This window comes from Psychrobacter piscatorii, assembly GCF_001444505.1.
Taxonomy (GTDB): Bacteria; Pseudomonadota; Gammaproteobacteria; order Pseudomonadales; family Moraxellaceae; genus Psychrobacter; species Psychrobacter piscatorii_B.
Genome location: NZ_LNDJ01000118.1, coordinates 1 through 57,671, shown reverse-complemented (window position 1 = coordinate 57,671; position 57,671 = coordinate 1). Strand labels below are relative to the sequence as shown.

Sequence of the window (57,671 nt, the reverse complement as noted above, 5' to 3'; positions counted from 1 at the left end):
CAGCAACAAGCGCATCTTCATCTTGATAGAGATAGGTCAATATGTCTGTCATGCCAATACCAGTGACGTAAGCACCTGAGCGCTCAGATTCACTAGTATTCATGTGACTACGGATAAACTCACAAGCAGCACTCAGATGAGGTACAGACTCTTGTCCGATACGCTTCGCCACATTGTCGAGCCACGTAGGTACATCAATATTGGCTTGATCTAAATCAATGGATTCGAGCTCTTCATCTGAGAGCGTATAGGTGTTGTCCAGATACTCGTTTTCAAGCGCGGGGTCGAGGCCATCATAAGTATGTGCCGCTGATCGATCAAACGTAGTATGTAGCTTGTGAGTTGACAGCTGGTATTTGATATCGAGAGGAATCTGGGCGTAGCTGTTGGCAGATTGGTGAGAGCGTTGGCTCGCTACCAATTGCGCCGCCAGTGTGGCACTGTCGGCCTGCGTGGTTTGTCCATCCACCAACGGTAACCCCTCACGAATTTTTACCATAGCCGACTCCTCTTAGCTATTTTGAATTGATTATAACCTCATCTACTATGCACACACTCTGAATGAACGATTCATAAAGTGCCAGCTATAAACCAATACAACTGCTAAAAATCTTATTTTTAGCAGCCATAAAATGCGCGTAAAATATATAAAGCTACGAGTACAAGTGCTGCTTATACGGCGATATACAGTATAAGCAGATTGTTTACTATTATCTCACTTTGAAAGGACAAATCAAGCGAGGCTCTGTAATGACTGTGGTTAATTATGTGAAATAGCCGTGAGTTATAGGCAAAATATTATCCAAGCTTGGATTCAGTGTTGCGGTCATAATACGGCTACTTAAGAGGCTATTACGAATCATAAGATACGTATAAAAATCAGCTGTCTACTTTTTCAAAACGAGCGATAGACTCGACGTGTCCAGTATGGCAGAACATATCCATGACACCCGCATGCGTCAAGCGATACCCTTGCTCTAGTAATGCTTTGGTATCGCGGGCGAGGGTTGCTGGATTACAAGAAACGTAGACGATACGCTCAGCGTTGAATTTTGGCAAATACTGCATAATCTCCCAAGCACCAGAGCGCGGGGGGTCGATGAGTAAGGCGTCAAAACCCTGATTGGCCCAAGGTTTGTCAGTGCAATCTTTTGTCAAATCTTGACTATAAAATTCAGTATTGCTGATACCGTTACGACGAGCATTGTCAGCCGCACGCTTGGTCATGGCCTCACTACCTTCGACACCCACCACAGAACCTGTTTCACCAACAAGACGTGCTAGCGGCAGGCTAAAATTACCCAAACCACTAAACAGATCCAGTACTCGCTCACCTGCTTTTAAATCTAATAAGTCGCAAGCCAGCTTAGTCATTTGGCGATTGACAGATAAATTGACTTGGGTAAAGTCAGTAGGAATAAATTCAAAGGTCAAATCATATTCTGGCAGTTGATAATACAAGCGACCGAACTGCTCGCTTAGATCATCTGCCTCTGTCAAAGCGATACGTTCAATACTATCAGCGCCTTTTGACTGTAGATATAGCTGCCAATTGCGCGCTGCAAAGAATGCTTTTAATTTGTCTATATCAGCCTCTGACAGCGGCTCTAAGTGACGCACGATTAGTGCAACAGGTTGATTGCCGTCAGGCAATTCTGGCAATTGCTCACCCATCGCAAGCTCAAGCTGAGCAATCTTGTCACGGCTCTTTAGCGTGCTGATGAGCGTCTTTAAGTTCTCAATCTCAAAACCGATGCGTGGGTCTAAGATATGGCACTCATTGAGCTCTGCCAAAAAGTTACTTGAGCGCTCACGAAAGCCGACCAGCGCGGTTTCTTTTTTGACGACATAGCGCACGCCTAGACGAGCCTTGGTGCGATAGCCAAGACGATCACCTACGACAGGTGCTAGCCAGTTATCAGGTTCTACATTGGCTTGATGCATGAGCATCTCAGCAAGTACGGACTGCTTAAAGTTTATCTGTGCCTCTGGCTCCCAGTGCTGCAAGTTGCAGCCGCCGCAGACGCCAAAATGTGGACAAGGTGGCACTGCGCGCTCTGGATTGGGGTTGGCAGTAACCTCTATAGCATCGCCTTCCTCAAAACTGGCACGGCTATTGGTTATTTTGACCAAGGCGCTTTCACCTGGCAACGCAAAACTGACAAAGACTGTTTTGCCATGCTTGTCTTCAGCATGGCCATCATCAACCCCAAAACCATTGCCATAGATGGCAACACCGCGACCGTCATGCGACAATCTATCAACGGTAAAAGGAATCGGCTCTGCGTCTTTTAGACGGCGGCGCGTTTTTGATGATGGCTTAGATTTCTTCTTGCTGGGCGGAATAGCAATCTTTTGGCTATCATTCGTTTGAGTAACATTGTTTTGCGGTGTCGCATCAGTTGCTGTCGACGTTTTGGAATCGGTGGGTTGCATAAACCTGCCTTAATAATAAATAACTATAAGAGGAGAATAACAAACTGCTGATAATACGGTTTCTATAATTTGGGTGCCGATGACCAGTCAGCAATGAACTCTTGATGTCGTGGACTACCATCGGCTTGGGTATATTGTGCTAGATAGTCGTAGCTCTGCTGTTGCCACGCATCAAAATCTGGTGAGGACAGCTTTCCTGTCAGACGTAGCCAACGAAGATAGATGAGCCAAGTGTTCATCACATCAGACTCACAATAGATGGAGAGTGTCTGCCAATCACCACTACTGACGAGCGCGCCCACCATGCTACCATCAACGTCAGTTTTGCCCGGTAATCCATATAAACTGGCGACGATATCCATGGCCTCGCGGCGACTGGCACCGTACTGACTAAATCTGTCCATCAAATCAAGATGACGTGTATGGAAGCGATTGACATAATTGTCAAAGCGCATATTTTTGATACGGTCGCCTTCTTCAAATAACCATGGCGCTGACAAATCATACTGCATAGCGCGATATATCAGCACAGGTATGTCAAAGCCTGAACCATTCCAGCTGATGAGTTGTGGCAAGGTCTCAAGATCATTGAATGCCCGAAAAAACTTGGCAAGAATGTCTTTTTCGCTAAACTTATCCGCGGTCAATGAAAATAGCGATAACTTGCCATCTTTGATATATAAAGCGGAAATACAGACAATGCGCTGCAATGGCAAGCGCATAAAATCGTGTCCTGCTTCTTGGGTGCGTATCGCCGTTAACGCGCTCAACGTATCTGCATCATTAAGATCGGCCAATTGTGGATAGATACGCCGTGCGCCATCGATATCGGCGACCGTCTCGATATCGAAAACTAGTATAGGGTCGGACGGTAGAGCTTGTGACATAAAGAATCCTGCATTTTTATAAGCTTACTATAGCTGCGTTATCTGCATCATTATCGATATGACTGTCATCAACATTGTATAAACCTGTCGATAAATAACGGTCTCCACGATCACAGACGATAAAGGCAATGACGGCATCAGGATTATTTTTGGCGACTTGCGTTGCTGCCCATGCCGCTGCACCTGAGGACACTCCAGCAAAAATACCTTCAGTTTTTGCCAGTTTGCGCATGTAGACTTCAGCGATACGCTGATCGACATCCATGATCTCATCGACCAAGTCTGCGTCAAAAATACCCGGCATATATGCAGCAGGCCAACGGCGGATGCCAGCAATAGAAGCGTCTTCATCAGGCTGCAAACCAATGATTTTGACGTCTGGATTTTGTTCTTTCAAATAACGTGAGACACCAGTGATGGTGCCAGTGGTGCCCATGGAGCTAATAAAATGGGTGATTTTACCGTCAGTTTGCGCCCACAGCTCAGGCCCTGTAGTCAGGTAATGCGCTTGGCTATTGTCAGGATTATTAAACTGATCCAGTACGATGCCTTTACCATCGGCTTGCATCTGCAATGCCAAATCGCGTGCCGCTTCCATGCCTTCATCGACTTCAATCAACGTCGCGCCGTAAGCAATCATGGCGTCTTTACGCTCTTGAGTAGAGTTGGTTGGCATCAGTAATGTCATTGGATAGCCGCGCATCGCCGCGACCATGGCTAATGCAATGCCAGTATTGCCGCTAGTGGCTTCAATCAATGTATCGCCGGGTCTGATATCACCGCGCTGCTCTGCTTGATAAATCATATTAAAAGCAGGGCGATCCTTTACAGAGCCTGCGGGATTATTGCCTTCTAATTTGGCTAATAATGTGGCGCCATTTTCGATATGCTCTTGTTCAGGTAGGCGCTGCAATTTAACCAGTGGCGTTTGACCGACACAATCGGCAAGCGTGGTGACTTGAGTGATAAAGTTAGCGTTTGACATGGCCGTTGCGGACATAAGAAATCCTTATTTATTTTCTAAAATATTTTTTGGGCGATAGGCTGTGATCGAATCACTATTTTTTATTGTCTGATCATCATTTGAGACAAGCGTTTTGTGTATTGGCTTATAGTGACAGATAAACCAAAACTTAACGGCAGTAGCGTACGCTCTCATTCATCATGAGGGTAAACCATCTATTCTGGCAAATAAAAAGTTGCGTCATTATATCATTTTGTTGCTAGCTGCGCTTATTGCATAAAAGAATAATACTTGATGAAAGCGCCTTTTACTGGCAATTTTTTTAGGGACAAAAGCAGGTTTTATGGTGCCGCAACCATGCCGTTTAGTAACGTATGTATATTTGTTAGGTTTGCTTAAAGCCATATTGGTCAAAGTTTGTGTTTCATTCACCTTGAATGGGTAAACGCGATTTATAGAATCCTGTTAAGATAATCTTGAGCCATAAAAGGCGTATCATTAAAAAACAAGCTAGCAAGCTTAAGCATTTTTTATGGTAGCGTAGAGACCGTAACAAAATTCACAGACAGCATTTTCGTAGAGAGTAGAGAGTAGAGCGAGCATGGCATATAAAAAACGTTTCAATACCAGCAGTGCCTATGGGCAGCTGATCCTATTGGTGTTTTTACCCATCTGCGTGTTGGCGGCGGTAGGGGGTATTTTGGTATTTCACGAAACCATGCGTGCGAGCGATTCAGAGCAAGAGGCACTGGCTGAGGCGGTATTGATTCGTTATACACCAGTCATTGCAGAGCTGATTCCTGATTTGTTGGAGCAAGAACGTCAGCAAGCAAAAAGCAACACAGATGAGGCATCACAAAGTGCAATGACAACGCTCGAAAGCATACAGGATAAACTCGGGCGTATGCAGTCTGAGCAGCATGTACAGCGTATTGCTGTTATCAATGAAGGCAATCAAGTATTGGCGACCGTAGGCTATGGTCTGAACGAGAAATGGCCGCTAATCAGTGACTCAGCAAAGTTTTTATCGCAAAAACCAACGCCTGTAGGCACGGCATATGGCAGCGTGTTGGGTGAGTTTGAGGGGCAGACGTTGTGGCTACTGGTCGATATGGACAATGAGCCACTTTATATCGCCCGTTATCGTATCGCGATGGCGCTGGTGATTACCGGTCTGTTTACCATTCTGATTTTATTACTCAGCTTAAATATTTACTCAAAGCGTTGGATTGCACCTATCTATGAGCTGCGTTTGCAATTACAACGTACCCATGTTGATAACTTATATCAGCCTGTACCAGTAGAGTCAGATGGTGAGCTTAATTTATTACAGCAAGATTTGGTCAAGACATTTCGTCGCCTCCATAGAAGTTTTCAAGAGCTTAAGGATCATGCCGAGCAAACCGAAGACGATCTGCGTTTGGCATTTGATGAGATGGAAATGCAAAACATCTCTATTCGAAATGCGCGTGATGCTGCCATCTCGACCAGCCAAGCCAAATCCGCATTTTTGGCCAACATCAGCCACGAGCTACGCACACCATTGAACAGTATCGATGGCTTTATTAACTTGTTGGCGCGTCACGGTGAGCTCAATCCTGAACAGGATTTATACGTACAGACTATCCGCAAATCCTCAGCTCACCTACTTGCTTTGGTCAATGATGTTTTGGATTTTTCTAAGATTGAGGCGGGCAAGTTGGTGCTTGATCGTCATGAGTTTGATCTGTATGACACCATTTATGATGTGGTTGATATGCTCTCTCCTGTCTCTGCGGAGAAAGGTCTACGTATGGCTGTATTGTTCTATAACGATGTGCCCATGCGTATCAATGGCGATGCGCTGCGCCTCAAGCAGGTATTGACCAATATCGTGGGGAATGCCATCAAATTCACAGACAGTGGTGATGTGGTCGTACGGGTCAGCTTGGATGATCACCGTGATAACTATCTGATGATCAGTGTGCAAGACAGTGGTAAAGGCATTTCGCTTGCTGACCAAAAAATGCTGTTTCAGAGCTTTAGCCAAGGTGATCCGTCAATCACGCGCCAATATGGTGGTACGGGGCTGGGGCTGGTTATCTCCAAGCAATTAACGCGTCTCATGGGCGGCGATATTGGCTTTCATGACAATGCTCAAGAGAACATCGCCAATCAAGGCGCGACGTTTTGGTTTCGCATGCCAGCCCATGTCGATGTGCTAGAGGCACCAACTGGTCAGACCATTGAGCTGCCAGTATTGGCACCGCTTGCAAGCGAGACAGATGAGTTCAACGTCTTGGTTTGGATCAGTCATACCGCCTCAATACAAGTGCTGAAGGCCAGCTTGCAGTACTTGCCGATTAAGCTCACCCAAGCCAATTCATTACCAGGGGTGCTTGAGTCACTCAAAGAGCATGGCAACTTTTGGGATTGGGTCATCGTCGATGATGACACGCAAGACGATATGATGGCGTTACTCAAGCAAATCCGTCTCCATTATCAAGGCAAACTTGCTGTGTTTGGCTATCAAGTGGCGGCTAACCAAGCGCTGCTTAACCGCTATCAAGCCAATATCTTGTATGAGCCATTGGACAAAAGACAGCTATACGCAATGCTTGATACACAAAATCGCAGTATGCCAAAGAGTTTGCAAGAGCCGCGCTGGAAAGGGATTACCGTGCTGGCAGTTGATGATCATCTGCCAAATCTATTGGTACTTGATGCGCTATTGAGCGAGCTTGGCATACAAGTCATTACAGCGAGTAGCGGCTTTGATGCCATAGAGATTATCAGCAAGCAGCAAACCAAAAATGTCAAATCTGCTAAAAATGATAAGCAAAGTCTATCGAGTAAAACGCAACTCTCAAAAGCGGAAACACGCGATGAGGTCAATAAAAAATCCAGCACATCCCTGTATGCTGAAGAGAGCGCAAATGACGATAAAACAGCTACTCAAGTTAAAAATCATATTGATTTGATATTTATGGATATCCAAATGCCGCGCATGTCAGGTCATGAAGCAGCCAAGCAAATTCGCAATATTGAGGCTACGGATAGTCGTATTCCTATTATCGCCTTGACAGCCCATGGCCTAGCGGATGAGCGCGACAAGCTGATCGCCAGTGGTATCAACGACTACGTCGGTAAGCCCATCAGTCAACCTCAATTGTTACAAGTGCTACAGAAATGGTTAGGACGCCAAAACACCACGCCGCAAATAACGGCATTACCTGACACGGGCTTACAGACCTCTGAGCCGCAAACTATTGACTCGCAGCGTACGCACTCGCAAAGCATTGACGCCACAAATTCAGATTTCACAGAACTCTCAATACCGCCTACAGAATCAAAAACGGCGACTTATCCGATCGCCAGAGACAATGAAAGCGTTCGTAATAGGAATGAAATCACAGAACCGCCAAAAGTCACTCGACCATTATCACTGAAAAAAATACGCGACGACTATCTACGTGACAGTCAACCTCGTGACGACTATCGACGAGAAGCCACTCGTGAAAATCAGCCACGCTACGAGAGCTTACGCTTACATAAGCAGGGGCAAGACTCATTGCTGCATCTACCGACAGAGCTGGACGATCCTTCTGATGACGTCACAGCAAATATGGACAAAAGAGTCTATGAGCAAGCCGATCTGCATCATCAGCAAAATAGCCTCAATGCCACTAAAATTTTAGATTGGCAAGATGCACTTACCCGCTCAGCGAACAAACCTGATTTGGCAGCGAAGCTGATCATTATGATGATTGACACTATCAATGAGGAGAGGCAAGCATTGACTCAAGCTTGGGAAGCTCGAGATCGTAATCTGCTGGCACAAATTGCCCATCGTATTTTGGGCGGTAGCCGTTATACAGGAGTACCGCAGCTTCGTCAGGCCAGCCAAGACTTAGAAGATAAGTGTTTATTGAATGTCCAACATACCACGCCTGCCCAGTTTGCAATGATTGAGCCATATTATGAGGCACTACTTACCGCACTGAATAATTTACAAAACGTGGATTTATCGGCTTACCCTCAGCTCAACTATCATCGTTTGAGCGAAAATGACATGACGTGGAAAATGATTTAGAGCAGGTAATCGGACCGTTATTATGCGATGTAATAAGTGAATTGCATACGATACCGATCACTAGCAGCCAGATAATGTGTGAATATTAAAAGGCAGACGCTTGATACAGTATCGTAGCAGTCAGTTATTGCTACGGTAGAGTAGGGTTAAGCCTGCTAATATTGTGACCATCATTACTATAGTTATTTTATTCATTAATAAGGATTATTATGAACGTGGTTGCCAGTTACCAGTATGAAACATTACAAGTGCGTGTCGTAGACAATATATTAACGGTCACCTTAAATCGTCCAAATAAAAAAAATGCCATGAGCTTTCAAGTCATAGATGAGCTGATTATGGTGGCAGAGCGCATTGGCAAAGACAAAACGATACGCGCGGTTATTTTAAATGGTGCAGAAGGCACATTCTGTGCAGGTATTGATTTAGGGGATTTAAACCATCCAAAAAACCAAGTCTTTGCTATTTGGGAGCTGATTAAGCCTTGGCAAAGCTCATTCCAACGTGTCTGCTTGGTGTGGCGTGATCTACCAGTACCTGTCATCGCGGTACTAGAAGGCTACTGTATTGGCGCTGGGCTACAGCTAGCATTGGCTTGCGATGTGCGTATTAGTCATCCGGATTGCCAGCTGTCTATTATGGAAGCCAAATGGGGTTTGGTACCGGACATGGGATTGACGCAATCAGCATTTGGGGTGGTACGAGAAGACGTTCTCAAAGAGCTTGCCATGACTGCGCGCATCATTAATGCCAATGACGGCAAAGAATTAGGATTAATCAGTCATTGTAGTGAGACGCCGCTTGAGCAAGCACGACAGCTGGCGGCTGAGTTTGCTGAGCGTTCTCCTGACGCTGTGCTAGCGAGCAAACGCGTAATCAATGCGATGTATGAGCAGCCTGCAACTACTTTATATAAAGAAAAAATCTGGCAAATTAAGATGATGCTTGGACGCAATCGTAAACTTGCTCTTAGAAAAGCAAAGCAAGCCAGCACCGTATTTAGCAAACGTCAGTTCCGCTAACTTTCTTTAATTTTGGTAGATATTGTCTTAAGGATTTTATCTGAGACAATTTCGGCCTCAGTACTTAGATTAAAAGTACGCCAGACATATTTTGATAAATTAAGTTGATTGTTTTTAGTTGTTAAGGCTTGTTTCATTAGTCCCTTATGGCTATTGAAATCCGAGTGGACAGCACGATATAACACTGTCCGCTTGCACAGATTTAGATAAAGATGCACTATTGTCGTTAAAAATATCTATTTCATGCATCTTACAAGCGCTTAAGTAATCATCACTATATAAATGGTCTAACTATGTCTGCCCCAAAGTCCTCTCTACCAAATAAACCTATCACCGCCGAACGAGTACGTTCTGCTGATCTGCCTGTTGCATGGATTATGATGCTAGGATTAATGGTTGCGGTAGGACCGTTATCCATTGATATGTACCTGCCTGCGTTACCATCAATGGCAGATGATTTTGGCGTATCTACGGCATTTATGGCCAACTCTGTGCCAGCGTATTTTTTGGGTTTGGTATTCGGGCAGTTATTTTATGGGCCTTTTAGTGATCGTGTTGGTCGTGTTAAGCCTTTATATATAGGTATGACACTATATGTGATTGCGTCCATTCTTTGTGCGACCACTGACAATGAATATGTATTATTTGTAGGGCGAACGATGCAGGCATTGGGCGCTTGTGTAGGGGCAGTGGTGACCCGAGCCGCCATTCGAGATCGCCTAACAGCCAAGCAAACCGCAAAAGCTTTTTCGATTATGATTTTGGTCATGGGCTTAGCACCCATATTAGCGCCGTCGCTTGGTGCACTATTTTTACAGTTTTTTGATTGGCATTCCATTTTCTGGTTTTTGGCCGCTTTTGGTGCCCTAAATTTATTGCTTACTAAGTTTTTCTTTTTTGAGACATTGACCGAAGAAAATCGTAACGTACGTCCTGCAAAAGAGGTGCTTAGTCAGTATTGGGATTTATTAAAAGATCCAACCTTTAACTATCCAGCGATTGGTGGAGGGTTGTTGATGGGTGCGATGTTTGTCTATATCAGCTCAGCTTCTGAATTAATCATGGACACTTATGGCGTCTCGGCCACGCACTTTGGCTGGTTGTTTGGGATGAATGCGGCAGGGTTTGTTGGTTTGACTCAGTTGAACCAATGGTTGACCAATCGCTTTCGTATTTTGAGTATCTTGCGCTTTGGTGCGATGATGCAGGTGCTCTCTGCAGGCACGTTGTTTTTTGTCGGTATATTTTTGGGGACCGATGCTTGGTTGCCACTGGTGCTGGCGTGTATTTTCTTTTGTATTGCAGGCTTGGGATTGACCCAGCCAAACGCCTCAGCGATTGCGCTGGCTTTTCAAAAGCAGCGTGCGGGTATGGCAAGCGCGCTGCAAGGCTCGCTGATGTTTTCAGTGGGTATTTTTGGTGGTTTATTATTAAACTTATTCCCTCTCAATCCAGTGTTAAAAATCGGTATTGCACTTTTTGTCCTGATGAGCTTGGGTGCGTTTTTAATCTGGCAAATAGACCGTAACCTAAATCTTGACGATGCAGAGTAAGTATAAGGTTTCATCGTAAATTAAGTACTCATAAAAAGCACCCATACGTTTAGAGCGTATGGGTGCTTTTTTATGTCTGCTATTAATTTGTATATAAGATTTTCTTTTTGATAAAGCTTTTTCTACAAGTTCTATAAATATTGATAATATATATATTGTATAGATATATATGAATTATTATGTATATATAACTAATTGTATATAATTGTCAAACATTATTATTGCAATTGTAAAGTTAGGTAAGTATTATCTAACGTAACTTTCTGTAAGTAAATATTATAGGAATATTGCCTAACCTCTCTAGATTGTCATTCATTAAATTGTATAACCACGTTAATTCTCAAGGATAGATTATGAAGCAGCTATACCGAATATTACCAGTCGTTTTAAGCGTAGGTATCTTTGGATGCAGCAACTCTAGTACACCAGAAAGTACTGCTGCTGAGAACACGCCTGCAGAAGGGCAGGAGGAGTTTGTCAGTAGCCTTCCAGATTCAGCGCCAGTTTTAAAAGTAGCAACCACAGGGACCATGCCTCCATTCTCGTTCCAGGATGACTATGGCAATATGCAGGGCATTGACATTGACTCTATTCGCGCGCTTGGCGAAGAAGAAGGGTTCAAAGTCGAGTTTTATAAAGAAACATGGCAAAACATGTTCGACACAGTAGAGTCGGGCAGTCGTGATTTAGCGATCTCAGGCATCTCTTATAAAGATGAGCGTGATGCTAAGTACGGGTTGTCTCAGCCTTACTTCTTTAACCCTGCCGCCATCATGTATGCAAAACCAGAATTAAATATTAACAGCCTAGATGATTTGCAAGGCAAAAACATCTCTGCAATGGAAGGCTCTAAGCAGGTCGATCAAGCACAGCAAATGGGTAAGTACAACAACTTCTCGACCAGAACGACTGCCTTTTTATTGTATGAAGATTTAATGCAAGGCAAAGTAGATGCGATTTTGCATGATCTACCTATCTTGCAATATACGGCAAAAAACCATCCTGAGCAAAAAGTAACCATCGTTCCTTATGAAGGGCAAGACAATCCATCAGCACAGCAGGTTATTTTGATGGCAAAAGGTAATACTGAGCTCATTAACAAAATCAATGACGGTATTACCAAGCTAAAAGCGGAAGGTAAGTTTAAAGAGATTGAAGCTCGCTGGCTTGGTGAGACTACAAGTCCAACGGCTAGTGCTTCTGCCACCACTGAACAAGCAAACTAAGGGACGTTTGATATGGCTACAATAAATAATGGAGATAACAAACGTTATCGCGGCTTGATTATTTCGATTGCACTGTTTTTGTCTTTGATCGGTGCTTTGCTTGTATTTACTTTCTATACCTCAAGCTTGCTTGAAAGAAACACGGTATTGATTGATCAGACCAACCAAGTAGCAAACAGCGCACAGTCAGTTATTAAAGATTTGTTCGATTTGGATAGCAGTTACGGTGAAGATACCAGCTCGCCGCACATTCAGCGTGTATTAGAGCGTTTGGAACAGAATACAGCACTAATTAACAATACGTTGACGGCTATCGGAGAAGGCGGCACGATTACCGACGATGCTGATGGCAAAACGTACAAATTACCGAGCGTTAGCGGTAGTGCGCAAGAAAATGTACAAGCGGCAAACGAGCAATGGCAGCTACTTGAGCCTAGAATTGAAACTTACTTAAAAGATGCTGATAACGTACTGGTCGATTCATCAGATGATTTGACTCAGGCGGTAGAGCAGGCAAAAACCTCAAGTTTGCTAATGAACGAATCATTAGATGATTTGACCAACGAAGTGTTTGATGACGCAGAGCGCCAAGCCAATACCATTCGTCTAATTCAGGCACTTGGGGTTGTTGCGATTTTTGCTTACTTCTTGATCTTCGTATTCTTCTTTGTACGCCGCTTACGTGAGACCGATGCTGAGGCATTTGCTGCTCGTCGTGAAACGCAAGAGATTATGGAAACGGTAAATACGGGCCTATTCCTACTGGACAAAGACTTAAATATTGGTCAGCAGCACTCTCGCGCCCTAAACAGTATCGTTGGTTCTGATAGATTGGCAGGAGAAAACTTTACCAACGTCTTGCGTGGTCGTATTTCTGACAAAGATCTTAAGACCACTCAGCAGTTCATTGAGCAGCTTTATAATCCTCGAGTTAAAGAAAAATTGGTAGATTCTCTAAATCCTTTGCACAAAGTGATGCTACATAACAGCTCTGATGATAAAGGACTTAACAATCGCTTCTTAGACTTTAAATTCTCACGTGTTTATGAAGATAAAGACATTGCGCGTATTTTGGTTAACGTCAACGATGTGTCAGATGCCGTTTACTTAGAACAGCGTTTAGAAAAAGAACGCTCGCAAAACGATATGCAGATTGAGATGTTAACCACTATCTTGAATGTAAATCCAAAGATCATTAATGAGTTTATTAGCAACACCCAAGCGCATATCGAGCGTATGAACAACATTTTGAAAAACCCTGGTAGCTCACAATACGAGCTTGAAGGCAAACTAAATGCGATCTATCGTGAAATGCACAGCTTGAAAGGTGAAGCTTCTGCGTTGAAATTGCATAGCTTTACCAAAATCGCCTCAGAGGCAGAAGATAAGCTGCATGCCTTGCAAAATCAAGGTCAGCTATCGGGTAATGATTTCTTACAGTTGGCAGTACACTTAGATGACTTACTAAGTCTATCAAATACCATTGCGACCTTGGGTGAACGCATCAACCGCTCAGCACCACCTAAAGCGGCGACAGCCAATACGCAAGCCCCATTAAGCGATTCTGCTTTAAAAGACAGCGTGGCAAAAACAGCTGCGGTAAATAGTCAGCCAGCGAGTAGCAACAGCACTGATGGCGGTTTAGATATTGATCTAGGCGGTGAAAGTAATGATGATCGACTGTCTTTTTACAATGAGTTTGTAAAAGAGATTGCCGCTAGACAAGGCAAGCATGTGCAGCTAAAAAGCACGACACTGGCGCAAACTCACATACCGGCGCATCTTGCGAAGCCAATCAAAGAAATTAGTATCCAGTTACTACGAAACGCAGTTGTGCACGGTATCGAAGCACCAAGTGTTCGTCATTCGGCTGGTAAGACTGAAGTCGGAACGATTGACTTAGAAGTACAAGACAATGGTTCAGATGTCACACTGGTCGTACAAGATGATGGTCAAGGTATCGATTATGACAGCATCCGTAATAAGCTAAGCACAGAAGGTCGCTTTAGTGAGGAAGAAGCAAGTCAACTCAGTCAAGGCGATTTACTCAAGCAGTTATTTTCTTCTGGGTTCTCTACCAAAGAAAACGCAGATGAAGATGGTGGACGCGGGGTTGGACTTGATATCATCAAAGCACAAGTAAAAGACTACAATGGCAAGCTGAATGTGAATAGTGAGCTGGGTCAAATGACACGGTTTGTCATCACTTTACCTAAAGCTTAATTAAAAACAGTAACGATATTGTCAGGGACGACAAGCATTTCATTAAAGGTAATAGACAAGTTATGCATAAATTAATGATTGTTGATGATTCAAATATTATCAGAAACCGTATTCAGCGCGCATACGATTCAGGAAAGTTCATGCTGGTTGCTACCGCAACTAGTGGCGTTCAAGCCATTGAAAAATTTAACATTCATCGTCCTAACGTGATCACGATGGACTTGACCATGCCACAAATGGATGGTCTTGAATGTATCGAAAAAATCATTGCGATTGATCCTGATGTACGCATTTTGGTCGTATCAGCGTTGTCTGATAAGGCCACTGGTATCGAAGCTTTATCACTAGGTGCCAGCGGTTTCTTGTGCAAGCCTTTCTCAGAAGAGGAGCTCGTGGAGTCTTTGTATGAGCTGATGCAAGACTAATACCATTCATCGATTAAAGCAGATGCCATTATGAAAGAACAAAAGCTACAGATTTTTTTGAGTATTATTAGTAACTATTTTAATCAGTTTGGTGGAGAAGAGCTAATTGCTGATACGCCTTACTTGTTAGAAAACAAACAGCCAAAAGTCCACGATTATACAGGCGTTATTGGTATATCAGGTGGACAAAAAGGCGTGGTGTATTTTTCGGCAACTCGTCAATTACTGTCTTCAATATTGGACAGCATGGGTGAAGCTGATAAGAGTGAGGAAAACTACATCGATTTGGCTGGTGAAGTTGCCAACACGATTTCGGGTAATGCGCGTAAAGAGTTCGGCTCTGAATTTCATATCTCTGTGCCGTTTGTGTTCAAAGGCGCACCGCAAAGTATTGTGTTGCCGAACGATGAGCGTTCTTTTATCATTCCCATCACTTGGCACTCACAAGTTGGCGAGATTGTGGTTTGTTTGCAGGACTAATGCTGCTGTCACGTAATACAGATGGATATTAATATATTATGTTTAAAGTAGAAAAGTTGGGTGTGTTTCTAAGCTCGATCAATGCATTTTTTGCACAGATCGACGGCTCAGAAGTATCTATCGATACCCCTTATTTGAACAACAATAAAACGGCGATTGGTTTTGATTATAGTGGTGTCATTAAGATATCAGGGCCTCTTGAAGGCTGTGTCTATGTCAGCGCACCAAGCGTAATGTTGCGAGAAGTGATAAATGTGATGGGTGAGCCTGACTCTTCGATCACGATGATGAAAGACTTGCTGGGTGAAATGGCCAATACTATCTCTGGTAATGCCCGTACAGAATTTGGTTCTGAATTCATTATCTCTCCGCCGCAGATTGTTGAAAGCGCACCAAGTGTGTCTTACTTACCTAGAGATCGCCAAAGCTATATCACGCCATTCACATGGCGCGGTTACAAGGCTGTGATTGGTATCTGTATTGCATAATCTAATATGAAACCATTCATATAAAGTCTAAAGCCAGAAATAAAAAGCGATACGAATGTGTCGCTTTTTTTATTGCACCACCGATCTACTGTGTCTGTAACGCATTGAGGCACTATGAATAAACTGCTGGAGACTTTAAGGTATTATGTGGTAAAATACAGCGCAGCTATTTTTATAGTTTAGATTTGAAGTTTTTTTGAATCTGACCATAGCTTCTTTTTTAAACCAACCAATGACACACACATCATGGCAAAAAATTGCTGGGTGTTTGGCGACTTGATTAATTTGCGAACCATTAGGGCTTTAGTAATAAAGACTAGTCAGTAGCAGATGCGTGTCGCCAAATAGGCTGTTTTTGTGATGTGGAGGCATAACCCAACCAATAGGATATATTCTCATGGCTACAAAGAATCCAACCAAAATCGAAATGCGCGACTTACTACAAGCTGGCGCTCACTTTGGTCACCAAACACGTTTTTGGAACCCAAAAATGGGTCCATACATCTTTGGTGCGCGTAATAAGATCCATATCATCAACTTAGAGCACACCGTAAAAGCGTTCAACGAAGCGTTGACTTACGTAAACGGCCTAGCTGCTAAGAAAAACAAAGTATTATTTGTTGGTACTAAACGTGCTGCAAGCGGTATCGTACGTGAGCAGGCAGCTCGTGCTGGTATGCCATACGTTGACCATCGCTGGTTAGGTGGTATGTTGACTAACTGGAAAACACTACGCCAGTCAATCAACCGTCTAAAAGAGCTTGAAAAGCAATCAGAAGACGGTACTTTTGCGAAGCTAACCAAGCGTGAAGCGCTAGAGCGTACTCGCGATATGGAAAAACTTGAGCGTTCACTAGGCGGTATCAAAGACATGGGCGGCCTACCTGATGCAATCTTCGTTGTAGACGTAGATCACGAAGCCATCGCGATTAAAGAAGCCAAAAACCTAGGTATCCCAGTTATCGGTATCGTTGATACTAACTCTAGCCCAGACAACGTTGACTACATCATCCCAGCTAACGATGATGCTATCCGTGCTGTGACTTTGTACGTAACTTCTATGGCTGATGCGATCATCGCTGGTAAAGAATACGCACAAACTCAAGCTGGCGGTAAAGCTGAGCAAGCATCTGCTACTGAAGAAGCACCAGCTGCAGAAGAAGCGGCAACTCCAGCAGAGTAAATAGCTGAGTTAAAAAGTTTAACTTTGTAAGGATGTCTTGATAGTATGACTATCAGCATCCATATAATGTTATGAACAGCGTATAAGCTCATAATAGGCATGATGTAGTTTTACTCGTCATGCCTTGTTATTGAATAGCCCATTATTAACGAGGCCGTTATACATAACCGAGTAGCTAATGGGCGAGTATTATCGTTCGTACTGGCTATAGGGCTATGTTTTTAAGATGTTATCTTTTTGACATCATTGATGGCTATATTAGTAATGACTCAAAATGAGCTGTCCTGCTAGATTTTAAGTAATACGAAGATATCGAATAGAAATACAGCACTTAGAAATACAGTGCTCTTATACATAACTATACTAAGGTGACTCTTATGACAGAAGTAAAAGTATCTGCCAAAATGGTAAAAGAATTGCGTGACCGTACTGGTCTTGGCATGATGGAATGTAAAAAAGCGTTAGAAGAATCAAACGGTGATGTTGAAGTTGCCATTGATAACCTACGCAAATCTGGTCAAGCAAAAGCAGCTAAAAAAGCGGGTAACATCGCAGCTGACGGCGCTATCATCATCGCTCAAGGCGAAAACAAAGCATTCTTGTTAGAAGTTAACTGCCAAACTGACTTCGTTGCAAAAGACGACAGCTTCACTGCATTTGCAGAAAAAGTGGCCAACATTGCACTAGAAAACGATGTCACTGACGTTGCTGCTATCTCTGAACTGCCTTATGGCGATGGTCAGACGGTTGAAGAAGCACGCGTATCTTTGGTACAAAAAATCGGTGAGAACATTCAGGTTCGCCGTGTTGAAGTACTTGAAGGCGCTAACATCGCTGCATACCGCCATGGTCTACGTATCGGTGTCGTGGTTTCTTATGAAGGTGGCGACGCTGACACTGGCAAAAACCTTGCCATGCACATTGCAGCATTCAACCCTGTTGCTGTAGATGACGAAGACGTGGCTGCTGACGTATTGGCACGCGAAAAAGACATCATCGAAGCCAAAGCAAAAGAGTCTGGCAAGCCTGACAACATCGTTGAAAAAATGATCGAAGGTGGCCTACGTAAGTACCTAGACGAAGTAACTTTGCTACGTCAGCCATACGTTATGGACAACGACAAAAAAGTTGGTGATGTCCTAAAAGCTGAAGGCGTAAAAGTACTTGGTTTCAAACGTCTAGAAGTTGGTGAAGGCATCGAGAAGAAGCAAGAAGACTTCGCTGCTGAAGTTGCTGCAACTCAGGCTGCTAACAAGTAAGAACTGAGTCATATTGGAAAATACTGTGAGTGCTGATTTAGTACTCACAGCTTGTCTTTATTACTGATGATATATCACGATATAAAGCGTCCAGACACAAAAAAAACCGTTAATTTCTTAACGGGTTTTTTTGTGTCTGACTTTTTAGGTCACTGGTCTATTTTATTTCTGGCTTAGCTCTAGCTTAGCGTAAAGCATCATAAGCTGAGTTAGCATAGCTGGCACTATTCACATTATTGCTAGTGCCGTAACTGACGTTGCGCAATCCACTGTTAATGGTGCTACTCGTTTGATTGCTGGCACTCATACTGACGCCAGATAGCCCAGCATCATTCTTATATAAACTATGATAACGGCTCATGACTCTTTGCACATAGTTACGGGTTTCTTTAAAAGGAGGAATACCGCCGTATTTGTCGACATTGCCTTCACCTGCATTGTAGCCAGCTACTGCATATTCTACATTGTTGTTAAAACGGCGCATGAGCCAAGCGATATATTTGGCTGAGCCTTCAATATTGTCTGCAGGGTTCCAAGGGTTACTTACTTTAAATCGGCGGGCAGTGGCAGGCATTAACTGCATGAGGCCTTGTGCGCCGACTGGTGAGCGAGCATTGGGATTGAAAGCGGATTCGGTATGCATCATTGCTTTCATAAGGGCAGGATCTACGCCATGACGTTCAGCAGAGGCGCGAATGTAGCTGTCGTAAGCATTGCGGCTACCACTATTGCTAGCGGCACTGCTACCATAGTTATTGCTACTATTACTACCGTCATACATTTTAGAGTCTTTATAATAAGTGACTTTAACTTTTTTAGTGAATTTGTCAAAATTGCCACTAGGATTGACGTTGGTCAGTAGTACTTGTCCACCTTTGTCTTTGTAGATATACATATTGCCAGCGTTGGCAGCAATAGAAAAAGTAGAGAGGGCAATCGCACTTAATAAAATAGGAGACAAACAGCGAGTAATCAGAGTAGCAGCATTTATCATAGTGTTATCACTTTTTATCGAATAATAGCAAATTGTTTTGCCTATAGACGCGCCATTTTACGCGCTTAAGCGGTCATCAGGGTTGCAGGATTTTATAGCTCGTCATCGATATAGCCACCTAGCAAATACCACGTCTAACAAGAACCACTTGCAATAGATACAAAAAATAATAGTTGCTTACTATAACATATAATAACTTTTTGCCGCATCAGATTGATAAAATAAGTTGTAAAATCAAATTTTTATCATTGAACAAACTCAAATAAATCAAAGTGCTATATGTTTGAAGCTTATTAACTACCTGTTTATATCGGATGATAGGCAAGCACTTTTTGATGCATGCCTTATTTTAATTCTCTACAATGCAAAGGTGATGACAACGCTCAGATGAGCCAAATATCATTTCAATGAATCTCGTTGCTGAGTAAGCAATAAAAACAATGATTGGAATGATAAAATAGTGCTCAGTCATCTATCAAAGCGGTAAGCAAAATCGGTCTAGATGCCTAACGTACTGATAAATACAGGCACCCAAACGGCAGTGACCAAACCATTGACTGCCAGTCCAAATGCCGCATATCGTCCTGCTGTATGGCTGATTTGCCAAGCTTCTACTGTACCAAATGCGTGAGCCGCCAGTCCAAGTGCAAGACCCTTAGCTCGATCATCATTGATACCGCGAAACAAAAAACGGGCGACAGCGCCGCCAATGAGACCTGAGACGATGATGATCAGGTTCGCCAGTGCTAATGGCGCATTGATTAAATCGGCAACACTGAGGCCAATGGGAGTAGTCACAGAACGGGTAGCAAAAGCAAGTATGCTGTCGTGACTCAATGAAAATAGATAAGCCAATGACATGGGCAGTAGGGCACCAATGACACTAGCAATAGCAACGATCAAAGAGAGCTTTTTGACAGGCAGTCCTTTAAAGTTCATTGCGGCTAGTGGTACCGCCAAAAGTACTGTGACATATCCTAATAGATGATCGAATATAGGCTTTGCCGCGCTGTAGTAGTTGTCATAATCCCATTGCAATAAAAATAAGAAGACCAGTACCAAAACGAGCGCGGTAATTACCATTGGTAACCATGATAATTTACGCGCTAACACACGTGCAATGACGTGTGCCACCAAGGTTAGGAGTACGGCTGCTAAGGTCGCCATAAATACGCTGTCAAAAGTCATAATATCTCTCCGCAGCTCACGGCTGTTCCTTTTGCTGATTAGTCGTGCCGCTGTCGGCATTGGCATCTTGATTCAACCAGCGATTGGCCAGTAGCGCGAGTCCCCACATCGGTATGAGCGTACTTACTATCATTGTGACCATCACGCCCAACAGCTCATCTCCTAGTGCGAATAGCAGTAAGCCTGCACCCGCTGAGACGGGCAGAAATGCAAAACCACTATCGACGAGGAGGGTGTTACTGGCTTGAGTGAGCCAGTTAGGCAACCCTTTGAGCAATCGCCATATCATCAAGATAACAAACATCGCCACCAAGCCGACAATATTGGCGGCTTTTTCGATACCTGCCAACTGACAAAGAACCACAGCCGTCTCTCGGACAACGATAACCATGGTCAACGTTAAAATTAACGAAATCCATAGCGGGAGATGGGAGGAGTGAGCAGGCTTCATAAGCAGTGTGGCCAAGTCAGATATAGGTGATGAGTTTATAAAAACGAGCGGGCGATAGTATCAATAATATAACGTGAAAAATAATATTATGAACGCTGATAATAGACAGTAGTGACATTTCAACTTTTGAGTGGCGAGTATTACCTATCAATATTTGTTGAATGTATAACCGTTGATTATATAGAGAGTAAGCTTACTAATAAAGCTTGTAGACACATTCAAAAAAATAGACGATATCGATTGATACCGTCTATGCTATTTTAACCTACTGTATAAAAGATTGCTGTCTAACAGTATGAATCAAAGGTTTACTTATCTATTGACGTCAACAATCGTTTTTCAGCAGCGACTATTTTTCAGAATCAGCGGTTTGTGAATTGAGCGCATTAAATTCGTCAAATGCTCTTTCTTCTTCTGCTGTCATCGTCGGCTCTTCAACTTCATGTTCGTCGGGCTGCTCAAATTCCTCAAGTACTGGCATCAGCAATGTTGCTTGTGCAAGCGGTAATACATCGGTGGGCTTGAGATTGGCTTGTCCGAGTAGTTGTCTTAGTCTATCGCTTGGCAAGCGAATCGTCAAGCACTCATGGCCGCTATCATCATAGCTTTCTTCTTCAATAACACCAAGCTCGTACAAGGTATTTTTTAACTGTCCTGCATGATAGGGTAGCGTCAAATCAAAAGTGGTCAATGTGCCAGTTAGTAGCTGCTGCACGGCTAATGACAACTCTTCTATGCCTAAGTTCTCTCTAGAAGACACATAGACACGATTAGGTTGACCTTCGCTAGCATAACCAATACGTGCAGGCTCGTCAGTCAAATCAATCTTATTATAAACATTGAGTACCGGCACATCGTTATCAATCTCAGCCAGTACCTCTTTGACCGCCTGAATTTGCTCATGCATATCTTCACTAGAAGAATCGATGACGTGTAATAATAAGTCCGCCTCTAGCGTCTCTTCTAGCGTTGCATGAAAGGATTCAACCAATTCATGCGGCAAATGACGGACAAAACCTACCGTATCAACCAAGACTACACGTCCCACACCTTGCCAGTCTAAACGGCGTAGCGTTGGATCGAGTGTCGCAAATAGCTTATCAGCTGCGTAGATATTTTCATCGACTAAGCGATTAAATAAAGTGGATTTGCCCGCATTGGTATAACCAACCAGTGAGATAGTCGGTACGTCTGATTTTTGGCGACGTGCCCGGCCCTGAGCACGAGTCTGTCTGACCTTTTCAATTCTACTTTTGAGCTGCATGACGCGCACTTGTAGCAAGCGACGATCGGTCTCAAGCTGGGTTTCGCCGGGGCCACGTAAGCCAATACCCCCTTTTTGACGTTCCAAATGCGTCCAACCACGGACCAAACGTGTCGATAAATGGTTCAGCTGAGCCAGCTCTACTTGTAGCTTACCTTCGTAAGTACGAGCACGCTGAGCGAAAATGTCTAAAATCAAACCAGTACGATCCAGTACACGGCATTTCACCAAAGCTTCGATATTACGCTCTTGTGAAGGCGACAAGCTGTGGTTAAACAGTACAATATCCGCATCATGCTCGCGCACCAGTTCTGCAATTTCCTCCGCTTTACCGCTACCAACGAAATACTTGGCGTCAGGGCGTGCACGTGAGCCTGTGACCAGTGCCAAGCGATCGGCACCTGCTGAATCTGCTAGTAGTTCAAACTCGCCTAGATCGTCAGGATCTTGAATTTGGCGAATGTCTAAATGTACAATAATGGCGCGCTCGCCACCTTCATGTCTTTCAAAATAATCCAAAGAGTATCACCTATGTAATAAAGTAAATGTCTCGCTATCAGCAGCTCAATAAGGCTTGGCATAGCGTTCATATGAGTATCTATATGTGATCTTATCATTTGATATTAAAGGGTATGAGCACAATTAACGATGGTTTTATGTTACAGCGATGACTGGGATTAATTTTTTATAAATCTGCTTTATTGCCCGTTTGTATAAAAGTGAGCACCCACTGAATGGACACCCTATCACTGAGCGTATGAACTTTGTTATACTGGGCTCGTTTTTTTGACTATTAAACACCCGTTATTTAATCATGAGGGCGAAGATGAGCCAAGCTAAATCAAGCTTTTCACTCAGACGACAGTTGGGACGCGGTAAGCAAATTGCTGGCATGACCACCACCATCGCTGGTGGTATGCGTGCCGCTCAACGCATTGGGGCATTCAAGCAGCCACCGCGCGAGACACTACCACGCTACATCCAAACGTTTTGTCGCAAGATGGCAGGCTCATTTGGTGTCAAGGTCGTTGAAGTCGAACCAGTAAAGCAACATCACGGCTTGTGGGTTTCAAACCATGTGTCATGGATGGATATTCCTGTCGTTGGTACCGTGAGTCCAGCATTCTTTTTATCCAAAGCTGAGATTGGTGAGTGGCCTGTGTTCGGTAAGCTCGCGCATGCGGCAGGCACGCTTTTCATCGAGCGCGGCTCCGGTGATGCAGGTTCCGTATCCTCACAAATAGCTGATTTCTTAGCCAAAGGTTTTTCGGTGATTTTCTTCCCTGAGGCGACCACCACCAGTGGCAAAAAAATCAAGCGTATTCATGGGACATTGCTCCAGTCAGCGATAGATGCTGACGTGCCTATCAGACCCATTGTTATCGCTTATGTCGATAAAGATGGCACGCTTAGCGACGCGCTGCCATATTATGGCAAGATGACAATGAAGGACAGCATGAAAAAAGTACTCGATAGCAAAGATGTTACTGCGTATGTATTGCCACTGGCGCCGCTAGATCCGAAAGGCTGTACCAAAAGTGAGCTGACCAATTTGTTGCAAGCCCGTATGCAAGAAGGGTTGGCAGAACTGCATTCACGAGTACTTCGTGTACCCGTTGAAGATTGATTATTTATAGCTAAGCCAGTTTAGTTAATAAAAAGGCGCAAATCGCGAGTTATATGACTGCGATTTGCGCCTTTTTTGTGTCTATAATAAATGCAGATGTAGCAATTTATAGACCGCTGATCTAGATCGAACTAAGGGGATGGATTGGGATGTTGTGTGTGTACCGCTTCAATCGCTTCCAATACATCTGCTGTTAGCTCCACATTGACACTATCAATGTTTGATTTGAGCTGTTCGGTTGTCGTCGCGCCAATGATATTGCTGGTGACAAAGTGACGTGAATTGACAAAAGCCAATGACATTTGCGCCATGTCCAACCCAGCATCAGCGGCAATCTTTGCATATTGCTCGGTCGCTGATACCGCTTGCTCATTGGTATAACGAGCAAAGCGATCATACATCGTCAAGCGTGCGCCATCTGGACGCTTGCCATCGAGATATTTACCAGACAATACGCCAAAACCAAGTGGCGAGTAAGCAAGTAGCCCCACGTTTTCGCGATGGGCAATCTCAGCCATACCAACTTCGTATAAGCGATTTAATAGGCTATATGGGTTTTGCACCGTGATAGGCGCGATCAAGCCATTTTTGTCCGATTCCCATAGATAGCGCATGAGTCCCCATGCCGTATCGTTTGATAAACCATAAGCACGAATACGACCTTTTTTGATTTCATTATTTAAGGCCTGAATGGTCTCTAGAAAGGGCGTTAAGTCATCTACTGACTGTGCTGCCATCTCTTCCGTATAACCGCGCTGACCAAAAAAGTTCGCTTGACGCTCAGGCCAATGCAGCTGATAAATATCGATATAATCGGTTTGCAAGCGCTCAAGGTTGCCATCAATAGCGCTACTGATATGCTGCGCGTTAAAGCGTGTTTGACCATCACGCAAAAAATCCATTGGTGATATTTTGCTGGCAAGGATGACTTTGTCACGCTGTTTGGTTTTATCAAACCAAGTACCCATGAATCGTTCGGTATCACCCTGTTTGTCTTTGTCTGGTGGTGATGGGTACATCTCGGCAGTATCCCAAAAGTTCACACCCTCAGAGAGTGCCATGTCCATTTGCTCATGTGCTTGAGCTTTATTATTTTGCTGTCCCCAAGTCATCGTACCTAGACAGATCTTAGATACTTTTTCATCGAGCTGCGGTAACGTTGTATATTGCATTCGATTGTCCTTTCTCGTTTTTTTATTGTGGATTGTGCGTTTGGACAACTACATAAGTTGTATACCAGTGACGCCAGGTGGTGTGACCTTAAAGATTTTTACTTTAAATAATACGTCTTGCCCAGCCAGCGGATGATTGAAGTCGACTTCGACTTGGTCATCATTAATGGCGCTGATCGTACCGGGCAAGGTGTTTTTGCCTTTGTCTTCGAATTCAACCATCATACCGACTTCTGGGTTGTCAGCGACGAGCGCAAATTGAGTACGGCTAAAGTGTTGGATGTTTTCAGGATTCCATTCACCAAATGCCTGCTCTGGCTCAAGGTGAGCGGTACGAGTGTCGCCTGCGCGTAGATTCATAAGTACCTGCTCAAAACCAGGTAATAAGCTCTCATCACCGATAGTCAAAGATACGGGCGCATCACGACTAAACGTTGAGTCAATGACAGTACCGTTTTCTAGTGAGACTTCGAAGTGTAGCTTTACAAGGCTACCGTGAGCGATACGCGTGTCTTCGTTTGGATTAATAAATTGAGATTGGGTCATAATAAAAAGCCATCAGTTGCTGGAATAAAAGAATAAAGAATCTGGATGCCGTATTATAGTGTAAGAAATAATAAGCCATCTGCGACCAGATGTAAGCGTCAATAATGTAACGCATATGGTGTACTATAACTGGCAATTCTAAAAGATATGAGGTGTCGGTGGTGAATAAACAACAAGGCACTGTCAAAAAATGGCAGGACGATAAAGGATTTGGCTTCATTGAAACCGAGACAGGTGAGTCTGTTTTCTTTCATGTGAGTGAGTTTAAGGCGCAGCGCCGTCCCAATGTTGGCGAGCAAGTCGTCTTTAGTATTGGACAGGATGCAGAGGGGCGCAGGCGAGCCAAAAAAGTACAAGAACTTGGTTTTGTACAGCAAAAAATGGCACAAAAAAATAAACAGATCCGTCAACGTAATGCCAAACGTAGCGTGCAAGCGGAGTTTGAAGCAAGACAAAAGAAACGCTCGTTTCTTGGACTGGCTTTTTATGGTGTTTTAGCTCTATTAGCAGCGACAGGTAAACTGAGCTGGCTAGTGGTCGGCTGGTATGCTGCACTAGGGTTAATCACTTATATAATGTATGCCAAAGACAAAGCCGCTGCTCAAAATGGTGACTGGCGTACGCCTGAGTCAACCTTGCACGTGCTGAGCGCGCTTGGCGGTTGGGTAGGGGCGTTATTGGCTCAGACGTATCTGCGTCACAAATCACAAAAGCCTGAGTTTCGAGTGACTTATTATTTGACCGTCGTTGTGAACATGGCAGGGTTACTGTTTTTATTGGCAGGTGGCGGATTGGCATTTTTGGAAAGGCTATTATAAACATCATCGGTTATATAGTCGTTCTGATATGAAATCATGACATTGAAAATGACGTGCTACATTGATCTGATAGTAGCCAGACTATACAAGCCTGTTGATTATTTTTGCGCTAATACCTGTTTATAAACGGCAGCATCTTTGTCCGAAAAACAGCAAAAAATCACATCACAAAGTGAGAAATCATCGGCTTGCTTAAGATGGCTGAATATAAAATCTATAACAGTATTAATGGCTATCTCAGTTGCTGGCTCTAATGGATAACCGTAAACGCCTGTACTGATAGAAGGAAATGCGATACTGGCAAGGCCTTGCTCAGTCGCTAATATCAAAGATTTTTGATAACAACTGGCGAGCAGCGCTGACTCACCTCGATTGTCACCATGCCAAATAGGGCCGACCGTATGAATCACATACTGTGAGGGCAAGTTAAATGCTGGGCTCATTTTGGCATCTCCTGTTTGACACCCATTCAATGTACGGCAATATGTCAGTAGCTCAGGGCCCGCGGCTCGATGAATCGCACCGTCCACACCGCCGCCACCCAGCAAACTTGAATTGGCCGCATTAACGATGGCATCCACGTCTAGCGTGGTAATGTCTGCTTTTAACACGCTTAACGTCACTGACTTCCCAGTGTTTAAGTGTTCGTTATTCGCCGCATCGGGGATGGTGATTTGCTTTTGGAAAATAGGGTTTATGTGATTGGTTGACATAAAAATTCCTTTTAATCATTTGTCCTTAATAGAGTCTAAAGGATTCTTGGCACTTACTTGTATATGGTATGAGTACGATAAGTGGTACTTTTTACATATGGATGTATGAATCATACAAAAAATTGTTTAAGTCATCAAAATCAACAGCTAAAAAAAGGCGGGTCACTATTGCGTAACCCACCTTTTTAATTTATCAATTAAATTAATATCTCTAACTATAGACGGTTATGACCGTGGCATTTCACGCTTCTTTTCCAAAAACAGCATATCAATGATAATCAGTATAACACCGATGGATATACCGATATCTGCAATATTAAAAATCGGATAATGCCAAACATCGGCATAGTGCACATGGATAAAATCAATCACATGACCATGTAGTAAGCGGTCAATCAAATTACCAAGCGCACCGCCTAGTACCAGCGCAAGGCCTGTCGATAGCAGCTTGGCTTGCCGTGGTGCTTTGAGTAAATAGATGATCAGAAACAGCGACATGAGTAATGCCAGCCCCGAAAAAAACCACTTCTGCCAACCGCCCGCATCTGCCAAAAAGCTAAATGCCGCACCGTAATTATAAGCCAATGTCCAATTAAGGAATGGCTCAATTACCGGCACTGGATCATGAAAGGTCAGCTTGGTTTCCGCCAGCCATTTGGTCCATTGATCGATGATAATGATAACCAATGCCAGCCCATACCACATAAAAGCGCGACTGCCATTGGCCACCAGTTTTGGTTTCTTCTTTGTTGATTTTGCCAGACGGCTTCTAGGCGTGGTTGAGCTACCTGTGGTCGCATGAGCAGGCTTGGGCGAATGATCAACCTCAGCTTGCGACGGCTTATTGTGCTGGCTGTCAGATGAGTCTGTTGGGTTAGGCATAATGGCGCACCTCGCCGTCGCCACTGACATTGGTCACGCAGCGACCGCATAGCTCAGGATGGGCGCTATCTGTGCCGATATCATCACGGATATGCCAGCAGCGTACGCACTTAGTACCAGTGGCAGCGCTAACTTGTACCACTAGATCTACAGCCTCTTCTGTATTCGTTTCGGTTGCTTCATCTACCTGTACGATGCTATCAGTAGGTGCTTCGCTCATTGGCTTTAGTTCTGCGTTGCTAGTGATGAGTACAAAACGAAGCTCTTCATCAAGCTTGGCTAGACTTTCATACATGGCACCGTCAGCGTATAGGCTCACATCGGCAGATAAGTTGGCATTGATAATTTTTTCACCACGTGCGGTTTCGATGTGCTTGTTTACCATGTCTTTTGCGAACATAATACGCTGCCAGTCGTCGCTTGTGATGGCGTTCAGCTCAAATGCTGGGAAGGTGTACCACGCTTGGGTAAACACATAGCCTGCGTCTTGTCCGTTTTTGCCTTCTAGTACTTCCCACGCTTCTTGGGCCGTAAAGGACAAGATAGGCGTGATCCAGCGAATCAGCGCATGAGTGATGTGATAGATAGCAGTCTGGGCAGAGCGGCGCGGCTGACCGTCTTTTTGGGTGGTGTACTGACGATCTTTGATGATGTCTAAATAAAAACTGCCCAAGTCCTGCGAACAAAACGCGGTCACGTGCTGGGTGACTTGGTGAAAGTCCATTGCATCATAAGCGCTCATGATTTGTGCTTGCACGGTTTGCGCGCGCTCGATAATGAATTTATCAAGGCTGACCAGCTCGTCCATCGGTACACTGTCGGTTGCAGGATTGAAGTCATCAGTATTGGCCAGTAAGAAACGCAAGGTGTTACGGATACGGCGATACATATCAATCGCACCTTTAAAGACCGTCTTACCTGCGCTCATCTCATAACGATAGTCGCTAGACGCAATCCACAGGCGCAACATGTCCGCGCCCGTTTTGTTGATCTCTTCTTGCGGCGTGATGATATTGCCCAGTGACTTACTCATCTTACGACCGTTTTCATCGACCACAAAACCATGGGTCAGTACTTGCTTAAACGGTGGGCGCTCATACATGGCCTCTGACGTCAGTAATGACGTTTGGAACCAGCCGCGATGTTGATCAGAACCTTCTAAATACATGTCAGCAGGATTGGTCAGCTCATCGCGTTGCTCAAGTACGGCGAAATGCGTCGTGCCTGAGTCAAACCAAACGTCCAACGTGTCCGTTGCTTTGTCATAATCAGCCGCTTCACTACCTAAGAAGTCCTCGCAGCTGGCGTCAAACCACGCTTCAACACCGCCCTCATTGATTTTTTGTGCCGCCGTTTCCATCATCTCAAGCGTGTTTGGATGCAGCTCGCCCGTTTCTTTGTGCGTAAAGAACGTAATCGGCACGCCCCATGTGCGCTGACGGCTGATACACCAGTCAGGACGACCATTCATCATCGCTTCGATGCGGTTCTGCCCCCATGCAGGTGTCCAGTTGACCGATGGAATATCAGCAAGGGCGCGAGCACGTAGACCTTGGGTTTCCATATTGATAAACCACTGCGGGGTCGCACGGAAAATAATTGGCGACTTATGACGCCAGCAATGCGGATAGCTGTGCTCGATCTTGGTATGGCTGATTAGATGGCCATTGTCATGTAGGGCAGCGATGATTTTTGGATTGGCTTTATAGATGTGTTCACCAGCAAATACCGCAGCACTGTCTAGATAAACGCCCGTACCGCTCACTGGGTTTTCCACTGGTAAGTTGTATTTTAGACCAACGATATAATCGTCGAGACCATGACCGGGTGCAGTATGTACCAAACCAGTACCACTATCGGTGGTCACATGATCGCCCAAGATGAGCGGCACTTGGCGGTCTTCAATCAATGGATGCTGAGCGCTCAATCCTTCAAGCTCACTGCCTGATACGGTCGCGAGGACGCCTTTATTCTCAAGTTTGAGTTCACTTAGCGCAGTTTCAACAAGATCAGCTGCTAGTAGCAAATTGCCTTTTTTGGTCGCAACCACGCTATAGTTATGCTCAGGATGGACTGAGATGGCTTGGTTAGCAGGCAGTGTCCACGGCGTGGTCGTCCAGATAACCGCAGCGATGTTGTCTGCGATACCTGCCAATGCGGTCACTTTATCTGTGCCAAGTACATCAAAGCTGACATAGATCGCGTCAGAGACTTTGTCTTGATACTCTACTTCAGCTTCCGCGAGAGCTGAGCTACAGTCCAAGCACCAATTGACTGGCTTCATACCACGAGTCACATGACCATTGTCATAGATTTTGGCAAGCGCGCGTACGATGTTGGCTTCCTGCGCGAAGTTCATGGTCAGATAAGGGTTGTCCCAATCACCGAATACGCCTAGACGCTTGAAATCGGCCTTTTGCAATTCAATCTGCGTGTTGGCGTATTCGCGGCATAGACCACGGAATTCGGTAGCAGACACTTTTTGACCGACTTTACCGACTTTGGCTTCGACTTTTTGTTCGATTGGCAGACCATGACAATCCCAACCAGGGACATAAGGCGCATCAAATCCTGATAAGGTTTTTGATTTGACAATAATGTCTTTTAGTACTTTATTGACCGCGTGACCCAAGTGAATCTGACCGTTGGCGTATGGAGGGCCATCGTGCAAAATATACTTAGTCGCACCAGCACGCGCCTGACGAATTTTACCGTACACGTCATCTGCTTCCCAAGCAGCTAACCAATCTGGCTCGCGCTTGGCAAGGTTTGCGCGCATCGCAAATGGCGTATCCGCAAGGTTCAGCGTGTCTTTGTAATCTTGGCTTGGTGTGTCAGTGCTTTTATCAGTCATAGAAGGTATCTTTTTAAAAGGTAGGTTTGTGTGTCGGTTAAAACCGGCTACAAGGCTCGATGTTCAACGTATTTCAATATAGTGCTGAGGTTAATGCTGTGTCGATAATACTTAATTACTAATAGTAGGTATATTGCTCATCATAGTCGGTTTATCAACCGTCATGTCAATAAATACCCATTGTTGCTCATTAGTCCGCAAATAGTTACGTCAATAATAAATGGTAACGAGACGATTGCAACATAAAATATGCTAGTAAAAATAATTCAAAAAAATATTTAGATCGGCAGCTATTATATGACAAAAAGAGTAGGGTAAAAAGAGCTGAGCAATTTCATCCTCATTTTGACCAATATCAACTGTTTATCTACGTTGCATGTCGTTGATGAGAGTATAACGATGACCTCTTCGCAAGATAATTTATTAAAAAATAAAGTCAGGTTCAGCCGCTAAAAAACCGATGCTAACCATAAGCGCAGTTTTAACGACCATAATGGCTGAATACCTGTTAGCCCTTGTGTCATCTTGCCATTCTTTAATACCACATAGGATGGTGTGACTTGTCCTTGCCAATCTGCAAAGATATCACCTTCTTGGTCATTTATCGCGGTGAAGTCAAACTGATGCTGATCGAGGTAGCTGCGTAGCTCTTGATTTGAGCCTGACTGTATGGCCACAGTGACAACGGGATAGTTATCTGCCGCTAGCTTATTGATGGTGGGTGAGGTAAAACTACAGACGGAACACCACGTACCCCAGAAGTATACCAGTGTGGGATGCTCATGACTCATCGCTGCTAGGTCTACAGTTTGCCCTTGGTAATCGGTGAGTTGTAGCTGCGGATTAGCAGGCATGATAGGTTGTCGCCACCAATTGACCGCGCTATAGATCACGACAAACATCAGAGCGTATAGCGCAACCGTTTTAAGTAACGAAGTTATCTTCTGTTTTGGCTGTTTTTTTGATTTTATGTCTTCTTGATCCAGATCAGTCATCATTGTGTTGGCTTTTTAGTTAAGATATTTTCAATGAATAAAAATTTAACAGGTATCAGATAAAAATAAACGGCTGAGATTCAGCCGTTTTACTTATAAAGTTTACTCTTAAGTCATTATATCAAGCGCGCACAACTAACTATGGCTTTTGCGCACGATTCTGTAATGGATCACCGATAAGCACACTGCCTGAGTTTTCACGGCGTTCTTCGTCACTTAATTTGCTTGCAGGAATTTTGGATTTACGTTTCCATTTTAAGCTAAATAAGTCATCACGGCGGTCGATCAGGTTGTGCACTGAGCCTTCGTGACGAACGTGTGTCAGCTTGTCTAAGTTCACATCTGAGAAGAAAATCATCTCGGTATTGGGCGTGGTCTCTGCCATAATCGCATCATGCGGGAATGCAAAATCTGACGGTGAGAAGATAGACGACTGTGCGTACTGAATATCCAAGCTTTCGACTTGTGGCAAGTTACCTACCGAGCCGCAGATCATGACATAGCATTCGTTTTCAATGGCACGTGCTTGAGCACAATGGCGTACACGCAAATAGCCGTTTTTGGTATCTGTCCAGAAAGGCACGAACAAAATATCCATGTCATCGAGTGCTAATAGGCGTGCAAGTTCAGGGAACTCAACGTCATAGCAGACCAAAATACCAATACGACCAGCGTCCGTATCAAATACTTTGACCTCGTCACCGCCTTCGATGACCCAAGCGCTACGCTCATGCGGGGTGATATGGATTTTACGCTGCTCGTCAACCGTACCATCACGGCGGCACAGATAGCTGACATTGTACAAGGTATCGTCTTCGTCTAATAAAGGCATAGAGCCTGTAATGACATTGACGTTGTAACTGACGGCCAAATGCGAGATTTCATTTTTAAACCATTCGGTGTAATCGGCCAAAAAGCGAATGGCGATGTTTTGGTCAGTAGACTCGCACAAGCCCATCAACGGCGCGTTAAAAAACTCAGGTAGACAAGCAAAGTCAGAGTTATAATCGGCCATCACATCGACAAAGAACTCCACTTGCTGGAGCAGTTCTTCTGGCGACTCGACCTCACGCATCTGCCACTGAATACCACCGATACGCACCTCAGATTTGCGCGTGTTGGGCTTATAGTCTTTTGGCTCATAATAGATATTTGACCACTCAAGCAAGGTGGCAAAGCCTTTCGACTGTTTGTCATCTGGTAGGTAAGCGGTCAAGATACGCTTGACGATAAACCCGTTTGACAACTGAAAAGACAATGCAGGGTCGTGAATTTCGCGGCTCTCAACAGCGTCAATATATTCGCCTGGGCTTAAGTCTTGGTGGTTATGGTAGTTAGGAATGCGGCCACCCGCCAAAATCGCGCGGAAGTTGAGCTGACGACACAGCTCTTTTCGAGCATCATAAAGGCGACGACCGAGACGATAGCCACGATATTCAGGGTCGATCAATGCGTCTAGACCATAGATAGCATCGCCTTCAGGATTGTCTCTAATGATTTCTTTTTGCCCGATCAAATCATCATAGGTATGCGGGTTAGAAAATTTGGCATAATCAACACGCATGGACAGTACAATACCAATTAATTGATCATGGTCAAACAGCGCAATCTGCCCTTCAGGAAAGGCGTCTATGAGCGTATGAATGGTGTTTTTTGACCACGCGCCGCCTAGGTTGACGTAGACGCGATCCATCAAGGCTTTTAACTGGGGGTAGTCTTTTTTCTTAATCTCAGCGATCGTGAGATGAAAGTCATCTGTTTTTTCAATTTTACTCATGATATTCCTATATTAAATTTCTACTAAATTTGAGTATGCGTAATGCAATGATCCTAAACACTCGATTCTGTCAATTTTCATGAAAAAAAACCAATAAAAATATTCCAATAGTCAGATATAGCCGTTACAATAATTATTACCCTATTTACAATGGGTTATAGCAATATTTTATGCCATGTTGCTCAGTGTATTTGAGGATTATTCTGACTGATATAGAGGAATAAACCTTAGTAATCATTGCCTGCCGTATCACTTGGTTTTTTATTGGATTGTTAATAACGAAATACAGGGTTGTCCAATGCCTTTACAACGGCGACTGTTTTGCTATTTATTATCTAAATATAAAATCTAAGTAATATCTATCAGTATCATTCATTTTGCTTGCTATGATAGCAAGCTATATAAGTAATAATAGTCTCACGTAGTAACTATTTGCTACGTTTTTGTGAGTCTGCAGCTTTATCTACTTCAGGCATAGTATCGTCTTGCTTGTTTCATTTGGCCAGCGTTATCGGCTTTTAGGATTATTTTATTATGCCCTTAACTCGTAGCAATAGAATCAAGCAATGGGATGCAATACAAGAGTCATCATTGGTTCAATTGGTCTATGTCAGTACGCAAACGCTCGGCTCACGCCTGAATACCTCGATATTCGAGGACGTAGAGGCTCATGCTCGCCATTACAATGAGCAGCATGGTATTACAGGCACACTGTGTTATGGCAATGGTCAGTTTTTGCAGTGTATCGAGGGCGAAAAAAGACATGTCTTTGCGCTACAAGAACGTATCTTTGCTGATAGTCGTCACAAAAATATCGAAGTGCTTTTACTACAAGAGATTAATCATCGCAGCTTCTCAGACTGGCGCATGCGTCTGCTGTTTTTGGAGCGCTGGCTATGGTCGCCTGCAACCAAAGAACAAGCGGCACAGTTGTCACCATTTCTACCGTTTGCGCCGCACGGTTGGTCACCTGATCGTACTGAGCAATTTTTGCAAATTATCAAAAATTTCGACACCCCGCCACATATCAAAGCAGCGGGCATTACTTACAATGCATTAGGCAATATGTTCCGCCATATCGCGGCACCGCATCAAGCATTTTTGATTATTCAAGGATTTTTGAGTGTCTTGCTAGTTGTGGCGCTGGTACTGTTATATCTATAAATCATGTTTTTTAAACGTAAATTTGGGTTTTCCAAATATAAAGTTACAAACATAAAAAAGACGCTAAACTTTGAGTTTAGCGTCTTTTTTTTGAGATAAATCGTTAGCCTATCAATCACATATCAAAAATCTTGCCACGATTCATGATGTTATTAGGGTCAAAAACTTTCTTGACCTCACGCAGATAATTAATCTCAGTCTCGCTACGGCTGTATTGCAGATACGGCTTCTTCGTCATACCCACTCCATGCTCAGCAGACACTGATCCGCCATATTTTTGTACCGTCTCAAACACGTGTTTATTCACCACCTGACACTTGGCAAAGAAATCATCCTTACTCATGTTCTCAGGCTTTAGAATATTGAGATGCAAGTTGCCATCGCCGATATGACCAAACCAGCACACCTCAAAGTCAGGATAATTGCTACTGACAATCGCATCAATCTCTTCGATAAAAGTCGGTACGTGACTTATTAGCACCGACACATCGTTCTTATAAGGGGTAAACACCGAGATCGTCTCTGAGATGTACTCGCGTAGCTTCCATAGCTCTTCAGCCTGTGTGAGATTTTGGCTCATCACCCCATCAACCACCCAGCCCTCTTCCATGCACTGCTCAAAGATGGCCATGGCTTTTTCCATGATTGGCTCATAAGGCGCTTCAAACTCTAATAAGGTATAAAACTTGGTGCGTGATTCAAACGGCTCTTGTACTTGACCATGTGCCATCAGCTTATCAACCGCTACATCATCAAAGAATTCAAAGGCAGTCAAATCAATCTGCGCTTGAAAGGCTGATAAGACATTCATGACATCACTAAAGCTGTCCATACCCAGCACCATGACATTGAGGTCTTGTGGCTGACGCTCAAGCTTGATTTGTGCATGGGTGACAAGACCTAAGGTTCCCTCAGCACCGATAAACAGTTGACGCAAATCGTAACCCGTGGCGTTCTTGACCATACCTCGATTGAGATGCAAGATGTCCCCTTTACCCGTGACGACCGTTAGTCCCATGATCCATTGACGGGTCATGCCATAGCGGATGACTTTGATGCCACCGGCATTGGTACCGATGTTACCACCCATTTGACTAGAGCCTGCTGAGGCAAAGTCGACAGGATAGTAGAGATCTTTTGATTCGGCGAACTGTTGTAGCTGTTCGGTGACAACGCCCGCTTCAATCTCGACCATGCGGTCCGCTGGATAGAACTGTCCAATCTGGTTCATTTTATCCATGCTGACGACGATCTCGCCATTGGCAGCAACCGCGCCTGCTGAAAGTCCGGTACGACCACCACTAGGGGTGAGGACAACGTTATGCTCATTAGCCAGTAGGACGATGGCTTGGACTTGTTCGGTGGTCTTTGGAAAGACGATGGCAGCGGCGGCGGGGGCGAAGTGCTTGGTCCAGTCTTTGCCCCAGTGCTCTAAGCTTTCGGCGTCGGTCTTTATTTGGCTGGGGTCGAATTGATGGGTGTCAGTCAGCGTGCTTAGGATAGTCTGCACAGCGTTGGTATGGGCTTGGGAGGTGGACTGTTCGGTAGTTAGCGTCATGGTCAAATCTCAATATTAGCGTAAGCACGATGTTGGGACTGTTTATTATATAGCGAAATGACTATAAATTCAGTGAGGAGTCGGCTCGTGATGGCAATAAGTGGGTGATGGTTTCTAAATAAAAAATGAGACAAATAATAAAAAGTGGTTTGTTTGATTTCAAACCGAATGATTCACTATAGCATAAAAATTTTTCAGGCTTGATAATCAATAATTCATCTAATCTGCTAACATCGGCGTCAAATTTTGTGTAAGATATCGGGACTGTTTTCGTTTCATCCATCACAGATTATCCAACAGGTAATCTTATAAAACAATTATAGGACAGTTCTCATATGGCGTTATCACTACAAAAAGACAAAATCCGGTTTTTATTGCTTGAAGGTCTACATGACAATGCCCTAAAAGTATTGGAAGGTGCTGGTTATCACAACATCGAGAATATCAGTCACGCGTTAGACAAAGAAGAGCTGATCGAAAAGATCAAAGATGCTCACTTTATCGGTATTCGTTCGCGTACTCAATTGACGCGCGATGTACTTGAGCATGCAAACAAACTTATCGGCATTGGTTGCTTTTGTATTGGTACCAACCAAGTCGATTTAGATGCCGCTCGTGACTTAGGTATTCCTGTCTTTAACGCGCCATTCTCGAACACCCGTTCGGTGGCTGAGCTGGTATTAGCCGAAGCGATCATGCTGTATCGCGGTATCCCTGAAAAGAATGCAACTGTACATCGTGGCGGCTGGGGTAAGTCTGCGACTAACTCACATGAAGTGCGCGGCAAGACCATCGGTATCGTCGGTTACGGTTCTATCGGCTCGCAGCTGTCTGTACTAGCAGAAAGCTTTGGTATGAAAGTCATCTATCATGATGCTGTGACCAAATTGCCACTAGGTAATGCGGTACAAGTTGGCAGTCTAGAAGAGTTACTATCAACGGCTGATATCGTGACGTTGCATGTACCTGATGTGCCAAGCACCCGCTATATGATGAAAGCTGAGCAGTTCGCTCAAATGAAAGAAGGCAGCTACTTTATCAATGCGGCTCGCGGTACCTGTGTTGAGATTGATGATCTGGCGGCGGCAATTGAGTCTGGTAAAATCTTGGGCGCGGCTATCGATGTGTTCCCAAAAGAGCCAAAGTCAGCTGACGAAGAGTTTGAATCACCACTACGTAAGTTTGATAATGTGATTTTGACGCCGCATATCGGTGGGTCAACGCAAGAAGCGCAAGCTAATATCGGCCTTGAAGTCGCAGATAAGTTTGTTAGATACTCTGACCAAGGTGATACGGCGACGGCGGTGAACTTCCCAGAAGTTTCTATTCCTTTCAAAGAAAACTCGCATCGTCTGCTACACATTCACAAAAACGTGCCAGGCGTACTGTCTCAGATCAACCGTCTGTTTGCAGAAGCAGGGATTAACATTCTAGCACAGAGCCTGATGACAGAAGGGGATGTCGGTTATCTAGTCATGGACGTTGACTACAACGATTCGACTGCTGCACTCGATCAATTAAAAGATGTAGAAGAGACTATCCGCGTACGTATCTTGTTTTAATTGGTATGAATAGCTGATATAAAAAAGAGAGGCTCTATTATATAGAGCCTCTCTTTTTTTGTATTCAATCAAGTTTTATATTTAGTCAGCGTTGACGTTGTTTGCCGCTTCTGCTTGCAGACGCGCTTCAATCTTGGCCGCTTTGCGTTTTTCTATGACATCCATCACATCGCTACCGATATGGGCCTCGCCACGTTTTTTGGCCAGTTGCATTTGATGCTCGCGCTCGCGGAATCTAGCTTTTTGCTCATCTGTGGCTTTGTCAATACAATGCGGGCATGACTCGCCTTTGATATAGGCTGGGCTCTGCATGTCATCGCTAGTGATGGGCATACGGCAGGCAAAACACTGCTCATAGTTGCCTTTTTCTAAGTTGTGATTGACCGATACACGGTTGTCAAAAACAAAGCAATCACCTTGCCACATAGAGTCACTGGCTGGGATTTCTTCTAGGTATTTTAGAATACCACCTTCTAAATGGTAGACCTCTTCAAACCCTTGTTCGCGTAGATACGCAGTTGACTTCTCGCAGCGGATACCACCCGTACAGAACATGGCCACTTTTTTATGCTTGGTTGGATCCAGCTCTTTTGATACGTATTCTGGAAACTCGCGGAACGTTTCAGTGTTTGGATTGACGGCATTTTGGAACGTACCGATTTGCACTTCATAATCGTTACGTGTATCGATGAGAGTAACTTCAGGATCTGAGATCAGTGCATTCCATTCGCTAGGCTTTACATAGCGACCGACCGATTGTAGTGGGTCGATGTTTTCTACGCCCATGGTGACGATTTCTTTTTTTAGCTTTACCTTAGTGCGATAAAACGGCTGTGCATCGGTATAAGACTCTTTAAAGGTAAAAGTACCAATGGCCTCAATACGGCGTAGGTAGTCAAGGATGGTATCGATGCCTTGACGCGTGCCAGAAATCGTACCGTTAATGCCTTCGCTTGCCAGCAATAAAGTGCCTTTGACATCGTTATCTAGCATGGTATTCAAAATCGGCTCGCGATACTGCTCAAAGTCAGTGAAGCGTGTGAATTTATAAAGTGCGGCAACAACGATATTGTTAGTAACGCTATCGTAGGCGGGGGCTGATTGATTGTCAGTTATCACGGTTTCTTTGATATTACTATCTTGAGTGGTGCTCATGTGTTTCTCCTGCTGGCTAGGTCGCAAACCTAGTGCGTTAGGTTTAAAGTATCTTTTTAGTTTAAAGCATTAACAAAATTGTGGGATTGATGAATGCGCGCGTAGTGTAGCAAATTTTGGCAGGGTTTTGAATAGTTTAGGTCGCTCAGCTTGATAGGAGCTGAAATAATAAATGTTTTGATTATAAGATAAACACAAAAAATCCAGCTCAAAGGCTGGATTTCTTATTATCAACTTAATCTTTTTTGAGGTTCGTTTAGAGTTTACTTACTCTGGAACCAGCGATCCGCTTGGTTGCGTGCATTGGCGATGTCTGAGCTTGATAAGTTCAATGCCAACTGTCCAATCTTGCCGCGCGCCTTGTTACGGACTTTTTCGTCGAGCATGCCATCACGGGCAGCCAAGTCATACCATTTATAGGCATCTACCAGATTTTTTTGTTTTTCATCTAACAATGCAAGTGTATAGCTGGCACGGTTGTCGCCACGCATCGCGGCTTTCTCTAGCCAAAGACGCGCTTGCTGCAAGTTAGGTTGTACGCCTTCACCGCGTAAGTACATGATAGCAAGGTTTAACTGAGCAGGAGCAACGCCTTGTTGAGCGGCTTTGGTGTACCACTGGATAGCTTGCTGGGTGTTTTGAGCGATACCTTCGCCTTTTTGCAAGCGCTTGGCTAGATAAAACTGAGCATGATCGTTACCTTGGGCAGCACGACTAGACAGCTCGCTCACAGGCATCAGCTCAAAGCGTGAAGTATCAAGCGGTACGTTTGATATTAACTCAGCATTGGCCAAACCAGCACAAGAAAATAAGGCAGTAAACAATGCGGCTTTTAATAATTTCATAGCAGCTCCAAAATTAGGCAGTTAATACGCAAGAAAATTGTACCGCTAAACATCGTCTCGCTAAAGACAGTTAGACGGCGATAACAATTAGGTGACATCTTGCGATATGAATTACCTAATCATCAGCAATAGAGTTTTTAATTTTGTATCATCGATTTAACCCAACTAATTAGACAAACGGTCGTAATAGTGGGATAACTGACAACATTTTGCTAGCTTAACACCCAAACTTACGAAACTCAAATACTAATTACAAGATTTAATAGCTGCTTATACCTGATTGTCCTCAGTAAAATCATAGAGTTACTATAGGACAATCATTAGTTAACAATTTGCTAAGATAAAAGGTTTGGCAATAACGGTCATTTTATCCTTTTGAGCAAAAATTAAATATCTGACATTACTTCGTTTTTTTCTTTGTCACTCGATAGATAGCGACATCTGCGAGTAAATTGGGTGCCTGTCTAATTAATGCCGTCATCAGTGGGGAATGACCTTTATCAGAGTCGCTTACCGCAAAGCGATTAACGATATGAATATCATGCTGCGCACACAGTTGCTCAAAGTCTTTAAACGTACATAGATGAATATTGGGGGTGTTGTACCACTCATAAGGCAGTGCCTCAGACACGGGCATCATCCCTTTAAGCCCTAAATGAAGACGGTTTTGCCAATGGGCAAAGTTAGGGAATGTGATGATCGCCTCACGAGCGACGCGTAGCATATCGAGCAGCAGCACATCAGGCGCTTTTACCGCTTGTAGTGCACGCGCCATGACCACGGTATCAAAGCTGTTATCCGCGAAGCGTGCCAAGCCATCGTTTAGGTCTTGCTCAACAATCGACAAGCCGTTGCCAATGGCTTCGTTGATTTTGTCCTCGTCAATCTCAAGCCCATATCCAGTGACGCCTAACTTCTGCTGTAAGTGCGCGAGCAGCTCGCCATTACCGCAGCCCAAATCAAGTACATGTGCTTGCGGTGCGATCCAGCGCTCTGCTAATTGGTGATCCATTCTCATGAGCGCTCTCCTGTGGCTGGGCGACTATGGGTAATAAATGGCGCTGTCAAAAATCCTCTAACAGCACCCATGTAGCGAGGAATATCAAATAAAAAAGAGTCATGGCCATGCGGCGCATCAATATTAATATAGCTAACAGGTTTGCCAGTAGCCATCAGCGCATCGACAATTTCTTGCGAGCGTTCTGGTGCAAAGCGCCAATCGGTGGTGAATGACACAACCAAGTACTGGCATTGTGTATGGGCGAATGCCGCTTTGAGCGCAGAAAGCTCTTGCTGTCGATCAGACTCAATGTCTTCAATCGTCGCTACCGCATCTTCTAACTCATTCTGCGCATTGGCTTTGCTAGACTCGACTGACGCCGCGATAGAATTTTCTAATGGGACGGCCGACTCTGTATTGTCTTTTGCTACCGCTGATGAGTAGTCCCGCGTTGGATCAAAATAATCCAAGGCTTTGGTCATAAGTAGATAAGTATTGGCATCAAAGTTTTCACTAAAGCGCTCGCCTTGATAGCGCAGATAGCTCTCCACTTGGAACTCGACATCGTAGCCATACATAAACTTGCCAGATTTTAAGTCACGACCAAACTTGGCTTTCATCGCGTCATCAGTCAAATAAGTGATATGACCAACCATCCGTGCCAAGATGAGGCCGCGACGAGGGTAGGTACCAGCTTGTATGTAGCGTCCATCCTTAAAATCAGGATCGGACAATATCGATTGGCGTGCGACTTCATTAAAGGCGATGTTCTGAGCAGATAGCTTCGGTGTACTCGCGATCATCACACAGCGTTTTAGCCTGTCTGGATAATCGACAGACCATTGCAGCGCTTGCATACCGCCCATCGAGCCGCCAACGATAGCATGCCATACGTCAATGCCCAGACGATCTGAGAGCATGGCTTGGGTTTTTACCCAGTCTTTAATCGTGATGAGCGGAAAGTCAGGGCCATAGACTTGTGGCTCATTGCTGTTATTTGCACTGCTATCGCTTGAATCGATACTGTCATCCGAACTAATGCTATGGGGATTAATAGTTGTTGGCCCTGTTGAGCCAAAACAGCTACCGATATTGTTGACGCACACCACATAAAAGCGATTGGTATCGATGGCTTTGTTCGGACCAATCATATTGTCCCACCAGCCCGCTTTTTTGTCATCAACGCTATGAAACCCTGCCGCGTGATGATTGCCCGATAACGCATGACAAATCAAAATCGCATTTGATTTATCGCTATTGAGCGTGCCGTAAGTCTCTACCATCAAGTCAAACGAGGGCAGAGTACGGTTACATTCCAAGGTCAATGGCTCGGCAAAATGGAATTTTTGTGGCGTAACCACACCCACAGATCCAGCAGCAGTATTGGCTGAGCTGTTTACGTGAGTTTGAGAATTAGGGGACTGGTCACTGGTATTATCAGAGCGTGCGTTCAAAGCTACCTCGCAAGACAACAATCATCAATAAAATAAAAGTAAAATGGCAAAATTTTAACGGGCTACTTTACTTACACCGTTTTTATAAACTGGGCTTGCCTATTGTATGGTGATGCGCGTAGGAGTACAACCGCCGAGCAGGTCTTTTAAACGCCGTTTTATCGCGTTAAATAGTAAAGGGTAAATGATAGAAGGCTGGCGACTGCGTATCAAATTGTACAAGTGTGCTTTTGCCATGCGTGATTCATGGATAAAATGCTACACTAATGCGGTGTTTATTCAATGATGTCTTAACAATCCTGCATCTTTACTGCACATCATGTTATGACATCGCTTATAATAACTTACTGCTGATAAATAGTGCTGCTATGAAACCTGAATTGCCTCCACGTATTGCTGTCCTGTTAGTCAACCTTGGTACGCCAGATGAGCCGACGGCACCTGCCGTACGACGTTATCTCAAACAGTTTTTGTCAGATCCGCGAGTGATCGAGATTCCCAAGTTTTTGTGGGCCATTATCTTGAATTTGTTTGTCCTGCCAAGTCGTCCTAAGCGCGTGGCAAAGGCTTACGCGAGTATCTGGGAAGGGGATTCGCCGATTCGTAAGATATTAAAAAGCCAAGTTGAGCTATTAGAGCCGCGTCTGGCCAATAGCGTAGCGCCATTTCGCGTCTCTGTGCATCCTGCGATGAGCTATGGTAATCCTGGATTGCCTGATGTGATGGATGCGTTGCGCGCAGAAGGCGTGGATCACTTTGTCATTCTGCCTTTGTTCCCGCAATACTCAGCCTCTTCAGGTGGCGCGGTATATGATGCGCTGACGAAGTGGACACTCAAGCAACGTAACTTGCCAAACTATACCATTGTCAAAGACTACTTTGCGCATCCGCTATATATTCAGGCATTGGCTAACTCGATACGCCGTTTCCAAGAGAAGCATGGTAAGCCTGAGAAGTTAATGTTTAGCTTTCACGGCATTCCGCAGCCTTATGCAGATAAAGGCGACCCGTATCCTAAGCGTTGTAAATGTACGGCGGCGCAAGTGGCACATGCACTTGGTCTAAAAGACGACGAATGGATCATCAGCTTTCAATCACGCTTTGGTAAGCAAGAATGGGTGAAGCCGTATACTGATGTGGTATTAGAAGATTGGGGCAAATCTGGTGTGCGCTCAGTACAAGTGATTAGCCCTGCATTCTCAGCGGATTGTCTTGAGACGCTAGAGGAGTTGGCCATTGAAAACCGCGATAATTTTCTTGAAGCAGGCGGGCAAGAGTATCACTATATTCCCGCGCTAAACCTCGATGAGACACACATTGAATTGCTCGAAGCGTTGAGCTTGCCTCTTGTAAAAGGCTGGGCTGGCACACTTGATGGATGGGTTTAATCAGCTGAAAATATCTATTACTGTTAGTTAAATGATAAGTCATAAAAAAGCACGCTTAACGATATTAAGCGTGCTTTTTCGCTCTAAAGGGCTATATCAACCGCGGTGCTAATTTCTAAAAACTATCGTCATTGCTGCGTTCTGCGGCATCTCTATCAGCAATATCCATGGTATCTGGATAATCATTATCATCAAGATTGTCTTGAACCAAAACTTCATCCACACGCGACTCATCAAGGTTTTGACGATGCATAGGTGTTAATCCTTGCGTAGCAGCACTACCAACTTCTGAATTATCAAACCCTGCACTATTATCAATCACATCATCATTGTCGATAGTGTGCAGCATCGGATTGTCTAAATCGACCAACTGATTGTCTTGGTTATCGGTGCTGTCATTATTGTCGCGGCGATTGCCATCGATATGATCCATCTCTTCTGGTAGTGGATTCTTTGTGTTTTCCATAAGTCATTCCTTGTTGTAATTATTAGCAGTAAAGTCATTGTAAGGGCTTATAAAAGAGCTGCTTATAGCGACATTGATAATCTGTCCATAAGTTTGTACGGTTATTGGAATTTTCACTAGTAGTAAGGTGTGACAGGATGTTCAAAAAATGTAAGGCGATTGCCAAAATGCAAAACGGCTACTCATATTGAGCAGCCGTGAGTTTTCATAAAATTGCTTAAAAGATCTTTGTTACTACGTCATTAGGGCGTGTTGAACATTCGACCATGGCACTGACAGCGACTATTTTTTAGGCGATTCGATGTTAAAAATAATAAGTTTAGTCATTCTAAGCGCTTATTTTTAACGATGAAGCGGCAAAAAAGAGTCCTGTCCCCTGCTTTTTATCGTTGGGGCTGATGCTAAAATTGCCCCATACTGCGTTACAAATCTCGCTAAGGCATCTGCATTATCGTCGCTTTATGCCTTGTCTGGAACAATTTTAGCGCTCAGCAGTGCCTATTTGCGAATGTTCAACACGCCCTAATAGTATCGTGACTATAATTTTAATTATCAGCGTGTTTGAGCTCATAGTTTAATTTCTGCACAAGACATGATTCATAATCAGCCAGTTTGAATCGCCATAGATACGTCAAGGCAATACCATAGATGACAGTCTCAGCCAACTCTTCGACAACTTCACCAAATGTATGCGGGAACATAATGGCGTTCTCGCCCATATATTGAATGATTGCCAGCGCGGTAACGATGAGGTAGAGCGAGACCGGCACGTTCTTTAACAATGCCCAAAGGTAGTGCCTCGAATAAGCTAATAAGCCAAGCGCGACGAGATAGATAACGGTCAGTACACTGTCTTCCCACCAATCATAAGAGTGATTTAAAAACGAGAAATCGCTCGGAACCAACAAATCTGGTAGATAGTTTAGCTCGCGACGAATGACGGTAAAAAATACAAGTACGGCTGCCAACCAAAAGGCCTGAATGTGTTTGATATGACTTTGTATCATGTACTGTGTGCAACGCAGCAAACAGACAAATAGCAAGATCATACCAGGGATTTCAATAATGCCATCTGAACTCAAAATAACTGGCTCCTGCGTATCAAAAAAATGTGTCAAAAACAAAAAAGTGAGCCCGTAGGCTCACTCTAAACCGAAAAACATCTAACGAAATATGCATAATTTACTATGACGCTATTATAACCCAATATGGTAATAATAACGTCATAGAATATAACCAAGTAGTCATAAGTGGTTGTTTATATAGATGATACAGTGGGTTTCAAAACCCATCATATCTTTAAGCTCACTAGCGTTCTAAGTTGACCAAATCAATGATTAATGCGCTTCATCCCAGTTCTGACCGCTATCAGTCTCAACCAGTAGCGGTACGGCAAAGTCAACATGCCAACCTTTATCTACCGCTGTTGTCCTCAAGACATCTTGCATGGCATCGGTAATCAATTGGCTAACTGCGTCTACCTTATCAGCATCCACTTCAAACACCAGCTCATCATGGACTTGCAGTAGCATTTTGGCCTGATCTTTTGGCAATACGTTATCCACCGCAATCATGGCAAGCTTAATCAAATCAGCGGCAGAGCCCTGTAACGGCGCGTTAATTGCCGCACGCTCAGCGCCTTGCTTGACCATACGGTTACTATGATTGATATCAGGGGTATAGAGTTTACGGCCTAGTATCGTCTCAACATAGCCTTGCTCGTACGCGCTGGCACGAGTATTGATCATATAGTTTTTGACACCCGGATAGCGCTCAAAGTACATATCGATATAGTCTTGCGCTTCACCGCGGCTCATTTGTAGCTGCTTAGCAAGTCCAAAGGCACTCATCCCGTATAGCAGACCAAAGTTAATGGCTTTGGCATTACGGCGTTCAGTTGGGGTAACGTCCGCAACATCCTTGCCAAGCACTTCAGCAGCAGTCGCAGCATGAATATCTAGGCCTTCGTTAAAGGCGTGCGTCAAGTTCTTATCACCTGAGAAATGCGCCATGAGACGAAGTTCGATTTGTGAATAATCCGCGGCCAAGATCACGCGACCTTCTGGGGCGATAAAGGCTTGGCGAATCAGGCGGCCAGTCGCAGTACGAATGGGAATATTTTGTAAGTTAGGATCAGTTGATGACAGACGGCCAGTACTGGTCAGTGCTTGATGGTAACTGGTATGCACGCGGTCGGTCTCAGCATCTGCAACATTATCGAGTGCATCGGTATAGGTGCTTTTTAGCTTAGACAGCCCGCGATACTCTAAGGTGATATCGACTAGCGGGTGATCGATTTTCGATAGGACGGCTTCACCAGTCGAGTATTGACCAGACTTGGTTTTTTTACCGCCCGGCACGCCCAGCTTTTCAAAAAGCATCTCGCCAAGCTGCTTCGGTGATCCTAAGTTGAACTCTTCACCAGCGACTTCATAAGCCCGTTTTTCTAGGGCGACAATCTCTTCATCAAAGCGTTTTGATAGCTCGTTTAAGAAAGAGCGTTTGATGAGAATACCGTTTGCTTCCATCTGGCAAAGTATCTCTGCTGTTGGAATCTCTAACTCATGGAGCAATTTGGCATTATTGGCATCGTTAGCCAACTCAACACTGAATACATCAAATAACTGATAAGTAATATCAGCGTCTTCACACGCGTAATCGCTAGCAATATCGATAGCCACTTGGTCAAAGGTGACTTGCTTCGCGCCTTTGCCTGCGACTTCCTCAAAGCTAATGGTTTGCGTTTGCAGATAATGGCGTGCCAAATCGTCCATACCGTGGCGAGTGGCAGCCGCATTGATGACGTAGCTTGCCAGCATGGTATCCATCGCCCAGTTATTTGGCTGCTCATGTATGGCACCGACTAAGTCAATATCATAGTGCGCAAGGATATGCGCATCATACTTTAGATGCTGACCGATTTTACCGATATTAGGATTTTCTAGTATCGGTTTCAGGCGCGCCAGCACGGTATCGCGGTCGAGTTGTTTCGCTGTTAGCTCATCACCTTCTAGGCGGTGGGTGAGCGGGATATAATAGGCTTCATGCGCTTGCACCGCAAAAGACAGCCCGACGATTTGCGCCTCGCGCCAATGAACACTGGTGGTTTCGGTATCAATGACGAAGTGCGGCGCTGCCTCTAAAGCTTCAATCAGACTATCAAATGCTGGCTCATCGAGCACAGTATGCCACGCTTTATCCTGATGGTTACTGCCCGTCATATTATCAGTATTGGTCGATTGCAGTGATTTGGCAACTTGCGCGTGTGACTCAGTATTGGCTTGGCTATCAGCAACGCTTTGTAAGCCATTTGCAGGATGGTTTGGGTGATCAAGTGATGCTAGCTCATTTCTAAATTCAAGCTCGGTATATAGGGTGCGAAGCTCCTCTATATGCGCACAAGGATCGGTGTTGATTTTGAGATCATTCCAATCTTGGCCGATTTCTAGATTGGTAATGATGGTGGCAAGCTTTCTGTTAAAAGGAATGTCATCGGCATGTTCAATCAGACCTTTTGCGCCACGACCTTTGATAAAGCCAATATGCTTGAGCATGTTGTCAATGTCACCATACTCAACCAACAAGTCTTTGGCAGTTTTCTTACCGATACCTGGCACGCCTTTGATCCCATCAGAGCTGTCGCCCATGAGCGTTAAGAAATCAATCATTTGATTTGGATTGATGCCAAACTTATCAATGACAGCTTGGGTATCGGTGATTTTGCCGGTGAAGCTATCTTCTAATATCACGCCGTCATTAACCAACTGCATCATGTCTTTATCACCCGTTGAGATGACCACATGGTGACCTTGCTCGACGGCACGATAGGCAAGTGTACCGATGATATCATCGGCCTCTGCACCCTCAATACGTAATAGCGGAATACCCAAGGCGCTGACCAAACGATGAATATAAGGAATTTGCTCTACCAACTCTACATCGATAGGCGGACGAGCTGCTTTATAGTCAGACGACATATGATGGCGAAAAGTCGGTGACTTGGTATCGAAGCAGACGGCCATATGAGTAGGGTGATAACGACGCATCAGTTTTAGCAGCGCATTCAAGGTACCGCGTATCGCATTGGTGATTAGACCCTGCGAGTTTTGCATGGTCTTTGGGAGGGCATGATAGGTGCGAAACAGATAATACGAGCCGTCGACTAAGATAAAGGGCGGCTGATCTTTGTCTACGTGACTGGTATCCATCAGTGCCACATTTGGCATATCGTCAAAATTCGGTAAGGTTTTAGGATCGAGTGCTTGATGGGAGTTGTGGTCACTGTCGGTTGTATGGTCGTTTATAGGATCAGTCATAGAGGTCACTTATCAGCTGTTAGATAAAAATATGCCCTTATTATAACGATAAAAACAGTGCGTGCCGAACTGCTTAACCGTTACGAGATGTTCTGGCGGTTTTATTTTTTCACCAAAATTTCAAACAAAAAAAGAACCCAGACCAGCTGAGTTCTTCTATAATTAACGTATTTTTAATTAACTACTTTCTCAATTAATCATTGATAATGAGTCTCATAATGCGTTACTTTACTTCTGAGGTGACTTCAACATCGATGTTGCCGCGTGTGGCTTTAGAATATGGGCACACTTGGTGCGCTTTCTCGACCAACTGTTGAAACTCGTCAGCTGACAATTCTGTATTTTCACCAATGACATGAATTTTAGCAGCCAGTTTATAGTCATGGCCTTCGCCTTGAAGCAAATCTACTTCAATTGAAGTGGTTGAATCAAACTTTGCTTTTTCCATTTGCTTAACAGCTGCAAGGGCGCCATCAAAGCAGGCACTGTATCCCATGGCAAATAGTTGTTCTGGGTTATTGCCCTCTTTCCCAGAGCCTGGTGGTACCATGTTTATAATCAGGTCATTGTCACTTAAGCTTGCTGAACCTGCACGGCCGCCAGTAACAGTCGCTTTGGTTGAATATAAAGTTTTCATAACACATCCTTTGTTTTGGTTTTTAGATTTTCGTGGTAAAGCCAAATAACCAACCTAGGATAACAAATCATTAAAACAGCTCAGTAAGTCGGTAGTAAATCTTTACGACAAGTTTGTAAATATGACTTTTGGAGCTCTCTACAGTAGCAATACCTGCTGGTGCTAATAAACAGAATGACCGAAGCCAGCCATTTGGTGGGTCATACTAATATCATCAAATTGGGTGATAAAAAATCTAAATCATAAGGACATTGTTCGATGAATAGAGTGGTTGCGATATCTGGTGTTTTCTTCTGGACAATGCTTGCTTTGATAGGCTGCGAAGTAGATGACGGCAGTTATGGTTCTGACAGCGACAATATTACGTTGACGAGTTTTGCCAATAGTTACGATAGTAAGGCCAACGATACTGCCATTGCGCGCATCGATGAGACTTATCGCACAGGCGCACGCAACATCAAAACCACCAATCTCATCAACAGTTATAGCAACCAGAGCCTCAATGATTTAGACAGAACGGTACTGGCAGATAATTTTGAAGGTCGACTTGAGAATAAAGACATCGAAGTCAATGGTCGCACGGTCAAGCGTCCTATTTACGAAAAAAACAGTAATAACAAACTAGGCTACGAAACCACCTATCAAACACTGGACTTGTCGGGCTTAACGACCCGCAGTTATAGCGCTGGCACGAGTATTGAAGAGCGCCGCGGTATTCTCACCGATTTGAGCAACTACTCAGAAATTCCATCCAATGTTGCTTTCCCTGAAGGCTCCGTTTGTTACATTCCAGTCGTGACAAGCGAGCGCTCATTTTTGGCTTTCAATGACAAAAATAAGACAGGCTATTCGTCATTGGAGAAATGGATCGAAGCTGCTAAACAACGCTTTAGTGATAACCGAGATCATAGAACCTCTCAGTTTGGTGTTGGTATAGCAAATAAGCAAAAAGCGGCGCAAGTGATGTTCTTTGAATACAAAAATCAACCTGCCTATGAATATAGTGGTGTTGAATATGGGAAGGATATTTATGAGGCAAATTATGTTGCCAAAGGTAGCACCGATCCGAATATAGATAGCCGCTTTGGCGTGGTAGATTGTACGCTTGTCAATGAGGTCGCAGGAGACTTCTTAGCGGAGCAAATCAAGCGTTATTATTGATCTCGAGCCATCGCTATCACCAAGTCAAAAAGGCTTATTCACACGCTCTATCTAATTGGTAGAGCGTGTTTTTTGTGCGTGAACTCTGCACCCTAACGCGAAATCGGCTACAATACGCTCATTATTGATTTTATTTATTTAGATTGACTTCTAAATGACACAACTGTTGAAGCTGAAAATTATGAGCGTAGATCCAAAAAAACTAACCAAAGAAGTGGCTAAGCGCCGCACCTTTGCCATTATCTCGCATCCCGATGCCGGTAAAACCACCATGACCGAAAAGCTGCTGTTATGGGGACAAGCGATTCAGGTAGTGGGCGAAGTCAAAGGCCGTAAGACTGATCGTCATGCGACCTCAGATTGGATGAGTATGGAGCAAGAGCGTGGTATCTCAATCACCACGTCTGTCATGCAGTTCCCGTACAAAGACCACATGGTCAACCTATTAGACACCCCAGGTCACGCCGACTTTAGTGAGGATACTTATCGTACTCTGACCGCCGTAGACAGCGCGCTGATGATGGTCGATGGTGCCAAAGGTGTCGAAGAGCGTACCATCAAGCTGATGGAAGTCTGTCGCATGCGCGATACGCCAATCATTTCGTTCGTCAACAAGCTCGATCGCCAGATTCGTGAGCCGCTTGAGCTACTGAGTGAAATCGAAGCGGTACTAAAGATTAAATGCGTGCCAGTCACATGGCCGATTGGTATGGGGCAGGATTTTGTTGGGGTGTATCACCTTGCAGAAAACAAAACCTACTTATATGAGAAAGGCAATGGCGGCAAGATGACCGTCTCTGAAACTCGTGAGGGTTATGATTATCCTGATATCCGCGAGCGTCTCGGGCAGTTGATGTTTGATGCCTTTGAGGAGTCACTCGAGCTGGTACAGATGGCGCTAGAAGAGTTCAGTGTTGACGCATTTTTAGCGGGCGAGATGACGCCAGTATTGTTCGGTACAGCGCTTGGCAACTTCGGTGTCAACATGGTACTCGATACCTTGGTCAAATACGCGCCGCCACCAAAAGCCCATCCAACGACTGAGCGTAAAGTATCAGCAACCGAGACCGATTTCACAGGTTTTGTTTTTAAGATCCAGGCAAATATGGATCCGCGTCACCGTGATCGCATCGCCTTCTTGCGCGTGTGCTCTGGCAAGTACGAGAAAGGCATGAAAATGAAGCACGTGCGTCTGGGTAAAGACGTCCGTATCGCTGATGCGCTGACCTTTTTGGCAGGCGACCGCGAGGCGCTAGAAGAAGCCTATCCGGGCGATATCATTGGTTTGCATAACCACGGAACGATCTCTATCGGTGATAGCTTCACTGAAGGCGAGGAGTTGAGCTTTACCGGTATTCCTCATTTTGCTCCTGAATTGTTCCGCCGCGTGGTACTAAAAGATCCGCTCAAATCTAAAGCCCTGCAAAAAGGACTACAGCAATTAAGCGAAGAGGGTGCTACGCAGGTATTTATGCCGCAGATTAACAATGACTTGGTATTGGGTGCGGTTGGGGTGCTACAGTTTGAAGTGGTCGCCCATCGTCTCAAAGAAGAATACAAAGTGCAATGTACCTTTGAGCCAGTATCGATTGCCACTGTACGCTGGATTCACTGCGATGATGACGTGGCTTTGGCAAAGTTCAAGAAAAAAGCCCATGACCAGTTATCAATCGATGGTGGTGGTTATCTGACTTATCTTGCGCCATCACGGGTCAACTTACAATTGATGCAAGATCGTTATCCAGAGATCACCTTTAGCAGCACGCGTGAGCATTAAAACGACTGTTATCAAATCAACCGTATCACTGTATTGTTCATTGATTAAGACACGCTAGCCGTGTCTTTTTTATTGTCCGTTATTTATGCGGCAAATGAGTCAAGAGAGGTTTTGAGTGATTAGCAACACTTCAAAAACACAAACAGTGTTCCTACAATACAGCGTCATTGTTACGGTAGAATGTATTACAACATTTTATATTTATAAAAGAGGATGCATGAAAGCTATGGTTCAATCTCATCTTAATAGGTTCACGCTGACGCATATTTCTTTAGGCAGAGTAGGGCGTACACGGCGAATTGGTCTCTTAGCAAGCGGTTTACTGATGGGTGCCGCTAGTCTGTCCGCAAATGCAGGTAGCCTTATCAGCTCAACAGAGTATCTCGATTATCAGTTACCAGAAAAAATTCAAATGATGTGTACTGAGCGTGATAATTGCCCAGAAATTGAGATTAAATACCTTAAGACAAATCATGGTTGGATAGATAAGACAGTCAACGCACGTATCGATAATTTGGTCGTTAATAGCAAGCCCACTGCTGAGTCAGCACCTATTAAGATGAAAAGCAGTCAGGAAGACGTCACGGCTGCGATTAATGACTTTGCGACATCGCAGTTTCAAGATATGCCTGAAGAGGTTTCGTGGGCTTATAGCTTGATGGTGACGCCTGATTACTTGGGTCACGTCAATAACTTTGAGCTGTTCGAAATCAACTCCTACGTCTTTACTGGTGGTGCACACGGCATGCCTTATAGCGAGTATCTAACGTTTGATCTGACCACCAAAAAACAAATCACTCTTGATGACATGCTGATCAAAGGCAAAAAGCCTCGTTTTGAAGCACTCGCGCATGAGGCGTATAAAGCATGGGTGAAGACCGTCGCTGATGATGTCAGTAGCTATGAGAAAAGCTGGCCGTTTATGTTGAGCGACAATGTGACCTTGACAGAGACAGGGATTAACATTCGTTATCAGCACTATTCTATCGGTCCATACGCCTACGGTATGCCGGTATTGAGCATTCCGTATAGCCAGCTTGATAAGGTCATCAAGCCTCACTTTATACCAAAATAGATCAAGCACGTGACCACTAATTATGCTCTCTATCATAGAGTGGTCAGTGAATAAAAATTGATAGTAATTTCCTCAAAATCGTTTGAAAATTAATAGAAAAAATAAGGAGTAACAAGATGACGGATAATACAGATAGTGTGAGCACGGCAGCACAAGCCAGCACATGGCAATTAAATGCATTAACAGAGGCACTGGGCGATCTGACACTGACAGTCGAGGATAGCTTGTCTGTTGGTCGCGGCGGTGACAATGATGTGGTACTCGGCAGCAAGCAAGTATCTCGCAATCATGCCATTCTAAGCATACTTGATGGTCAGTTATACGTAAAAGACTTAGACTCTTCTAACGGTACCTTTATCAATGATCGACGTATCGCGGGCAACGAATCAAACCTTCTACAGGCTGAGGATACGCTTGGATTTGCAAGCTTTAGCTTTCAGGTACAAGCGCCTGTCGCTGCTACAGCAGATGGGAGACTAGAGCCAGTCATAACGGACGATACAGTAAGTAGTGTCAGTGATAAGACTGCCCCAGCAGAAACTACTGAGAATTTGCATGATGAATATATCATCGAAGAGCATATCGTCAGCGAGCCAATCGTAAAGCAAACGAATATTGAAGAGATTTTACCCGCTGCAGAGGATGCAGAGAGTCCATCTGTCGATACTACTTCAGACACCGCAGTAGATTCAGCAAGTGCGCCTGTAGTTGACAGAGCGGAAGTGGCTGAACCAGCGCCTCAAGAGCCAGTAGTTAAAGAGACCGGTATTGAGGATGTCTTGTCGGCTGCACAAAGTGCTACGCCTGCATCGATTGAAACAGCACCAGAAGAGTCAGAGCTAGTATCTGAGACGTCTGTATCTGAAACGCCTGTATCAGCGGCGACTGAGTCAACTGTAACGGAGTCAGAAGCTGTGACGACTGCAGAGCCGTTGACCCCAACAGTATCTACTGATGATGAACCAACAGTATCGCAGCCAACAGTAAGTGAAGAACCTGTAGTAAATGAAAAACCAGTAGTAAGTGAAGAGCACGACAAAACGACAAAGACTGAATTACAAGAAGAAGCCGATCCTGAGGTTTTAAAAGCCAAGCAAGCAGCGACCTCGCAATTTTCGGGTACGGCAAATTTAGGGCAGGCTCACGATCTTGGCACCCAAGGCAATAATGCCATGGATCAAGAAATCAGTAATCCAGCTCATACAGGACAAGTAGAGAAAAAATCTAGCGGTGGTTGGTTTATATGGGTATTTGCTGCCATTTTGATTATTGGCTTGGCATTATGGCTATTTAACATGGGCGTTATGTAGTGACATCGATCCGTAGTTTGAATACGAGCGTTTATCCATAGCTATCCTGATTGATAAGCAGTCCGTTACCTCAGTTAGTTTATGGGGGTTGAGGCCTGAACTTAACTGCTGTATGAATCGTCATTCAGACAAACTGCTTTTTATAGCGCTAACATTCAAATACGGTGTTGGCGCTATATTTTATGGTTCAGTCCACTGTTTTATTTTTTGCCATTCTGCTGCTAAGAGAGCGTTACTATGATGACTTTCCAAGAATATCAAGCGTTTAAAGATCGGGGTTTTAGTCATGCACCCTTAGTCAAAAAACGTTTGATGGATGCACAGACGCCAGTGTCTGTTTTTTCCAAAGTACGTGATTTAAACGGCTCTGCATATTTGTTTGAGTCTGTGGTAGGCGGTGAGCGCTGGGCAAGATACTCGATGATCGGCTTGGGTAGTGATCTTATTTTACAGTACGCTGATGGCAATATGACTACCAAGCGGAACGATCATATCGATACAGCAGCAGTAGAGAATCCTTTTGATTATATCCGTCAGCTGATGGCGCAGTATCAGATGCCGACTGCTGAAGATGTGCCCACCATGCCAAGTTTTAGCGGCGGCCTAGTCGGTTACTTTGGTTACGATATGGTACGTATCATTGAGCCTAGTGTGGGCCTATCTGACGCACCCAATCCAATGTCGATGCCAGATATGTGGCTGATGCTTTCCATGAGTGTCATTGTTTTTGATAATTTAGAAAATACCTTATCGATCATCGTCTATGCTGACTGTCAAACCGAGGAGGGCTACAGCTTAGCTATCCGTGAGTTGGAAAAAATAGAAGAGAAGTTGGCAGAACCGTCCAATTTGTCCGCGCCAGTGATGCCCACACCAAAATTTATCTCGCAAACCGGTATGGAAAAGTACTGCAGCGACGTTAAGAAAATAAAAGACTATATCGCAGCAGGCGACGTCATGCAGGTGGTTCCAGCACAGCGGTTGACGGCAGATTACACAGGCGACTCTCTAGCCGTCTATCGTGCATTACGCTATCTAAATCCATCGCCGTATCTGTTTTTGGTGCATGGCTATACGCTTGATGATCACAAACGCTTTGATATCATTGGCGCTTCTCCTGAAATCCTGTCCCGTATCGAAAACGGCAAAGTCACCGTACGGCCACTAGCAGGGACGCGCAAGCGTGGTCAGAATGAAGCGGAGGATCTGGCACTTGAACAAGAGCTGCTCAATGATGAAAAAGAGACTGCCGAGCACTTAATGCTTATTGATTTGGGTCGCAATGATATCGGCCGTGTTTGTGAATATGGCAGTGTAAAAGTTACAGAAAAGATGTTTATTGAGCGCTACTCACAAGTCATGCACATCGCGTCCAATGTGGAGGGTATGATAAGGTCTGATAAAGACGCGCTAGATGTATTTTGTGCCACGTTTCCAGCGGGTACACTATCAGGCGCGCCCAAGATTCGCGCGATGCAAATCATTGATGAGATAGAGCCAGTACGTCGGACAGTATTTGGTGGTTCAGTGGGCTATCTAGGTTGGAATGGCAATATGGATACCGCCATTGCTATTCGTACAGCAGTGATGCGCCGCGGTGAAATCCATATCCAAGCAGGCGCAGGTGTTGTTGCTGATTCTGTGCCAGAAGCGGAGTGGGATGAAACCAATAAAAAAGCATTGGCATTGGTCAAAGCGGTAAAAATGGCCTGTAATGGACTACGCATTCGCTAGTTATATAGCCAGCTATGCAGCGCATATAATCACAATAGATCAGAAGAGCAATTACGTTGTTATTTTTCTATCAAAAAAATAACAACGTAATCAGTAGCTTGAATATTATTATTAAAATAATAAAAAAAAAGATAAAAAAGGGCTTGCGCATCTCAAAATATTTGATAGAATAGCCACCACTTTAGAGAGAACAAGCCGACTTAGCTCAGTTGGTAGAGCAACTGACTTGTAATCAGTAGGTCGCCAGTTCGATCCCGGCAGTCGGCACCATCTCTTTTAAAGTAGCTTTTTATGAATTTGTCTTAAATGAGAGTCATTTTTGTTCAAAGCACCCCTAGGTGGGATTGGGGAGCGGTCAAACCCAACAGACTGTAAATCTGTCGCGAAAGCTTCGAAGGTTCGAATCCTTCTCCCACCACCATATTTTTTTAAAAGTTTGTTATAGCGCCAAGCATACTCTATATAGTTTCTAACTCTCAACTAGAGTTATTAAGATTAGAGTAAATGCGGGTGTGGTATAATGGTAACACCTTAGCCTTCCAAGCTAATGACGCGGGTTCGATTCCCGCCACCCGCTCCATATATACACCATCGCAAAGCCTATTAATTATTCATCACGACATCAGTTATTATCGCTGTATCGTGATATTTTTTTTAGTGCAGCTCAAAGGTTTACACTATACGCTCATATAGCTCAGCGGTAGAGCACTCCCTTGGTAAGGGAGAGGTCTCGAGTTCAATTCTCGATATGAGCTCCATTTATTATGTAAATCCTCTATGCTTGTTTTGCTATTTATATATAGCTTTGCGTCGATATCGAAAATATAAAATATTGAAACATATAAAATTAGTACGACATGTAACGATTTAAAGGTAACACTAAGGTGTTGCCTTTTAGTGCTGTCAGCATATTAATAAACATTGCTTTTGATGATTCGATATCAACAGAATTAAAACTGGTAAACGAGTATGCAAACGTTTATACATTACTTTTTGCATTTTGGTTTCCCTCTCGTTATCGCAGTTGTATTTTTTAAGAAAGAGTGGAAAAAAGCATATCTGATATTGCTTGCGACTATGTTAGTTGATTTGGATCACTTAGTAGCAGACCCGATCTTTCAGGCTAATAGATGTAGTATTAATTTTCATCCGCTACATACGTATTATGCGATGCTGGTATATGTTGCTTTGCTCTTTTTTCGTAAGCCTTTTAACATCATTGGAATTGGATTGCTTTTTCATATGTTAGCGGATTTTACGGATTGTTTGATGATGTCATCTAGCTGATATAATAGCTTTGCACATCGAGCCGTTAAACGGTTATAAGCAGTAGCATATTTAAGACCTCTTTAGATAATAGAAAAATAGGTTTCGAGCAAGAGATATATGACTATTGAGGATAAGTCGGCGTATAATAACGGATACAAAAATTAGTTCGAAGTGCTGTTTGATAAGAAGCAGTGGTTCGTGCGGTTGATAGCTAGGTTTATGATGAGTTAGTTTTATTATGAGCCATTAAACAGCTTTTTATTGATCATTCACCAAAAAAAGAGGAAATACCCATGGCAAA

Annotated in this window: 45 protein-coding genes and 4 tRNA genes (1 of these 49 running past the window's edge); 25 read left to right on the top strand and 24 right to left on the bottom strand. The window is 44.1% G+C overall.

Annotated features, from left to right (window positions below):
• From AS194_RS12435 to cysM, 4 genes are all read right to left on the bottom strand, one after another.
• Window positions 1-499: the 5' end (the start) of a RelA/SpoT family protein gene (locus AS194_RS12435; RefSeq protein ID WP_058025796.1), read on the bottom strand. 2,039 nt of this gene lie to the left of the window's left edge; only the first 499 of its 2,538 coding nucleotides appear in the window; the start codon lies at window positions 497-499; its stop codon lies off the left edge, out of view.
• A 380-nt stretch (window positions 500-879) separates the two neighbouring features.
• Complete coding sequence (gene rlmD / locus AS194_RS12430) at window positions 880-2,436, bottom strand: 23S rRNA (uracil(1939)-C(5))-methyltransferase RlmD (RefSeq protein WP_083499699.1); 1,557 nt, start codon at window positions 2,434-2,436, stop codon at window positions 880-882.
• 62 nt (window positions 2,437-2,498) lie between these two features.
• On the bottom strand, window positions 2,499-3,323 hold the full coding sequence (locus AS194_RS12425) for a 3'-5' exonuclease (protein WP_058025795.1): 825 nt from the start codon (window positions 3,321-3,323) through the stop codon (window positions 2,499-2,501).
• Between the two features lie 16 nt (window positions 3,324-3,339).
• Window positions 3,340-4,323, bottom strand: a complete 984-nt coding sequence (cysM, locus tag AS194_RS12420) for a cysteine synthase CysM (protein WP_083499698.1) — start codon at window positions 4,321-4,323, stop codon at window positions 3,340-3,342.
• 565 nt (window positions 4,324-4,888) lie between these two features.
• Here cysM and AS194_RS12415 point away from each other — a divergent pair.
• From AS194_RS12415 to tsf, 10 genes are all read left to right on the top strand, one after another.
• Window positions 4,889-8,359, top strand: a complete 3,471-nt coding sequence (locus AS194_RS12415; RefSeq protein WP_058025794.1) for an ATP-binding protein — start codon at window positions 4,889-4,891, stop codon at window positions 8,357-8,359.
• A 209-nt stretch (window positions 8,360-8,568) separates the two neighbouring features.
• The gene (locus AS194_RS12410; RefSeq protein ID WP_058025793.1) at window positions 8,569-9,381 is read left to right on the top strand and encodes a crotonase/enoyl-CoA hydratase family protein; all 813 of its coding nucleotides are present in this window, start codon (window positions 8,569-8,571) and stop codon (window positions 9,379-9,381) included.
• 293 nt (window positions 9,382-9,674) lie between these two features.
• Window positions 9,675-10,934: a multidrug effflux MFS transporter gene (locus AS194_RS12405; RefSeq protein ID WP_058025792.1), complete on the top strand. Its 1,260-nt coding sequence runs from the start codon at window positions 9,675-9,677 to the stop codon at window positions 10,932-10,934.
• Window positions 10,935-11,287: 353 nt separating this feature from the next.
• Window positions 11,288-12,160, top strand: a complete 873-nt coding sequence (locus AS194_RS12400; RefSeq protein ID WP_058025791.1) for a substrate-binding periplasmic protein — start codon at window positions 11,288-11,290, stop codon at window positions 12,158-12,160.
• A gap of 12 nt (window positions 12,161-12,172) precedes the next feature.
• The gene (locus AS194_RS12395) at window positions 12,173-14,383 is read left to right on the top strand and encodes an ATP-binding protein (RefSeq protein ID WP_058025790.1); all 2,211 of its coding nucleotides are present in this window, start codon (window positions 12,173-12,175) and stop codon (window positions 14,381-14,383) included.
• Window positions 14,384-14,445: 62 nt separating this feature from the next.
• Complete coding sequence (locus tag AS194_RS12390) at window positions 14,446-14,808, top strand: response regulator (RefSeq protein WP_058025789.1); 363 nt, start codon at window positions 14,446-14,448, stop codon at window positions 14,806-14,808.
• Between the two features lie 30 nt (window positions 14,809-14,838).
• Window positions 14,839-15,288, top strand: coding sequence for a chemotaxis protein CheX (locus tag AS194_RS12385; RefSeq protein ID WP_058025788.1), 450 nt, complete (start codon window positions 14,839-14,841; stop codon window positions 15,286-15,288).
• Window positions 15,289-15,326: 38 nt separating this feature from the next.
• Window positions 15,327-15,776: a chemotaxis protein CheX gene (locus tag AS194_RS12380; protein WP_058025787.1), complete on the top strand. Its 450-nt coding sequence runs from the start codon at window positions 15,327-15,329 to the stop codon at window positions 15,774-15,776.
• Window positions 15,777-16,173: 397 nt separating this feature from the next.
• Window positions 16,174-16,959 (top strand): 30S ribosomal protein S2, encoded by a 786-nt coding sequence (gene rpsB / locus AS194_RS12375; protein ID WP_058025786.1) that lies wholly within the window; start codon window positions 16,174-16,176, stop codon window positions 16,957-16,959.
• Between the two features lie 377 nt (window positions 16,960-17,336).
• On the top strand, window positions 17,337-18,218 hold the full coding sequence (tsf, locus tag AS194_RS12370) for a translation elongation factor Ts (protein ID WP_058025785.1): 882 nt from the start codon (window positions 17,337-17,339) through the stop codon (window positions 18,216-18,218).
• 184 nt (window positions 18,219-18,402) lie between these two features.
• Here the strand turns inward: tsf and AS194_RS12365 are convergent, their stop codons facing one another.
• The 4 genes from AS194_RS12365 to hflX all read right to left on the bottom strand — a co-directional run bounded on the left by AS194_RS12365 (window position 18,403) and on the right by hflX (window position 22,634).
• Window positions 18,403-19,212, bottom strand: a complete 810-nt coding sequence (locus tag AS194_RS12365; RefSeq protein ID WP_058025784.1) for a lytic transglycosylase domain-containing protein — start codon at window positions 19,210-19,212, stop codon at window positions 18,403-18,405.
• Window positions 19,213-19,710: 498 nt separating this feature from the next.
• Entirely contained in the window at window positions 19,711-20,400 is a 690-nt protein-coding gene (locus tag AS194_RS12360; RefSeq protein ID WP_058025783.1) for an LrgB family protein, read from the bottom strand.
• 16 nt (window positions 20,401-20,416) lie between these two features.
• Window positions 20,417-20,851 carry a CidA/LrgA family protein gene (locus tag AS194_RS12355; RefSeq protein ID WP_058025782.1) on the bottom strand — a complete coding sequence of 145 codons (435 nt, stop codon included), beginning with the start codon at window positions 20,849-20,851 and terminating at the stop codon, window positions 20,417-20,419.
• A gap of 349 nt (window positions 20,852-21,200) precedes the next feature.
• Window positions 21,201-22,634, bottom strand: a complete 1,434-nt coding sequence (gene hflX / locus AS194_RS12350; RefSeq protein ID WP_058025781.1) for a ribosome rescue GTPase HflX — start codon at window positions 22,632-22,634, stop codon at window positions 21,201-21,203.
• A 307-nt stretch (window positions 22,635-22,941) separates the two neighbouring features.
• Between hflX and AS194_RS12345 the strand changes: the two genes are divergently transcribed.
• A complete protein-coding gene (locus AS194_RS12345) occupies window positions 22,942-23,742 on the top strand; it encodes a lysophospholipid acyltransferase family protein (protein WP_058025780.1) in 801 nt (266 codons plus the stop codon).
• 131 nt (window positions 23,743-23,873) lie between these two features.
• Here AS194_RS12345 and AS194_RS12340 read toward each other — a convergent pair whose 3' ends face one another.
• Window positions 23,874-24,914, bottom strand: coding sequence for an aldo/keto reductase (locus tag AS194_RS12340; RefSeq protein ID WP_058025779.1), 1,041 nt, complete (start codon window positions 24,912-24,914; stop codon window positions 23,874-23,876).
• A 48-nt stretch (window positions 24,915-24,962) separates the two neighbouring features.
• Window positions 24,963-25,460 (bottom strand): FKBP-type peptidyl-prolyl cis-trans isomerase, encoded by a 498-nt coding sequence (locus AS194_RS12335; RefSeq protein WP_058025778.1) that lies wholly within the window; start codon window positions 25,458-25,460, stop codon window positions 24,963-24,965.
• Between the two features lie 161 nt (window positions 25,461-25,621).
• On the opposite strand from AS194_RS12335, the gene AS194_RS12330 reads away from it, so the two are divergent.
• A complete protein-coding gene (locus tag AS194_RS12330) occupies window positions 25,622-26,278 on the top strand; it encodes a DUF1294 domain-containing protein (protein WP_227511654.1) in 657 nt (218 codons plus the stop codon).
• A 98-nt stretch (window positions 26,279-26,376) separates the two neighbouring features.
• Here the strand turns inward: AS194_RS12330 and AS194_RS12325 are convergent, their stop codons facing one another.
• The 5 genes from AS194_RS12325 to AS194_RS12305 all read right to left on the bottom strand — a co-directional run bounded on the left by AS194_RS12325 (window position 26,377) and on the right by AS194_RS12305 (window position 33,499).
• Window positions 26,377-26,991: an O-acetyl-ADP-ribose deacetylase gene (locus tag AS194_RS12325; protein WP_083499697.1), complete on the bottom strand. Its 615-nt coding sequence runs from the start codon at window positions 26,989-26,991 to the stop codon at window positions 26,377-26,379.
• A gap of 225 nt (window positions 26,992-27,216) precedes the next feature.
• A complete protein-coding gene (lspA, locus tag AS194_RS12320; protein ID WP_083499696.1) occupies window positions 27,217-27,873 on the bottom strand; it encodes a signal peptidase II in 657 nt (218 codons plus the stop codon).
• Complete coding sequence (ileS, locus tag AS194_RS12315) at window positions 27,866-30,727, bottom strand: isoleucine--tRNA ligase (protein ID WP_058025777.1); 2,862 nt, start codon at window positions 30,725-30,727, stop codon at window positions 27,866-27,868. The genes lspA and ileS overlap by 8 nt, the downstream gene beginning before the upstream one ends.
• A 449-nt stretch (window positions 30,728-31,176) precedes the next feature.
• The gene (locus tag AS194_RS12310; protein ID WP_058025776.1) at window positions 31,177-31,725 is read right to left on the bottom strand and encodes a protein disulfide oxidoreductase; all 549 of its coding nucleotides are present in this window, start codon (window positions 31,723-31,725) and stop codon (window positions 31,177-31,179) included.
• Between the two features lie 136 nt (window positions 31,726-31,861).
• Window positions 31,862-33,499 (bottom strand): carbon-nitrogen hydrolase family protein, encoded by a 1,638-nt coding sequence (locus AS194_RS12305; RefSeq protein WP_058025775.1) that lies wholly within the window; start codon window positions 33,497-33,499, stop codon window positions 31,862-31,864.
• Between the two features lie 534 nt (window positions 33,500-34,033).
• Between AS194_RS12305 and AS194_RS12300 the strand changes: the two genes are divergently transcribed.
• Window positions 34,034-34,663, top strand: a complete 630-nt coding sequence (locus AS194_RS12300; protein WP_058025774.1) for a BLUF domain-containing protein — start codon at window positions 34,034-34,036, stop codon at window positions 34,661-34,663.
• A 115-nt stretch (window positions 34,664-34,778) separates the two neighbouring features.
• Here the strand turns inward: AS194_RS12300 and AS194_RS12295 are convergent, their stop codons facing one another.
• Window positions 34,779-36,221, bottom strand: a complete 1,443-nt coding sequence (locus AS194_RS12295; protein WP_058025773.1) for an FAD-binding oxidoreductase — start codon at window positions 36,219-36,221, stop codon at window positions 34,779-34,781.
• 335 nt (window positions 36,222-36,556) lie between these two features.
• On the opposite strand from AS194_RS12295, the gene serA reads away from it, so the two are divergent.
• Complete coding sequence (serA, locus tag AS194_RS12285; RefSeq protein WP_058025771.1) at window positions 36,557-37,783, top strand: phosphoglycerate dehydrogenase; 1,227 nt, start codon at window positions 36,557-36,559, stop codon at window positions 37,781-37,783.
• Between the two features lie 81 nt (window positions 37,784-37,864).
• Here the strand turns inward: serA and AS194_RS12280 are convergent, their stop codons facing one another.
• The 4 genes from AS194_RS12280 to metX all read right to left on the bottom strand — a co-directional run bounded on the left by AS194_RS12280 (window position 37,865) and on the right by metX (window position 42,150).
• A complete protein-coding gene (locus tag AS194_RS12280; RefSeq protein WP_058025770.1) occupies window positions 37,865-38,938 on the bottom strand; it encodes a rhodanese-related sulfurtransferase in 1,074 nt (357 codons plus the stop codon).
• Window positions 38,939-39,201: 263 nt separating this feature from the next.
• Window positions 39,202-39,783, bottom strand: coding sequence for a tetratricopeptide repeat protein (locus tag AS194_RS12275; RefSeq protein ID WP_058025769.1), 582 nt, complete (start codon window positions 39,781-39,783; stop codon window positions 39,202-39,204).
• A 400-nt stretch (window positions 39,784-40,183) separates the two neighbouring features.
• A complete protein-coding gene (gene metW / locus AS194_RS12270; protein WP_058025768.1) occupies window positions 40,184-40,801 on the bottom strand; it encodes a methionine biosynthesis protein MetW in 618 nt (205 codons plus the stop codon).
• Window positions 40,798-42,150, bottom strand: coding sequence for a homoserine O-acetyltransferase MetX (gene metX, locus AS194_RS12265; RefSeq protein ID WP_058025804.1), 1,353 nt, complete (start codon window positions 42,148-42,150; stop codon window positions 40,798-40,800). Before metX ends, metW begins: the two co-directional genes overlap by 4 nt.
• 455 nt (window positions 42,151-42,605) lie before the next feature.
• Here metX and hemH point away from each other — a divergent pair, with 455 nt between their 5' ends.
• Window positions 42,606-43,625 (top strand): ferrochelatase, encoded by a 1,020-nt coding sequence (gene hemH / locus AS194_RS12260; RefSeq protein WP_058025767.1) that lies wholly within the window; start codon window positions 42,606-42,608, stop codon window positions 43,623-43,625.
• Between the two features lie 115 nt (window positions 43,626-43,740).
• On the opposite strand, the gene AS194_RS12255 is transcribed toward hemH, so the two are convergent.
• From AS194_RS12255 to AS194_RS12240, 4 genes are all read right to left on the bottom strand, one after another.
• On the bottom strand, window positions 43,741-44,091 hold the full coding sequence (locus AS194_RS12255; protein ID WP_058025766.1) for a hypothetical protein: 351 nt from the start codon (window positions 44,089-44,091) through the stop codon (window positions 43,741-43,743).
• Between the two features lie 545 nt (window positions 44,092-44,636).
• Window positions 44,637-45,173, bottom strand: a complete 537-nt coding sequence (locus AS194_RS12250; RefSeq protein ID WP_058025803.1) for a hypothetical protein — start codon at window positions 45,171-45,173, stop codon at window positions 44,637-44,639.
• A 255-nt stretch (window positions 45,174-45,428) separates the two neighbouring features.
• Window positions 45,429-48,407 (bottom strand): DNA polymerase I, encoded by a 2,979-nt coding sequence (polA, locus tag AS194_RS12245; RefSeq protein ID WP_058025765.1) that lies wholly within the window; start codon window positions 48,405-48,407, stop codon window positions 45,429-45,431.
• A 223-nt stretch (window positions 48,408-48,630) separates the two neighbouring features.
• Complete coding sequence (locus AS194_RS12240) at window positions 48,631-49,044, bottom strand: organic hydroperoxide resistance protein (RefSeq protein ID WP_058025764.1); 414 nt, start codon at window positions 49,042-49,044, stop codon at window positions 48,631-48,633.
• 258 nt (window positions 49,045-49,302) lie between these two features.
• Between AS194_RS12240 and AS194_RS12235 the strand changes: the two genes are divergently transcribed.
• From AS194_RS12235 to AS194_RS13980, 10 genes are all read left to right on the top strand, one after another.
• Window positions 49,303-50,205: a hypothetical protein gene (locus tag AS194_RS12235; protein WP_058025763.1), complete on the top strand. Its 903-nt coding sequence runs from the start codon at window positions 49,303-49,305 to the stop codon at window positions 50,203-50,205.
• 181 nt (window positions 50,206-50,386) lie between these two features.
• Window positions 50,387-51,982 (top strand): peptide chain release factor 3, encoded by a 1,596-nt coding sequence (locus AS194_RS12230; RefSeq protein WP_058025802.1) that lies wholly within the window; start codon window positions 50,387-50,389, stop codon window positions 51,980-51,982.
• 217 nt (window positions 51,983-52,199) lie between these two features.
• Window positions 52,200-53,057, top strand: a complete 858-nt coding sequence (locus tag AS194_RS12225; RefSeq protein ID WP_083499694.1) for a DUF3298 and DUF4163 domain-containing protein — start codon at window positions 52,200-52,202, stop codon at window positions 53,055-53,057.
• 116 nt (window positions 53,058-53,173) lie between these two features.
• Complete coding sequence (locus tag AS194_RS12220) at window positions 53,174-54,367, top strand: FHA domain-containing protein (protein WP_058025762.1); 1,194 nt, start codon at window positions 53,174-53,176, stop codon at window positions 54,365-54,367.
• Window positions 54,368-54,604: 237 nt separating this feature from the next.
• On the top strand, window positions 54,605-56,101 hold the full coding sequence (gene trpE / locus AS194_RS12215; RefSeq protein ID WP_058025761.1) for an anthranilate synthase component I: 1,497 nt from the start codon (window positions 54,605-54,607) through the stop codon (window positions 56,099-56,101).
• A gap of 194 nt (window positions 56,102-56,295) precedes the next feature.
• A tRNA-Thr gene (locus AS194_RS12210) sits at window positions 56,296-56,371 on the top strand.
• 67 nt (window positions 56,372-56,438) lie between these two features.
• A tRNA-Tyr gene (locus AS194_RS12205) sits at window positions 56,439-56,522 on the top strand.
• Between the two features lie 85 nt (window positions 56,523-56,607).
• Window positions 56,608-56,681, top strand: a tRNA-Gly gene (locus tag AS194_RS12200).
• A gap of 103 nt (window positions 56,682-56,784) precedes the next feature.
• A tRNA-Thr gene (locus AS194_RS12195) sits at window positions 56,785-56,859 on the top strand.
• A 211-nt stretch (window positions 56,860-57,070) separates the two neighbouring features.
• Window positions 57,071-57,388: a DUF6122 family protein gene (locus tag AS194_RS13980; protein ID WP_058025760.1), complete on the top strand. Its 318-nt coding sequence runs from the start codon at window positions 57,071-57,073 to the stop codon at window positions 57,386-57,388.
• The last annotated feature ends 283 nt before the right edge of the window (window positions 57,389-57,671 follow it).

Coding starts and splice junctions, on each gene's coding strand:
- rlmD (WP_083499699.1), bottom strand. CDS start 2,436: ATGCAACCCACCGATTCCAAAACGTCGACAGCAACTGATGCGACACCG.
- AS194_RS12425 (WP_058025795.1), bottom strand. CDS start 3,323: ATGTCACAAGCTCTACCGTCCGACCCTATACTAGTTTTCGATATCGAG.
- cysM (WP_083499698.1), bottom strand. CDS start 4,323: ATGTCCGCAACGGCCATGTCAAACGCTAACTTTATCACTCAAGTCACC.
- AS194_RS12415 (WP_058025794.1), top strand. CDS start 4,889: ATGGCATATAAAAAACGTTTCAATACCAGCAGTGCCTATGGGCAGCTG.
- AS194_RS12410 (WP_058025793.1), top strand. CDS start 8,569: ATGAACGTGGTTGCCAGTTACCAGTATGAAACATTACAAGTGCGTGTC.
- AS194_RS12405 (WP_058025792.1), top strand. CDS start 9,675: ATGTCTGCCCCAAAGTCCTCTCTACCAAATAAACCTATCACCGCCGAA.
- AS194_RS12400 (WP_058025791.1), top strand. CDS start 11,288: ATGAAGCAGCTATACCGAATATTACCAGTCGTTTTAAGCGTAGGTATC.
- AS194_RS12395 (WP_058025790.1), top strand. CDS start 12,173: ATGGCTACAATAAATAATGGAGATAACAAACGTTATCGCGGCTTGATT.
- AS194_RS12390 (WP_058025789.1), top strand. CDS start 14,446: ATGCATAAATTAATGATTGTTGATGATTCAAATATTATCAGAAACCGT.
- AS194_RS12385 (WP_058025788.1), top strand. CDS start 14,839: ATGAAAGAACAAAAGCTACAGATTTTTTTGAGTATTATTAGTAACTAT.
- AS194_RS12380 (WP_058025787.1), top strand. CDS start 15,327: ATGTTTAAAGTAGAAAAGTTGGGTGTGTTTCTAAGCTCGATCAATGCA.
- rpsB (WP_058025786.1), top strand. CDS start 16,174: ATGGCTACAAAGAATCCAACCAAAATCGAAATGCGCGACTTACTACAA.
- tsf (WP_058025785.1), top strand. CDS start 17,337: ATGACAGAAGTAAAAGTATCTGCCAAAATGGTAAAAGAATTGCGTGAC.
- AS194_RS12365 (WP_058025784.1), bottom strand. CDS start 19,212: ATGATAAATGCTGCTACTCTGATTACTCGCTGTTTGTCTCCTATTTTA.
- AS194_RS12360 (WP_058025783.1), bottom strand. CDS start 20,400: ATGACTTTTGACAGCGTATTTATGGCGACCTTAGCAGCCGTACTCCTA.
- AS194_RS12355 (WP_058025782.1), bottom strand. CDS start 20,851: ATGAAGCCTGCTCACTCCTCCCATCTCCCGCTATGGATTTCGTTAATT.
- AS194_RS12345 (WP_058025780.1), top strand. CDS start 22,942: ATGAGCCAAGCTAAATCAAGCTTTTCACTCAGACGACAGTTGGGACGC.
- AS194_RS12340 (WP_058025779.1), bottom strand. CDS start 24,914: ATGCAATATACAACGTTACCGCAGCTCGATGAAAAAGTATCTAAGATC.
- AS194_RS12335 (WP_058025778.1), bottom strand. CDS start 25,460: ATGACCCAATCTCAATTTATTAATCCAAACGAAGACACGCGTATCGCT.
- AS194_RS12325 (WP_083499697.1), bottom strand. CDS start 26,991: ATGTCAACCAATCACATAAACCCTATTTTCCAAAAGCAAATCACCATC.
- lspA (WP_083499696.1), bottom strand. CDS start 27,873: ATGCCTAACCCAACAGACTCATCTGACAGCCAGCACAATAAGCCGTCG.
- ileS (WP_058025777.1), bottom strand. CDS start 30,727: ATGACTGATAAAAGCACTGACACACCAAGCCAAGATTACAAAGACACG.
- AS194_RS12310 (WP_058025776.1), bottom strand. CDS start 31,725: ATGATGACTGATCTGGATCAAGAAGACATAAAATCAAAAAAACAGCCA.
- AS194_RS12305 (WP_058025775.1), bottom strand. CDS start 33,499: ATGAGTAAAATTGAAAAAACAGATGACTTTCATCTCACGATCGCTGAG.
- AS194_RS12300 (WP_058025774.1), top strand. CDS start 34,034: ATGCCCTTAACTCGTAGCAATAGAATCAAGCAATGGGATGCAATACAA.
- AS194_RS12295 (WP_058025773.1), bottom strand. CDS start 36,221: ATGACGCTAACTACCGAACAGTCCACCTCCCAAGCCCATACCAACGCT.
- serA (WP_058025771.1), top strand. CDS start 36,557: ATGGCGTTATCACTACAAAAAGACAAAATCCGGTTTTTATTGCTTGAA.
- AS194_RS12280 (WP_058025770.1), bottom strand. CDS start 38,938: ATGAGCACCACTCAAGATAGTAATATCAAAGAAACCGTGATAACTGAC.
- AS194_RS12275 (WP_058025769.1), bottom strand. CDS start 39,783: ATGAAATTATTAAAAGCCGCATTGTTTACTGCCTTATTTTCTTGTGCT.
- metW (WP_058025768.1), bottom strand. CDS start 40,801: ATGAGAATGGATCACCAATTAGCAGAGCGCTGGATCGCACCGCAAGCA.
- hemH (WP_058025767.1), top strand. CDS start 42,606: ATGAAACCTGAATTGCCTCCACGTATTGCTGTCCTGTTAGTCAACCTT.
- AS194_RS12255 (WP_058025766.1), bottom strand. CDS start 44,091: ATGGAAAACACAAAGAATCCACTACCAGAAGAGATGGATCATATCGAT.
- polA (WP_058025765.1), bottom strand. CDS start 48,407: ATGACTGATCCTATAAACGACCATACAACCGACAGTGACCACAACTCC.
- AS194_RS12240 (WP_058025764.1), bottom strand. CDS start 49,044: ATGAAAACTTTATATTCAACCAAAGCGACTGTTACTGGCGGCCGTGCA.
- AS194_RS12235 (WP_058025763.1), top strand. CDS start 49,303: ATGAATAGAGTGGTTGCGATATCTGGTGTTTTCTTCTGGACAATGCTT.
- AS194_RS12230 (WP_058025802.1), top strand. CDS start 50,387: ATGAGCGTAGATCCAAAAAAACTAACCAAAGAAGTGGCTAAGCGCCGC.
- AS194_RS12225 (WP_083499694.1), top strand. CDS start 52,200: ATGAAAGCTATGGTTCAATCTCATCTTAATAGGTTCACGCTGACGCAT.
- AS194_RS12220 (WP_058025762.1), top strand. CDS start 53,174: ATGACGGATAATACAGATAGTGTGAGCACGGCAGCACAAGCCAGCACA.
- trpE (WP_058025761.1), top strand. CDS start 54,605: ATGATGACTTTCCAAGAATATCAAGCGTTTAAAGATCGGGGTTTTAGT.
- AS194_RS13980 (WP_058025760.1), top strand. CDS start 57,071: ATGCAAACGTTTATACATTACTTTTTGCATTTTGGTTTCCCTCTCGTT.